The sequence below is a fragment of the Paenibacillus roseus genome (assembly GCF_016424485.1).
Lineage (GTDB): Bacteria > Bacillota > Bacilli > Paenibacillales > Paenibacillaceae > Paenibacillus_D > Paenibacillus_D roseus.
This window is the reverse complement of sequence record NZ_JAELUP010000107.1, coordinates 1-57671: the sequence shown is the minus strand read 5'-3', so window position 1 is coordinate 57671 and position 57671 is coordinate 1. Positions and strand designations below refer to the sequence as shown.

Here is a 57671-nt window from a genome sequence, read left to right as displayed (position 1 = left end):
GTGAAGATATGCGCAAAACAGCGGTAAAACGGAACGGGAGTATGCGCGGCAAAGTACGTGCGTCCGCCTTGCGTCGGACGTCAAGGTCCCGATTATCTATTGTAAACTCCGATGATCCACTTGTATCGGTGATTATTCCTTATATGAATGAAAAGCACTTGATCCGACGAATTGTTCGCGAGGCCAGATCGGTTCACCCGAGGACCGAAGTCATTATCGTCGCGAACGGCTCAAATCGGAAGGCGCTGGCTGCTGTACGCGCCACCGGGGCAAAAGTACTCGCCTTCGATGAGCGGCTTGGCCATGATGTAGGACGCAGCATCGGCGCCCAGGCGGCATATGGGGAGGTACTGCTGTTTATCGATGCCGATATGGTCATTCCCTCAGGCCGGTTGCAACCCTTTGTAAATGCTATTGCGTCCGGTGATGCAGATGTCGCGCTGAATGATTATTCCGGCCCGACGGGCAAGAAGGAAGTTCACAGTGTCGTTCTAGCCAAACACGCGCTGAATGCCATGCTTGGGGAAGACAATTTAAAGGGAGCCTCATTGACAGCCATACCGCATGCAATCAATCGCAAGACGCTCGTTGCTGTTGGTCCTCAGGCGCTGCTGGTCCCCCCGTTGGCTCAGGCCAAGGCAATCCAGCTTGGATTAAAAGTCAAGGCTGTTCACACGATTCAGGTCGGCAGAATGAACCCGATACGGAGAACGCGCGAGAAGAAATTCTCGCTGGCTTCTGTCATTGTTGGCGATCATCTGGAGGCGCTGAATTGGTGGACAGACGCTACCGATGAACGCGGTGGAATGGAAGATTACAATCGAAAACGTCATTTTTTGGGGGGATAAGATGACTACGCTGGCGAATAAGAGGTCAGGAGCAAAACGCAATCCTTCCGGCAGGAAGATAGGTGTCAGTCGCCCCTCAAGCTCCGGAACGTCTCGTGGTCGCGCTCTCAGACAAAGCAGGACGGCTGCTGCAACCTCTGCAGGGGCAGCGGCACGCAAGCGCACCAAACCTCAAGCCTCCGGAGCTGTCTTGCACAGACGGAGGGTGCTGCACAGAAACAGCAAGCTGCCTGGAAAAGTGATTCGAGCTGCATATGCGCTAGGCCAGTCAAGCGCCCTGCAACTAAAGCAGGAGCGGCAAGCAAACGGGGAAACACAACTGTTTCAGGACAGTTCGCAGGTCATTCAAGCGATGAATGCAGCGTTCAGCAAAGCCAGAACGGGGACAGCCTGGGCGTCCATGACCGCACTGCTTCATGAAGGGGCTGCCTTTCGCAATGGCTTTATCGATGCGTGGGGGGAAGATTTGGCCTTGCATCCTTACGTGCTGCTCCCTCTTAACGGGACGGCTGCAGCCGTTGTAACGGTATGCAATGAAGAGGATTCCATCCGCCAGGTGCTGAATGAACTGCAACTGCTGCCTCTGACCGATATCATTGTGGTCATTAATGGCAGCACGGATCATAGCTTTAATTATACCAAGGGATTTGCAGGGGTGACCATCCTGCATGAGTCTGAGGCTCTGGGGCTGGATGTCGGCCGCGCGCTGGGGGCCAAGTTGACGAAGGCGGATATCGTTTTATTTATAGATGGCGATTTCCCGGTTCCCGCCATACAGTTGGCTTCATTTTTGCTCGCTGTGGATCAGGGAGTGGATGTTGCCCTGAATGATGTCACCCCCTATCTTGGGGTTTTCAAATACTGGGATGCTGTTTCCCGTGTGAAGCAATTTTTAAACGCTGCTCTAGGGCGTCCTGATCTCATTACAAATTCAATGACTTGCGTCCCGCATGCGCTGTCGCGGCGCGCTATAGATACGATTGGCGAGAATACGCTCGCTGTGCCTCCTAAAGCCCAGGCTGCTGCGCTTGCAGCATCGCTCAAGGTCGAGGCATCCGCCAGCATTAACGTCTTTTTGAAAAATCGCGTCAGGGAGCAAAATGTAGGTTCGGGCAACCCGGTTGCCCGGCTTATCATCGGGGACCATATTGAAGCATTGAAAAGCATACAGCGGCAGCAGGGAGCCAGACTATCCTTCCCTGATCAGGTAAGGCGCAGAAGCCGGGCAGGAGGATGAAGACATGCAACTGACGAGCATTGTAATACCGAGCTGTGACGGGCTCATCCTCCTCAAGGGGGCAGTTGCTGCGATTCGCAACTTTACCTGTCAGGAAGAAACTCCCTATGAAATTATTATTGCCGACGACGGCTCCCGGGATGGGACAGCCGAGTGGTGCAGGGAAGAAGGCCTTAGATTTGTCTCGCTTCCCTACAATTCAGGTTTTCCTGCCGCTTGCAATAAAGGAATGAGAATGGCGTCAGGCGAATATATACTGCTTCTTAATCATGATGTTACCGTTACGGTGAACTGGCTGGCTAATTTGCACCGAGCTTTGGCTTCGGAATGCAGGATTGGAATGGTCGGCCCGGTAACCAATTATGCCAGCGGCCGGCAGCAAGTAGAAGGTTCGTACACAACCATGGAGGAATTTCAGAAGCTTGCAGTTGCAGTGAATACGACAGACCCGGACAATTGGGAGGAGACTCCTCGTCTTGCTGGTCTATGCCTCCTGTTCACCAGATCTTTTTACGACCATGTGGGCGATCTGGATGAGCGATTTTCACCGGGCTATTATGTGGATGACGATGTATGCTTCAGGGCGCGGAAGCTGGGCTACAAGCTGCTTATTTGCCGGGATGCACTTATTCATCATGAAGGCAGTGTGAGCTTTAGAGAGCATGACCAGTCCCATCTGCAGGCGCTGCTCAAGCGGAATCGGGAATTGTTTATTGAGAAGTGGCAGGTCGATCTCGATCATTATATTTAATTCGATTCGTTTCAATTCGCTGCAAGGTCAATGCGTCCTTGCAGAGGGTTACGTTTGGGAGGGATAGTATTGAAGGCAGTGATTTTGGCCGGAGGGACAGGAACACGGCTGCGCCCGTTAACCAACTATTTAAACAAGCATATGCTGCCCGTAGGCAAATATCCGATGATTCTTTATTCAATCCGCAAGCTGAAGGAAGCCGGAATAACGGATATTGAGCTCGTGACAGGGAGAACCAGCGCGGGCTTGTTTACCGAGTTTTTAGGGAGCGGTCGTGACGAGGGCGTTTCGTTGACCTATCGTATTCAGGAAGAGGCTGGCGGCATAGCCGAAGCGCTGAAGCTGGCTGAGTCTTTTGTCGGCTCTGAGAAATTTGTCATGCTGCTGGGAGACAATCTGTTCGAGGAGCCGCTTACAGCCCATATCGAGGCCTTTCGCAAGCAGGAGAACGGCGCGATGGTGCTGCTCAAGCAGGTCCCTGATCCGCATCGCTACGGCGTTCCGGACTTTGATCATACGAGCAAGACTATCGTTGCCATTACGGAGAAACCGGCCGTACCCCAATCCAATTATTGTGTCACCGGCATTTACATGTACGATTCATCTGTTTTTTCATTCATTGATCAGATCAAGCCTTCCGGGCGCGGAGAGCTGGAAATTACGGATGTCAATAACGCCTATGCCTCCAGGGGCCTGCTCCATTACCGCACTCTGACAGGCTGGTGGACCGATGCGGGGACCTTTGATTCCCTTCATGAGGCTGCTAGCAGGTTGAGGGAGGAGGATACGGAATGAGTTTCCGCAAGCTGCTCATAACCGGCGGTCTTGGATTCATTGGCAGCAATTTTATCCGGTATCTGCTTAGCCGCTACACGGACATCTCCGTGACGAATTTTGATGCGCTTACCTATGCGGGCAACCCGGATAATCTTCAAGATTTTGAATCCGATTCCCGTTACCACTTTGTCCATGCAGACCTGACAGATGCCATCCGGGTCGACCGGGAGGTCTCGAAAGGCTATGACGCAATTGTTCATTTTGCCGCCGAGTCCCATGTGGACCGCAGCATTGCAGACCCTGGGCGATTCGTGCAGACGAATGTAGTCGGCACACACCATTTGCTTGAGGCAGCTCGTAAATCCAATATCCAGCGCATCATCCACATTTCCACCGATGAGGTGTACGGTTCGCTTGAGGCTCATGACCCTGCATTTACGGAATTGACTCCGCTTGCCCCGAACAGCCCGTACTCGGCCAGCAAGGCTTCCTCCGATCTGCTGGCACGTGCTGCTTACCATACGTATGGTTTGCCCGTTATCATTACCCGCTGCTCGAACAATTATGGACCATTCCAGTACCCGGAGAAGCTGATTCCGACCATCATTACAAAAGCGATGGCCGGGCAGCCTATCCCGGTATACGGAGACGGGCTAAACGTAAGAGACTGGCTTCATGTTGGGGATCATTGTGCGGCCGTAGACCTGGTACTCCATAAAGGGGCGCCGGGTGAGGTGTACAATATTGGCGGAGAAAATGAACGTACAAACCTTGAAGTTGTAAAGAGTATTTTGCAAACCCTAGGCAAACCCGAGGGGCTTATTACTTTCGTCAACGATCGGTTAGGCCATGACCGCAGATACGCTATTAATGCATCGAAAATTAAATCGGAGTTGGGCTGGCGGCCCGAGCTCGCTTTTGATGAAGGGATTAAACAAACGGTAGATTGGTATGTACGGCACGAGAGCTGGTGGAAAGCAATCGTTGCGCGGCAGGAACGGATAAACGGCAAGGAGTCAAGCTAATGAAGCGGCGGGCCCGGCGCAAAGCGTCATCCTCAAGTGTCCGCATGAAGACAAGAGTTGAGAAAACATTACGAAAGCGGCAAGAGGGCTTTAAAGGAAAAAAACGGAGAGGCCCTCGTGCCGTACGCACGAAAAAGAAGCAGGTACCTGTTGCCGCGCTATCAATCAAGGAGCAGCCCTCGATCGAAATGTCGCTGCTGCAACAGCACTATATGGAGGAAGGGCGGCAATTGGGGCATTATGAGGGAGGAGAGGAAATTCTGGAGAAAGCCGTTCCTCCCGATGTGCTGCTCCCTGATATTACGCTCGAGGAAATTATCCAGGCAGGCGTGAGTACCATTATGGATCGATGCATGCCGTTGCTAAGGGTGGAGCAGGTATATCACAGGCTCCAGCAGGCATTGGAGCAAAAGGCGCCCTGTTCTGTTGTAAGACTTGGCGATGGTGAGTTGCTTGCCTTGGCTCAGGAGACTGTTTTCAGTATCGAAAAGGTAGCTTCGGAGGGAAGGTTTCTGCCGTATGCAGGAATCAACGTGCCGGATTTGGCAGCGAGGGATGCACTGGCTCACGCCATCCGTTCAGCAGATATTATCGGGGTGCCGCTGTCCCGCCAGAAGCACTATCACCCTCTTCTGCATCCAGTATTAAAGGCGCATCATATTCAACTGGATACAAATCGTACGGCATCTTCCACCATCAATTACAGTCTTCAGCAGGCGGGACTGCTGCCGCCTCTGCTTGGCGCCCGATCGATTTTGCTCATTGGCAATACAGCGTCTGAACTGGCCATGGAATTCACAAAGAGAGGATTCATGGTGAGCGGCGTCATCTCGCCAGTTAACGGTTTTTCAGATATTGCCCGGGTCATTGAAGAGGCCAGGAGCCATTCGTTTGATCTGGCCCTGGTATCTGCCGGTATTCCGGCTGTGGTCATCAGTTGGCGTATTGCAGCGGAGTTGGGCAAGGTTTCTCTGGATTTTGGACATCTCGCCAATTTTATAGCAACTGGACAGCTATCTATATAGAATTGGACTGCTCAGGGAAGGAGAACACCATGAAGAAGAGCGTAAAGAAGCGGAAGAAGAAAAGGATTCATCAAGTCCCCCAGCAGCATCCCCAGGTCGATCTGTCCGTAGTTTCCTATCAATCCGGCTATCAGACTGGATATGAAGCAGGAGTAGCTGCAGGCTCAGGAAGCTATGGCAGTTATTTCAACGGAACCAGCATCATTATTCCTAGCTATAATCAGGCGGAATACTTAAAGCTTTGTATCGATAGCATCATTACGCACACCCCTCATCCTTATGAAATCATCGTCATAGATAATGCTTCTACAGACGGCACAGCAGATTATTTGCATCGTATGGCTGGCCGAATCCGGTATCGAATTCTTGAGGAAAACCGTGGATTTGCCGGGGCTGTGAATAAAGGACTGATGATGGCCAAAGGCATGAAGATGCTTTTGCTTAATAACGACACTCTCGTAACCGAGAACTGGCTGGAAAATATGACAGCTTGTCTGGAGAGCGACAGCCGTATCGGAATGGTCGGACCGGTAACCAATTTTATAAGCGGGCAGCAGAGAATTGACGTGCCTTATATGAACGTTGAGGATATGCCGGCATTCGCCAGAGAAAATAATGTTTCCGATCCTTCCCGTTGGCGGAGGGTAGACAGACTGACCGGATTTTGTTTGCTATTCCGGCGTTCACTATGGGAGAGGACTGGATATTTCGACGAGGGTTACCGCATTGGCAATTATGAGGATGATGATTACAATATTCGCGTAAAGCTGCAAGGATATACCCTGGTTATTGCCTTTGATTCTTTTATTCACCATTTTGGCAGTGTGAGCATGCGTGCTTTAGGAGAAGAGCAGTTCTACCGGATCAATATGCTCAACGAGCAATATTACATGGATAAATGGGGCAATCCTAATGAACTGATTCAACATGTGCGCGAAATGAAGGCTGAGCACCAGGAAAACGGGCAGATCATCTATCCTGTTCCCTTGGCAAGCAGCGAAGCGGGCTTTCATCCCCAGTTTGTTTTGGTAAAAGGGCTGGGGAATACTGTGTATTGGCTGGAACACGGTCATCGCAGACCGCTAGATGCGGAAGGACAGATTTCGCTTCCCCCATCCCGGCTGCCGCTGGTTGATATCAGACGTTGGCCGGTTGGAGAGAAAATTTCAATCGATCAGGTGCAGGCAAAATGGTATCGCACAGATTCAGCAAATGAAGGGCAACTCGTCTCTTCGGCAGGCAAAATGTACTGGCTGGAGCATGGGGTTCGGCGAAAAGTAGCGAGCGCGCTTGCAGCGTCGATGTGGGGAATGAACAGCAAGCCGGTTGTATACATGGAAGAGTCCGAACTGCTTCAGCACCCGGAAGGACTTCCGATTATAGCGCCAGTAGAAATCGTTCAAAACTTGTAAGCAGGAGGCCCGAAACAGGCTGTTTCGGGCCTTAATACCGTTTTTAGGGGGAGTAGCACCTCCATAAATTGTGCATATGCTGTACTAGACGGGTAGCGGGGAGGGACATAAATTGCAGCAAAAAGTCGATGAGATTATTGAACATCTGTCCAACTCGCATCAGCAGCTTGCCCGCGTACTGGAAGCGAAAAGGCATGTGGCGGTTCGTATGGCACAGATTGTCCATGATATACCGGATCAGCATCCGGAGCTGGATGGGTTTGACGGTTTGGTCGATAGCGCCCAGGTGGTTTCCAAGAGTGTCGTTTCGTACTTGAACAGCCTGGCCGATTTACAAGAAACGATAGCTGATAATCTGTCGCACATTATGAAGGAATTGGCTGGGCAGGAAGAGGAATAAGCCCAGGCAACCAACCATGGCGGCAGGTTTTACAGAGATTATGCGTAGCAGCATTCAATCGACAATAACAGCGGGAAAAGAGGTGGAGCGGCCATGAGCCGGGAGCAGTCTTTTATGCGCGTGCTGGATGCTTCCGCAAAGCTGCAGTGGAACGTAGCGATGATTCTGGAGGCCAAGGCAGTGGAGTCAGAGAAAGTAAGGAACTGGTTATGCAATCATATGACCAGTCAGGCTTTTACCAGTCAGCAGGAACAGCTAAAGGGCTCCATGGATGTGCATGACCAGCTCATTGAAGTGATTGAAGGACTGACCAAGCTGGGACAAGGCATGTCCAGCGTGCTGAAGGTCGTATTGCAGCAGGATTCAGAATCAGGCGGAGATGGTGTGGACGGCATGTTCGGCAGCGGAGGTTTTGATACGGGCTTCGGAGACAAGGGATGAGTCGGCTTGAGAAAGAATGGGAAGTGAAGATGGAACTCATTGCTTCCATTACGCAGAGTCAGGCTGCGCTTGCCAGAATATTAAACAGTGTTGCGGATTTAACCGAACATTCACCCGGTATGGCCAAAAGGCTGCAAGAAAATCTGGCCTCACTGACGGGCCTCCAAGAGATGATTGCCCGCAAAATTGCTGGCATCAGCTGGCGAAGACCGTCCCGCGGCAAGCCAGGCCGTATCTGGTTGGCTCATGAAAAACTCGGAGTGGGTGGAAGGGGGAATAAAGATGGTCAGGAAAAAGAAAACAGCTGGACGAAAAACAACAGGAGGTTCCAAGCGCAAACGCACATTGAGCCGAAAGTCTGTTATTGGCGGAAAGCTCAAAGCCAAACGTCGTATCTCCAGCAAGCTGAAAGCAGGCAAAAAGGTCAGGAGACGGCTCAAGAAGTTGACTCGCAGCCGTACTAGAAAGCGTCGCATTACTCGTGTACCTGCGGCAGACGCAACCTACAGCCAAGGCTATGACAGTGCCTACAATGAGGGCTATAACTCTGGTTTCGCCAAGGGTTTTGAAGATGGCCATCAAATTTCATACGAACAGCAGCCATAGGAACGACCCGTCTGCCGTCTTGAACTTTTCGCCAAAAGTTCGAGACGGCTTTTTCGTGCAGCCTTGTACGAATGATAGAGGACAGCTGCCCCAATTGATAGATTTATAGAGAGCCAGGCTGTAACGGGTCGAGGCGTGCCTGCACGGGCTCGGCAGCGCCGGGCATTGGACAAATCCCCCGCCTAATTTAGACCCAAGAAGGACAAGTGACCATGTTCATTCCACATCTGCCGCATATATTTAGAAAATATAGTACACGCACTACATTATGGAAGCAGGTGGAGAGATGCCGGCCCGTACGCATAAAAAACCGAAACGAAGGCGATTGTATGACAACGGAAAGGAAGCGGGATATAAAGAAGGCTGGGAGCATGGCAGGAGGGATGGCGCATGCAAGGCAATCCTTGAAAGCACACCTCTGCAGCAGTTCCCTCAGTATCATTTGCGTGTTTTGTATGTTCCACAAGGATTTGAAGCGATTGACACGGGGATCATCGGGGCGCTGAGGACGATGGTGACGGAGCTTCATGTTGTAGACGATTTGAACCGAATGTATGAAATGGCCTCTTTGCTGCGCCCGGACCTTGTTGTCGTGCTTAATGGACTGCATATTTTTCCTGCGAATCATCTGGAGCAGATTGACGCCATTCGCGCACTTCATATCAAGACGGTAATTTGGTTTGTGGATGATCCCTATTCTTCAGAGGATAGCATCCGGATCGCACCGCACTATGATATTGTACTCACTCATGAGCTTGGGGCAATCGCTGCCTATCAGGAGGTATGCGGCGGGCAGGTGCATTATATGCCGCTTGCCGTCCATCACGAGTGGTTCAAGCCGACCACGATAGAAAACCAATATACAAACGATGTTTGTTTTATTGGTCAAGGCTTTTGGAACCGGATCGAACTGTTTGACGCTATTGCTCCGAGTTTGAGCAGCAGGCGGGTCATTATTTGCGGCGGACTATGGGATCGCCTGAAAAACTACGATCTTTACGGCGACGCAATACGGCCCGGATGGATGCCTGTTCAAGAAACGATTCGTTACTATAACAGTGCCAAAATTGTAGTTAATCTACATCGAACAACGGAGCCGGGTTCAGATAACCGCAATACGCTGAAGCTCCCTGGCCTTTCAATCAATCCGCGTACGTACGAAATATCTGCCTGTGCGACGCTGCAAATGGTCGATATTCGAGAGGACCTGAGCCAGTATTACAAACCGGGCGTGGAGATTGAAACGTTCGCCAGCCCGTCCGAGCTTGAGAGTAAAATTGCTTATTATTTGGAGCATGAAGATGAACGACGGACAATTGCGCTTCGGGGTCTTAAAAGAACCTTGCAAAATCATACTTTTTCATTGCGAGTTAGAGAATGGCTCAATCTGATTATGAAACAGGAGGGTATGCCAAATGGTAAAGACAACAAAGAGAGCAACTAAAAAAACGATAAGAAAACGGCCGGGTCTGATCCATTCAACAATTCTGCACCCCTATGAGCAAGGAAGAAGATATGGGCTGGCAACAGGATGGGATCACGGGTATTGGTTCGGGCAATGCGAAGCAGTCATTCAAAAGACGATTCGGCCCGCAGTGAAAAAGGATATTCATTTGCTGTATGTGGCCACAGGGAAAGGCTTCCCTTACTCCCCTATAGACGAGGCTATTATTACGACACTGTCTGCTATGGTTACCCAGCTTTCGGTTACAGATGCGTTACAGGATGTGTCCTTGATCGCGAAGGAAAAACGTCCTGATCTTGTGCTGGTTCTGGACGGCTTGCAGCTCGATCTGGTCCATCCTGATGAAATGAGAGCAGCCGGTATCCGTACAGCAATCTGGTTCACGGATGACCCCTATTATACAGATGTCACTTCAAAGGTCGCGCTCCACTATGACCATGTCTTTACGCTGGAGAAAACATGTGTGGATTTCTACCTGCAGCATGGCTGCAACAATGTATATTATCTGCCCCTTGGCTTCTATCCTCAGCAATTCAGACCGCGCAACCCGAGTCGCAGCAGAAGAAAAGAGATTTGCTTTGTAGGTACGGCTTACTGGAAGCGAATCGAATTTTTCAATGAAATCTCGGATTATCTTCATTTAAAGGACTCGCTTATTTCCGGTATCTGGTGGGACCGCTTGCCCAATTATGAGCAACTGGCCAGCAAAATCGAGCTGAATAAATGGATGGGGCCGGATGAAACGGCTGAGACTTACAACGGCGCCAAAATCGTTATCAATATGCACAGAGCTCATGATGATGAGACGTTCAATAATAATAGCGCCAATATCCCCGCAATATCTCTCAACCCGCGTACTTTCGAAATTTCCGGTTGCGGTACATTACAGCTTTCGGATATTCGTGATGATATCAAGCAGTTCTTCATTCCTGGCGAAGAAATTGTAACCTACTCTTCTCCAAAGGAGTTGACTGAGAAGGCGGAGTACTATCTGAAACATGAAGAAGAACGACGGGGGATTGCCTTGCGGGCGCTCTACCGGACGATGCGTGACCATACGTATGAAAGAAGACTGGAGACGCTGCTGTCGACTATTTTTGGTTGATAGGCTTTATCCACTAGGGTGCAAAAGCCGGAAGCTAAAAGCCGCAATTTGTACATTTGTTCACGGTTCAAATGTCGTGCCGATATGGATGCCTCATTAATATATTAGTTGGAGAATAGCACAAGGAGGTGAACGCATACCCGCACATTGCAGGGTATGACAGGAAATTGACGAACAGCAAACCGGTCTTGATTGCATTTTCTCATATTTGTGGTGCGGATTTTATTACTGGCGCAGAAAAGCTCCTGTTGTTCATGCTCCGTGAACTCCAAAACTCTTATGAATGCAGACTTGTCGTCCCAGAGGAAGGCATCCTAGCAAGAAAGGCCAGGAAGTCCGGTATACAGGTTATTCATATGCCGATCCCGATTACGTCTGCCCTTTATCTTGCCGGTCCGTCCTCCTGGCAGGAGTCGGAAGCACTCAAACATCATCCCGCTTGGCCCGCAACGATTTCACTTCTTCAAGTGCACTGTCCGCAGCTGGTTCTTGTCAATACCTGCGTCCACCCGCTTCCGGCAATGGCTGCCAAAGCTTTGGGCATTCCCAGGATATGGGCGGTCATGGAGACGATCATGGAGACTGAACATACTGCGCATTCCGCTGCTTTTATTCATCAACATGCCGATTGGATCGTGGGCATTTCGTCTACAACCTTGCGCCCGTTTCACCATGCAGGACTGGATGACAAGACAACAATCCTGTTTCCTTCTTGGGATAGAGAGGATTATCAGCCAAGGGCATGGGTGGAAAACCGGGCAGGCAAGCGAGCCGAGCTAGGCTTCCATGACGGACAGCGAGTGATCGGGTATGTCGCTGCCTCGATTTATAGGAATAAAGGCTTTGAGCATTTCATGAACATGGCTTTGCAGATCGGTCAGCGATTCCCTAAGGCTGTATTTGCAGTCATTGGTCATCCCGTTGACAGAGAGTATGTAGAAGAGACATTTGACCTTGCGCGCGCAGCGGGAATGATGGACCGATTCCGCCGAATTCATTTTGAGCAAAACATTCAGAGCGTTTATCCTGCCTTTGATATTTTGGTCGTCCCAAGCCTGATGCCTGAGGGGTTCGGTATGACTGCCCTTGAGGGGATGTTGTTCGGAAAAGCTGTCGTTGCCTATGATTCGGGCGGGCTGGGAGAGATTTTGAACCTTACGGGCAATAAAAAGTTCCTTGTACCGACCGGTGAGGTTGACGGTCTGATAAAGAAAGTAGCAAGGTTGCTGGATGACGAGAAGCTGCTTGTACAGACAGGAATGCGCAATTCCTATAATGCGCAGGCGGTATTTGGAATCGCAGCCTATCGCAAGCGACTGAGCCATTTTCTTGATTTGCTTGCAATAAAAGGACATACTCCGCTTCATCTGGTAAGAGGCTCCTCCCAGTCCGTATATGTGCTTGACAGAGGGCGTCTGCGGCCTTTTGCTTCGGAGAAAGCTTTTCTGGGGCATGGGCATTCCTTTTCTAATGTTCGCACGATAACAGACGAGATGCTGGAAACCTTCCCGTTAGGGGACCCCATCCTGGAGCTGCCTCCTGCCTCCCCGGCCAGACGGAGAGTACGTCGCCGCAAATTGGTCAAGGGAAAAGGAAAAAATCAAGGAAAAAGAAAAAGGGGCATAGGCTCCGGCCGGGGCAAGCGGCATGCCAGGAAAAAGGGGGTTGTCCGCCGAAAGCGCAATTCGGCAGGAGCAGCCGGCAGAAAGAGAACGGACAAACGCCGGGCATAAAATAATTGCTGCTGCCGAAGGGCTGGCAAAGAATGGAGGAGCATTGGTTGAACATTGCAACCATACTGGGGACCCGACCTGAAATTATCCGCTTGAGTCTGATTATTCCGAAGCTGGACAGGTTAGCCCAAAAGCATATTCTTGTGCATACGGGCCAGAACTTCACTGCTTCACTGAGCGATATTTTTTTTGAAGAGCTGGGTATACGTCATCCCGATTATTTGATTGAAAGCCATCAGTCCGCGTTAGGAGGACAATTGTCGATCATGTTCGGGGAGGTTGATCGGATACTTCGATTTGAGAAAATCGATCTGGTGCTGCTGCTAGGCGATACGAACAGCGCACTTAGCGCGATTATCGCGGAAAGAATGGGGATTCCGGTTATTCATATGGAGGCAGGAAATCGCTGCTTTGACCTGAGTGTGCCGGAGGAGAAGAACCGGAAAGTTATTGACGCCATTTCTACGATTAACATGCCTTATACCGAATACAGCAAAGCCAATTTGCTGCGCGAGGGCTTTCCCAGCAACCGGATCGTAGTGACCGGCAATCCGATCTATGAAGTGCTGGAACACTTCAAGGAGCAGATAGACGGCAGCGACGTGCTGGAGCGGCTTGGCTTGCAGGAGGGCCAGTATTTGCTCGTCACCGCTCACCGGGCTGAAAACGTGGACCATCCGCAGCATTTGTCCGGCATTATCGAGGGCATCAATTTGTCAGCTGAGGAACTGGGGCTGCCCGTCATATGCAGCATTCACCCACGTACTCGGTCGAAATTGGAGCAAGGCGGGGTAAACTTGAAGCTTCATCCACTTGTCCAGCTTCATGAGCCATTTGGATTTTTCGACTTCGTTAAGCTGGAGAAGCATGCCCGGTGCGCCATAACGGACAGCGGTACAGTTCAAGAGGAATGCTGTATCTTGCAGGTTCCCACGGTAACGATCCGTCATACGACCGAAAGACCGGAAACCGTGGATTGCGGCAGCAATATCGTATCGGGTCTCCTTCCTGAACGCATTATCAGCGCTGTCAGAGCAATGATCTCTTTTCCTGCCGATTGGAATCCCCCGAGTGGTTATTTAGCACAGAATGTCTCGAATAAGGTGGTCAAATTCTTGCTTGGGGGGAAATGGAATGTTTGAGAATCAAACCATTTTAGTCACAGGCGGCACGGGTTCCTGGGGATATGAGCTGGTTCGCCAACTGCTCCCGCAGAACCCGAAAGAAATCATCGTATTCTCCCGCAACGAGTCCAGTCAGGTTGCCATGAGCAGGACGTTTGAAGACAGCAGGCTCAGCTTTTGCATTGGCGATATCCGCGATAAAGAAGCGATTGTCAAGGCATGCGAGTCTGTGGATTATGTATTTCATCTGGCAGCGCTCAAGCATGTGCCGGTCTGTGAGGAGCAGCCGTATGAAGCCTTGAAAACAAATGTGATCGGCACGCAAAATGTCATTGAGGCTGCAATCGCTAATCAGGTCAAGCGCGTGATTTATATATCGACGGATAAAGCAGCGAACCCGTCCAACTTCTACGGCATGACGAAAGCAATCGGGGAGAAGCTGATTGTCTATGCCAACCTGTTGCGGACGGAAACGAAATTCGTCTGTGTACGGGGCGGCAATGTGCTGGGGACGAACGGCAGTGTCGTGCATCTGTTCATGAATCAGATTCGGCATAAAAATCAGGTTCGCATCACTGACATGCAAATGACCCGATTTTTCCTGACGCTGGAAGAAGCCATCTTCCTGCTGTTCAAGGCATCAGAAGCAAGTGTAGGCGGTGAGATTTATGTGATGACGATGCCGACCTGCCGGATTACCGACCTTGCTGAGGTGTTAATGGAGAAAATGGGCAAGCAGGTAAGCATGGTGGAAACCGGAGTAAGACCTGGAGAAAAGCTGCATGAGATTTTGCTCACCGACTTTGAGAGCAAAAGCACGGTGGTATACGATGAGCAGTATCTCGTCATCTTGCCTCCGTTGGAAATTCCCGGATTAAAGGAGCATTACAGGCATTGCCTGCCAGTGGATTTTGAGAGTTTCTGCTCCAGCGAAGGACTGATGGATAAGTCGGAGATTCGCAGAATGCTGATTCGGGGAGGCTTCCTCGCATGAAGCTGCTGATCATCGGAGGCCACGGAATGGCTGGACATTTGATAGTGCGGTATTTCAGGTCCCGTTCATCCTTCCAGGTTGTTTATACGAGCAGACAGTCCGGGGTTTCCCGTGCGGAGGGCTTCGAGCCGTTTGTCGAGGGAAGAAGATTTCTCGATGCCTCTCATTATGAAGCGGTCGAAGCGCTGGTGCTCGACGAGCAGCCGGATGTAATTGTGAACGCTGTAGGTATGCTAAACCAGGAGGCCGAGAACCATCCGTTAATGGCATACCGTATTAACGGATTTCTGCCTCACTGGCTGGCCCATTTGGCAGATCGTTGTCAAGCCAGGCTTATTCACATCAGTTCAGATTGTGTGTTTTCCGGTGCAAAGGGCAGCTACACAGAGGCTGATACGCCTGACGGCACGACCGTATATGCGCGTACAAAGGCGCTTGGCGAACTGCGCACCGGACCGCATTTGACAATTCGCACTTCCATTATTGGTCCTGAGATACGCAGTAACGGTATCGGTCTTATGCAATGGTTTTTGTCTCAAAAGGGAGAAATAAAAGGCTATGAACGGGTGCTATGGAATGGAGTCACTACACTTGAATTGGCAAAGGCTATGGAATATGCGATTGAAAATCCGCATATCGGCGGGCTTGTTCAACTGACAGCTCCGGAAACGATCAACAAGTATGAGCTGCTGCTGCTCATGCAAGAGCACCTTGGCCATGACGAAGTGACGATTGTGACCGATTCGGATATTGTCATTGATCGCAGTCTCAGCCCCATTCGGGAAGACTGGCAGTTTGAGGTTAAAAGATATGCCGAAATGCTGACGGAATTGGCGCAATGGATGAGCGACATATGAGCAGCACAGGACCACATATACTTGTTACAGGGGCCGGCGGGTTTTGCGGGGAGCATGCTTGCCGGTACTTTGCATCACGGGGGATGAAGGTGACGGCAGCAGTACGTACTGCTGCTTCCGGCTCTCCCCGGACTGCGAATACAAGAGTCGAATGGCCGGCAGCTGTAGAGTCCCGAACCTGCGAATTGACTGACAGGGAACAGGTGAATCGGCTGATTCACGGGGCGCAGCCGGACTATATTCTCCATTTGGCCGGACTGAACGCGGTAAAGCCATCATGGCAGGATCCGATTGCCTACATGGAGACGAATCTGCTTGCAACAGCATATTTGCTAGATGCAGCCCACTCCCTCAAGAAGAGTGTCAAGGTGCTTATCGCCGGCTCAATGCTGCGCTTCAAGCTTCCGCAGGATGATGAACTTCCCAAGCCGTCCCATCCCTACGGGATGAGCAAGACGCTTCAGGTGTTGATTGGACAGTGCTGGGCGCAGTTGTACAGGATGGAAGTGTTGATTGCCCAGCCTTCCAACCTCATAGGCCCTGGTCGTTCCACCGGGCTGTGCAGTCTGCTTGCACGCTATACGGTTCAGAGGGAAGAAGCTTGCAGTACTTTGCAAACCTCAAGCTTTCAACTTTCCTCCCGAACTGAAAAGCGGGATTTTCTGGATGTGCGCGATGCGATGACAGCCTACGAAACGATCCTCTTAAAAGGAAAGCCCGGCATCATTTATCCGGTTGTATCAGGCAGGATGATTACGCTTGGAGAAGTAGCCGACACCTTTTCAGAACTTGCGTTATGTCCGCTTGATATTCAGATCGGCAGCTCAGCTGCGCCGTCACCGGCATCTGAGGACGGGAGGCCGATGCAGGAGATGGGATGGAGGCCGCACATTCCTTTCCGTGACTCCATAAGAGACCTTTTGGTCCATGTACGTCTTGGAAGGTGAAGGTCTGACAGCACGGAAAGGAGCCGCATACAGGAACTGCTGTGGCAAAATTGTTAATGTTTACAGTGGATCGAGTAGTCAACAGGAAACGCGAGACGCATCCATAAGCGGCAAAGCTTTTGGATGCGTCTCGCGTTTCCTGTTATGCTGCCCTCAATTTGGATTGCTTGCGGGGCAGCTGTTATTCTTGTTTCCGAGCGCCGGATTCATCCCGGGATAGAGGCTACTAGCGCATCCAGCATGGCGCCATACTGCTGATGAATGAGAGCCAGCTCTTGTTGAACTTGCGGCATAAAGCGTACGGTCCCCATGCCTGAATGTCGGCGATAAACGGTCAACGGCTGGTTGATATAATGAAAATCGACCCGGGAGAGTATGACGCGAATCCATAATTCATAATCATGCGTATACTTTAGCCCTTCATTAAACCATCCCAGCGCAGGCAGCAGCTCCCGTCTCATCATTATCGTACAGCCGTTTACGGGACATACCCGGCGAAACGAATCAATAAAGGAACGGGCTGTAGGAAATTTCATGCCTTCGCCCCTAACGGTAATGTGCCCATGTTCATTCATGACGTCAAAATCAGTGTGGCTGATTTGAGCTCCCATTTGCTCCATGAATGCGGTCTGAAAGGCAATCTTGTGCGGAACAAAACGATCGTCGGAACTCAGCCACGTCACATACTTGCCGCTTGCGACACGAAATCCGTGGTTGAGGGCGCTTGCTGTACCTCCATTGGCTTTACCAATATAGTGGATGCTTGAATGGTAAGGAGCAAGCCTTTCCTGATGCATGGTTGAGCCGTCATCCACGACAATGACTTCAATATTGGGGTAGGTTTGATGCAATGCGCTGCTTACAGATTGTTCAATGTACGGGCAGTTATAGAAAGGTATGACGATCGACACTAAAGGTAAAATGAGTATTCACCTCCATTCCCGCTGTCGTTCCAAATCAATATATGGCACGATGACCAAGCAGGGCACGGACAAGTGCGGTATTGATTCGGAATTTTTGCGAACCGGCCATTGCGTTTCATCACAAAGGTAGACCCAAAGCCCGCAATATATTAAAGACATCGGTTACATAGCGGTGGGGTGAAAAATGCTCCCGGATATGCTGCCGGCCCTCGCTCTTGATCTGATCCCGCAACTCACTTGCCGTAATAAGCTCCAGAGCCTCCATAGCAGCAAGGGAGGGGTTATGCTCCATGATCAGCTTACCAGTCCGATTATGCTTAATAAAGAATTGTACGCCGTCTGAAGTGGTCGCAAGCACCGGACAACTGCAGCTCATGGCTTCCGCAACTGCATAGCCAAAGCCTTCGACATGCGAGGTAGAGAATAGCAGACCGCCGGATTGGTCAATCGCCGAGAAATATAGAGGCATCTGATGGTGGGGAATATTGGATCGTACCGTCAATCGTCCGGCCAACTGGTAGTATGAGACAAGCCTATCAAAATAAGCCCGCTCTTGCGGTTCAAACAGATTGGCGTCTTCAAACATCCATAGCTGCAAATTCGGAACGCTCTTGATCAGTTCGACAGCCGTCTCGATATAAAGCAGCCAATTTTTATTTTTTTCCAGTCTGCCTACCCATGCGAGAACAGGTCCATGGGCCGGCTCCAACTGGTTGTCGGGACGCTGTGATGAGAACGTTTCGGTATCTACGGCATTTTGAATAAAAAACTGGGGAAAGCCGGACAGAAATTCGTGATAGAGCTGCATCAGGTGGGGGGTAGGGGTACACATTGCCGCATTGGCGTAGCTTCGAATAAATGGAGCGGCCTCCCCCATCAACTCTCTGGCTTGGCTGATCATCCCAAAGCCTTGCGCTTCAAAAATAATGTGCCCCGTATGGCCCATACTTCGCAGACGGGGCAGCATTAAATAATCGCTTGTACAAATAATGGCGTCGTATGGATACGTTTGAATGAGCGATGAAATTTCATGATCCAGGTTGGATATGAATAGAGGAATGTCTGCAATGTTTTGCTTTCCCGCCCCCTCTTGCAAATAAAGCAAGTGCGTTTCAATACCAGCCTTCATCAAGGCTATGCAGCGGGTTCGGTTCAAGGTTTCGACCCCTCCGCTGGGGACGTAATACGTAAACAATAGTCTCATGCCAAACCCCGCCTTCCACATTGCATCCGTATCGCTTATAAGGCCAACTTCTCCTAGTATATAACCTATGTCGGGATGTGGAAGGCGGCGTGGGGTTATGCACTTCAGGCAATAGCCCGTTCATTGTATTCAGATCAAGAAGCGAGAGTCCATTTCAGAAGCAGGGCCGATTGGGTCAATCCGCCGCCAAATCCGTAAAGCAGCAATTGCTGATCGGGCTTTACTTTCCCTGCCTTGATCCCAAGGTCGAGGGCCAGCGGAATTGAAGCTGCCGATGTATTGCCGTAATGCACCAGACTATAGAGGGTCTGATCCATTGTAATTCCGGTACGCTCGCAGACTGCTTCAATAATACGCAAATTTGCGCTGTGCGGAATAAACCAGTCGATATCCCGGGGAGTAAGACTCTGCTGCTCCAGCAATTTATTAACGCCATCTGAGACGCGTGTCACCGCCCATTTGTATACCTCGCGTCCATTCTGGACAAGCTTGCCTTTCTGGTCAATCGGAACGCCGCCTACATGATCGGAGAGATTGGAGCAGTATACATGATGTCCAATGTTGCCTTCAGTTTTGGTATACGCGGCCAGGAACGAGTCTGCTTGATCCGCTTCCACCAAAACAGCTCCGGCCCCGTCCCCAAACAAAATACATGTGGATCGGTCTGTATAGTCCGTAATCTTCGTAAGCGTCTCGGCCCCAACGACAAGAATTTTACGGCAAGTGCCGGAAGCCAGCAGGCCTGCCGCCGTCTGCAATGAGGCAACGAAGCCGGAGCAGGCTGCTTGAATGTCGATTGCTCCGCTTGATGCAATATTAAACTCGGCCTGAACGCGCGATGCTACGCTAGGAAAGAACGTATCCGGCGTAGTTGTAGCGACAAGAATATAATCGACGTCTTCGACGGTTACCGGATAGCGTGCTAACATATCACGTACCGCGCCAAAGCACATATCACTTGTAAATTGATTTTCCGCAGCCGCTCTGCGTTCCACGATCCCGGTCCGCTGAACAATCCACTCATGATTCGTATCTACCATGGTTTCCAAATCACCATTGCTAATTATACGCTCGGGCACATAAGTGCCAATGGCGGTAATAGCCGCGCGAGCGGAGTAAAACCCTTGTGTCATAAGTTACTCCTCCTAGGTTCTAAAACTTGATACTAGTACCAGGTGCTAATTTGAGTTAAATGTACACAAATTGCGACCAAATGTCAACCTCAAGTTGCCAATGTTTTGGTGGTATAAGAAATCCTTCGCTTCCACACGATATGAGGGACAACAAGACGGAATGGAGGAATTGATATGATTAAACGTGGCTTGACTGCGTTGACCGCATGTGTTGCTTTGACCGCCATGATAGCAGGGTGCGCAAGCAACCAGGGGGATGTAGGGAACAAGAGCTTTAAGCAAAACAGTGTGCTTCGGGATGCCAATGGCAACCGGATCATTACAAATAAACGTTTTGCCAATGATCAAGCAAATGAAATGAACCGCGTTAACGGACGCCGCTTGAATAGCAATAATGTTATTGGCGCGCATCAGAACTACAAAATCGATGTAAGCGAATCCGCGGCGAACCGTGTTGTCTCTCTGAAGGAAGTCAAATCGGCTTATGTTATGCTTGGCGACAAAAATGCTTATGTTGCTGTGAATCTTCATGATTCTCGGGCGCCAGGGACAACTAGAACCCATTCAGCAGGTACAGATGTGGCGATTACCGATCACTTGAAGCAGAAGATTGCGGCGGAAGTCAAAAAAGTGAAACCGGACACTCAACAGGTGTTTGTATCCACAAATCCTGATTTTGTAGGGCGTATGACCAGCTATATGGATGAGGCACGTGCCGGACATCCGATTCAGGGTCTGATTGCCGAATTCAACGCAATGGTCGAGCGTGTATTTCCCGAAAGAACTCAAGCACGGTGATCGTTTGAAGATGTTAGAGAGCAGCTTTGGACAAGATATAAGCGTTGACCCGCTTTTGCAGGTTAACGCTTATATCTTTTGTTCGGAGCTTTTTTGGCTCAATAGCAAATCGATCCCAACATCTATGATATAATGACGTAAGGACAACCAAAGCGAGGTGAAACCGATGAAGTGGGGGGAATTACCAAATTTCATCCAAATCGGTTTGTATTGTTGGAGGCAATCAAAGCAAGCTCCAACGATCGTATACGCGAATTAGAGGAAATGGCTGTTATTCAGGACTACGACAATCCTCAAGAAGCATGGAATGGGTGTAAACGTTTGCAAAAATTGCATCCGACACGTGAGTTATATGTATTCCACACCAGTCGAAGTGATGTTGAAGTTGTTGAAGGGTTTTTCTCAGGTATAAGGCAACGGACATGAAGATACAACTTCAGCACGGCTTGCCTATTGTCTCCCTGACTTTGACTCATAACAATCAATCGGTTGTGTACAGAACGTCCTGTTTGATACAGGATGTGCAGCAACGGTTTTTGATACCGATGTGCTTGCTCAGATGGGTGTCTATATTGATTTCATAAATGGCAGGGCCAAGCGAATGTATGGAGTAGGGGAACAAGCGAAATTTGCTATGAGCAAGCCATTCCTGAACTTAAAATTGAGAGTATTGCTTTAAACGAACTTTCGATCCAACTCGGTTCTATACAAGAGCCTTATGGCTTTGACGGAATACTTGGAATTGATTGTATGCTTAAAGCAAGATGCAAAGTCGACTTCGAGACGATGGAAATTACATATAAAGTTTAGAAACAAGCGATGCCTTATTAAGTAACGCTTGTTTTTTTTGGTATTAAATTGTGCCGAGTATGAAGGGCAACGCTGGCAGTGCCCAAATTTAAGCCTTACCGCACCACTCTGTAATCTGTTTCATACTATATTTTGACTGTATCCCTTAACCTTGTTATACCACAAAAACCCACGCAAGGAGGGGTGACTCATTTTGAAGGCCAGCGAGCACAAAAGCAAATTTTTGTTGACGCATCGTGAACGTGAAGTATTCGAGTTGTTGGTTCAGGACAAAACGACACGAGATATAGCGCAGCAATTGTTTATCAGTGAGAAAACCGTCAGAAACCACATCTCCAACGTCATGCAAAAACTAAATGTCAAAGGCCGTTCCCAGGCTGTTGTCGAACTGATCAAGCTCGGAGAACTCACGATTTAATTGCGTTCGCCCCGGCTGATTATTAAGCCTTCCTGTTTTCCTGCCTCAGGATAATCGGAAGGCTTTTTTATGGACATTTCCATATATTATGCTTTTCCAAAAATTGTTCTTGACGAACTTCCTGCCTTGTGTAAAAATTGTCTTATTAAAGGGGAGTAGCTTTTACAACAAAGTCGTCAATTCACGAGGATAATTGCCTCCGGCTTTGTTGGCAGCGTTCCGTTGTTAGCCAGACCTTTACCGCATGGTAAAGGTTTATCTTTTTGATGACCATTACCGTGCGCGGTAATGGTCATTTTTTATGTTCCGAGGAGGGATAAGCCCAAACAATGAAATGATGACTGAAATACACAACATGTGGAGATTTTAAAGAAATATAAGATTTTATCTCCGATAATTCCTTATGTTTCACGAGAGACTATATTATGTAGAGGGAGTGCTCGGTAATGGAGCTTTTTTCACCGGAATTTTGGTCAGCTTTGCTGGCAATTGTAATTATTGATTTGGTACTTGCAGGGGATAATGCGATTGTAATCGGGATGGCAGCACGGAATTTGCCGAAGGAAAATCAAAAAAAGGTTATATTCTGGGGAACCTTCGGTGCGATCGCCATTCGCAGTTTGTTGACAATCGTGGTTGTATGGCTGCTTCTAATTCCTGGACTGCGCGTTGTTGGCGGACTGTTGCTGATCTGGATTGCCTACAAGCTGCTGGTGGAAGATAAGTCTCATGAAGTGAAGACGTCAACAAACATATGGGCGGCAATTCGCACGATCATTATTGCTGATACGGCAATGGGGCTGGACAATGTGCTGGCAGTCGGCGGTGCGGCTCACGGGAATTATGTGCTAGTTGTTCTCGGTCTTCTGATCAGTGTGCCGATTGTGGTGTGGGGAAGTACGATGATTTTGAAACTGATGGATCGTTTTCCGTTTATCATTTACATTGGGTCAGGGGTGCTTGCCTTTACAGCGGCCAAAATGATTGAGGAAGAGCCATTGCTCCACAGCATATTTGGTGAAATTTCCGCCATTAAATGGGGATTCAGCGCTCTGGTAGTTGTGCTTGTTCTTCTGGCTGGCAGATTGAGAAACAAAAGCAAAGCGAGTGCTTCGGTATCTACATCTTAATGAAATCCATTGCAAGCGGCCGTCTCAAGCAGACCGGCCGTTTTTGTTTCTACATGAAAAGTTCAGATGGCGCTCAAAATAAGATATACTTAAGTATAAAAGGGGAGCTACCTGTGAATGATAGGGCGATTTTGTTGTATGACGGCGTATGCAGCTTTTGCAACAGCAGTGTACAGTTTATTCTGAAGCGAGACCCGCGCGGATATTTTCGTTTCGCTGCACAGCAGAGTAATACTGGTGAAGCTTTAATGAAGGTTCACGAAGTAGAAAATGTGGACGGCATTGTGCTGATTGAAGGGGAGAAGTGCTATGTGAAGACGGATGCGGTTGCGCGCATCTGCCGGTATCTGCCATGGCCATGGCGGCTGGGGGCAGCGCTTATTATGATTCCTGGTTTTGTTCGAGAGTATGGCTACGGAGTTTTCGCGCGCAACCGCTATCGCTGGTTCGGCAAGCAGGACAGCTGCATGCTGCCCACATCGGAGCAGCGCAGCCGTTTTCTTGATTAACATGGGATGCGGACTATCCGTTAACAACCTCGCCCCCGTTAATATGCATCATCTGTCCTGTCATATACGAGGAGTCGTCTGAAGCCAAATAAACGTAGGCGGCTGCCAACTCGGCAGGCTGCCCGGCCCGTTTCATCGGCGTATCCGAGCCGAAGGTGGACACCTGCTGCTCATCAAAGGTGGAAGGAATTAATGGCGTCCAGATCGGTCCTGGCGCGACGCCATTGACACGAATGCCCTTTTCGGCCACGTTCACGGCAAGCGAACGGGTAAAGGCGACGATCGCTCCTTTTGTGGCGGAATAATCAAGCAGAGTTGCGTTGCCACGGTAAGCCGTAATGGAGGCTGTATTGATGATGGATGCGCCCTGCTTCAGGTGAGGCATAGCTGCCTTCGTGACATAGAAGTAGCCGAATACATTGGTTCGAAACGTTTTGTTCAATTGCTCGGCTGTAATATCCTCGATCTTCTGCTGCGGATGCTGCTCAGCGGCGTTGTTGACCAACACATCGATTTTGCCGAAAGTGTCAATGGTATCCTTGACGCACTGCTTGGCAAAGCGCTCATCGCCTACATCGCCCGATATGAGCAGACATCGTCTGCCTTCCTGCTCGATTCGTTTTTGCGTCAGTCTTGCGTCGTCATGCTCGTCTAAATATACAACCGCTACATCGGCGCCTTCTTTGGCAAAGGCAACGGCAGCAGCTCGGCCGATTCCGCTGTCTCCGCCTGTGATCAATACGGTTTTGCCCCCCAGCTTGCCGCCGGCACGATAGTGGTCGGATTCAAATACAGGCAGAGGCTTCATCTCGGATTCCAGCCCTGGCTGCCGCATCTGATGCTGTGGCGGGAATGTTTGCTTGCTTTGATTCGAAGACGGGCTCATGCTTCTTCCTCCTCCTCCAGTCTATTTGGAACGCTAACCTTATGTTGGCAAATTGACTGAAAAACATACCTTGGAGCCTCGTGAATTTTTGTTTACTTGCCTGCCTAGAACATGCTCCATCCATAAGACAGGGAAAGGGATTCAAGTAAATGCACGCCGGCAGTGCTGTTGCCCTTGCTGTTTAGCGCAGGTCCGATCACGCCAATGCCATAGCGTCCGGGGACCAGCGTCAGAATACCGCCTGACACGCCGCTCTTGGCCGGTATGCCAGCCTGGATCGCGAACTCGCCGGAGGCATTGTACATTCCGCAGGAGATCATGAAAGTTTTGGCGATTTGGACATACCGCTTCGGAATCAGTTGTGCGCCTGTTGCCGGATCGACACCCTGATTAGCGAGAATCAGGGCCATGGCGGCCAGGTGAGCGCAGTTGGCCTCAATTGAACAATGGCGGAAATAGATATCCAGCACTTCCTCCACATCCGTATCCTCCTCCAGTACCTGATTTTCCTTCAGAAAATAAGCGAGCGAACGATTGCGGTGCGCTGTGCGTTTTTCCGACAAGTACACGTTCTCATTGACAGCGAGGCTGTTATCCCCGGCAATCGTATGGAAAAACTCCAGTACCCGGCCCGATTTCTCCTGTGGCGTACGGCCCTTGATCAGGGAGGATATCGCGATTGCGCCGGCATTTATAAGCGGGTTGAACGGTATGCCCGGCTCTACAAGCTCCAGCTTGAGCATGGAGTTAAAGTCGTCGCCCGTAGGCTCTTTGCCGACTTTAGCGAAAACAGTCTCTTCCCCGTGGTCCATCAGTGCGAGCAGCAGTGTAAACACCTTGGAGATGCTCTGCAGGGTGAAGGGAAGCTCGTGTTCGCCCGCATGAATGACATTTCCCTGAAGGTCTGCAATTGTAATCCCCAATCCATAGGCATGGGCATGGGCCAGCTCTGGAATATATTCGGCTACCTGACCATGAGCCGCCTCCTTGCGGCTTTGTTCCAGAAGCTCAGGCAACTCTGTTTTTAATCGGCTCCACTCGTTGTTCATTGCTTGAACCTCCTGTATGTATGCTACTTATATTCTAAATTCCTGAATCAACATTTGTCACCATTTATGTTATGATTATATGATGAAGCATCGGAGGGGAAGAGATGGGAAAGTTTCTGTTGTTTCCACTTTTGTGGTGGCTATTCGGCAATCCTTTTATCGCTATCATTGTATTGCTCGTCATCGTTTATTTTATTGATCGGCGCTTCATTGGCTTGACGCCCAGTCTGGTGCGTCCGTTCAAGCGGCGAAGCCAGATAGCCAAGCTCCGTCAGCAGTTGTTGCTGAATCCCGGCGATGTTACGGCCAAGCAAGATGTAGCCAGACTTTATATGGAAAAGAAAAATTACCGGGAAGCCCGCAAGTGGCTGGAGTCGATCGGAGATGTCATGGAAGACTCGGCGGAATTTTGGAATGATCTGGGTACGGCCTATCTTCATACTGGTGATAAGAGCCGTGGCGAGGAGGCCATATTGAAGGGGCTCAGCATTAATCCGAGAGTCAAGTACGGTCAGCCGTATTTGCGATTGGCAGCTTTGCACTCCACTGGAGACACAGACAAGGCGCTGCACTACCTGGATACATTCCGACAGCTTCATTCCTCTTCCTGCGAAGCTTATTACAGACTCGGGACAATCTATGAACAACTCGGACGTTCAAATGAGGCGGCTGGGGCTTACCGCGAGGCAGTCGATATCTATCGTTCCTTGCCCAAATACAAGAAGCGGCAGGAAAGAAAATGGGTTCTTCGGTGTTTATTGAAAAAACGGCAATAATTTTTCCGTAGTGAAATATTCCACAGGGGTTGTAACAGATGATGCGACGAAACAGATGGCTGCTGCTTGCCATTGTGATCGTGATGCTGTTATTGATCAACAACACGGTCTATTATTATACAACGAAGCGATCGCTTGAAGAGAGTCTCAGCCACGAAATGAGCTCTGTTGCCAAGCAGATCGAAATTTCGGTCGAGCAATCGAGGCTCGGAGCGGAGAAATACCAGGAGCTGATTGGCAGCGGGCTTAGGACGGCGGCTATCGCCGCGCAATATGCTCTGGACCCGGATATTGAGAAAGTCAGCAACGAGCAGTTGGTTGAACTTAGCGAGCGGCTCGGCGTCCTGCATATTACCCTGCTCAAACGTACAGAGAATGATATTGTGCTGTACAGATCCTCTGACCCCAAGCAGTTGAATGTCAAGACATCGACATGGAAACCGTGGTACCAGGCTTTCAACGAGCTGTTTGACAAACAGAATGTCACGATTGAGTGGGGACAATCGCTCAAGAACTTCTGGACAGGACCATATGAGGTTGCTACGACTGATACGAGCAAGGTACGCAAATGGGGCTATTATTTCGACGGCTCCACCAACTATATTACAGATCCGTATGTCAGCTATGAGATGCAGGAGCAATATGAGAGTATTACCGGCGTAAACAAGCTGATTGACCAAACATTGCAGGAAAATGTCTCCATCCTCGAAATTACCGCCTTCAATCCCAGGACGTTCCCGCTAGGGGAACTGACGACGAAGACGGAAAGCGGCGAAGAGCTGAAGCATATTACCCAGCAGCCGATCATATTCGGCGCTTACCAGTACCAGGAGCAGGCGGATGCCGGGTATATTGCCGAAGTTTTTGAAACGAACAAATCCATGACGATCAATACGACGATCAATGGCAGGCATGTGCTGAAAAAATTTGTTCCTGTTGAAATCAGCAAGGTTGCCAGCATTCTGGATGAGACAGGTCAGCCGTTAAGCCGATATGTGCTCAGCATTGTTTCCGATTATCGCTCCATACAGGAGACGCTGGACGGTCAATTTTTCAATGTCGGCTTGATTATTGCTATTGTCTCGCTGCTGAGCGGCGCCATCGTATGGATTGCGCTACGAGTCTTTCGAACCTCACGAGATCGGGTCGTCAGGGAAGCCCAGGAGACGTACCTGGAGGAGATGAATCAACTGTATGACTCTATCCGGGCGCAGCGTCATGATTTCATCAATCATGTTCAGACGATGCATTCTATGGCTACGCTCAACAAGATTCAAGATCTTAAGATGTATGCAGTGGATTTAAGCGGCGAGGTACATGAGCTGAATGAGTTGATCACAATCGATAATCCGGCAATAGCGGCGCTTGTGCGCTCCAAGCAGTCTCAGGCTGCCGGTCAGAAGACCCGGCTCGCATGCAGCTTTGAAGGGATGGGGACACTGGAATTAGGTGTAAAATCATTGGATCTGACCCGAATGCTGGGCAATCTGATTGACAATGCCCTGGATGAGGTGAGCCGCTATCCAGACGATAAGCGACTCATTGAGTTGTCAGGGTCCGCCGGTTCACAGCTTGAATTCATTGTCTCCAACTACACGGAGAGAGCGCATGTGCTTAAGGAAACCTCATGGTTTGAGGAAGGCTATACGACAAAGGGCGGCGAGCATCAGGGACTGGGCTTGTCGATTGTCCGCAAGATCGTAGAACAGTATAAGGGACAGCTTCAAGTCAAGCTGGACCAGTCGCAAAAAATTACCATTGTCATCCATATTCCGAATAAAAAATAGGGCGTCCTGACGATGCCCTAATGCTGTCTTGCTCGGGCTTGCGTCCGGGCATTAGTTCAGTTATGTCTGCGGCAATACCAAACGGATGGGGGAGAACAGCATGGATAGACTAATACGTCTGGATCAGCAGCAGATGGCCTATCTGGAGGAGCAGTTCGGCTCCCAGATGCCGAGGCATATACTATCCAACGGGTGGGATTATTATTGCAACCGCAGAGTAATGACGACAGAGGTTATAGAAGGGAACTCCATATACGGGGCGGTAAACGGAAGCAGCGTATATGCAGTTGTACTTCATACCGATGAATTCGGATACAGCAAGTGTACCTGTGAATATGCAGGCTACTGCAAGCATATGGCGGCGGTCTTCTATCAATACTGTGCGTTGATCGGGCTTGATTCGGAGGAGATGTACCGCCATCTTGTCAGTGAAGGGACAATCGAGCAAAAGCGCATGAAGCGTGAATTGGCTGCGAAGCGTCCGCCGGATGAGGCTGGACCTGATGTATGGCGAGAATGGTTCTTCAAAATGTACGGGGAAATGTGGAAGCATTGCAAGCAGTCGCTGCATCCGCTGCAGGCGGTGCTGTCAGAGATGAAGAGCACGGCCAAGCACTGGGAGAGAATTCGGCAGCGGCTGCACTGGATGCATGCTATCGAATTTGTGCTGGAGCAGGTAGAGCTGGCCTATGAGGCAACGGACAGTTATAGTCGCTACTACTACGAGTTGTCTTTCAACCGCACGGTCGACCCGTGGATTCACAACTTCTATGAGCTGACGCAAGGAATGTATCCGTCCGCCTTGGGAGAGGAAGAGGAGCGTTGGCTGGAGTCTCTCACCTCTACGCTGCGGCAGCGAGCAATGAGTGTAACGTCCAGCCTGCTTCGATGGGATCTGCTGTATCATGCGCTGACTGAGAAGCTGGCCGTGGATATGGCCTGGCGTCAAGGCGAGCGCAAGCTTCTGCAAGCTGTACTGGCAGAGGTTGAGCATAATGAAGGGGAAATAACGGGCCAGCAATCGGCTTCGCAGGATATTCCGCAGGCAAAGCGGCTGCGCCCGGCTGCGTTCGTGCAGGCGGCTCTTGCCTGTCTGGATATGGTCGACGGAGACGATGCCGAAGCGGCGCGTCGAATGCAGGAGACGGAGTTTGAACGGACTTCGGAGCTCGTATACAAGTTCGTCAACCGCAGACTGGAGGAGCGCTTGTGGGAAGGATTTAGGCTATGGATGGATTACCTGCATGAAAAGCTTGCTGGCAGCCGGAACTCGGGAGTGCTGAGGCCATACTTGACCTTGTGCAGGCAGGCGGATGTGATTGGCGGTGGCGGTCAGGCCGAGTGGAATGACCGATTGATTGCTTTCCTGCCTGCTTCGTACCATGAGCTGGCGGCGCATTGGCTTCATACGGCGCAATATGAGGAATGGGCGGATTTGCAACTGTATTTGGGCATCCGTCCGGATGAACTGGATGCGGGGGATTTACGCTTAGTGAGCAAATCTGCGCCCGCAAGCCTTATTCCACTGTATCATCAAGCTGTGGATGAGGCGATATTGGCACGCAACCGGCAAGGGTATCGAACCGCGGTCAGGCTAATGAAGAAGCTGGAGAAGCTGTACACGGAGGAAGGCCAGACCGGAAAATGGAATCGCTATGTGTCCCGCATTGCCGATAAATATCAGCGGCTCCGGGCATTTCAGGAGGAGTTGTGGAAAGGGAAGGTCATGTCATGATAAAAGCGGCAGAACGCATCGTCTGGGCTGTGGACGGGAGTTGGCTAGACAATGAAGGCCTATGGCTCAGCTACAGGAATGTGAACGGCTCGGTACAGCGTTTGAAGCAGCTTATGTTTGCCTGGCATGAGGGCTCCTGGTACGGGGCTGAGATCGAAGAAAAGAACGTGCAGGGCATGAACGGTCTGCTGCTGCCTCCGCTGCTGGCTGTCGATTATCTGGCGATGCCTGTCCATGCGAGGCTGATGAAGGTGCAATGGAGCAGCCGGATGGCACTGTACATCGAAGCGGCATCGTTGCTCCATCGAGCATTGCTTGAAGGCTGGTATGCCCCGAGTCCGGCCGGCTGGACGGGGGGCGGCTCCAGGTGGAGCCTGCATCTGCCAGAGGCTGAGCATGAGGCTTATGAACGCTGGAGACATGCCGCCGCGGCTGAGGGGCTAAAGCCGGGGCTGGCTGATGAATGGCTGAGCCTGGCGGCAGATCAGGCGATTGAGAGCAGCCGGGAAGCGCGCCTCGCTTGGTCCTTCCTGTCCGCAAGGATGGACAGGAGCAAAGGCGACAGCCTCATCCGGGACAAGGAGGACTGGTGGTCGCGGATCGGCTGGAAGCAGGATCATACGCCTTTCCGTATTGCATTGCGGCTGGCAGAGCCGCAGGAAGACAGGAGCTGGAAGTTCCAGCTCCTGCTGCAAAGCCGCCAGGAGGAAGCATTGTCGGTGGCACTTGCCTACAATGGGGAACAATGGCTGCCCGTGGAGACGGAAGGGCAGAGTCTGCCAGAGCATTGGAAGCCTCTCCTGCAGGAGAGGCTGAACAAGGAGCTTCACCGCTGGATTGAAGCTTACCCTCCGCTTGCATCAGGGAAGGGGAGTCTGCTGAAGCAATCGCTCACCGATCAGGAAGCGTGGCTGTTTCTGGAGGAAGGAAGCGTGAGACTGCTTGAGGCCGGAAGCTCGCTATTGCTCCCGGCCTGGTGGGAGGCCGTGCGAATCCGCAAGCCGCGGCTTAAAGCGAACATCAAGTCATCCGTTGGCTCCATGTCCGATCCTGTATTTGGCCTGAATGCAATCGTCGATTTTGACTGGAAAATTGCGGTTGGCAACTTGGATCTGACCGAGGAGGAGTTTTTGCGGCTGGCCGATGAGAAGCGCAGGCTTGTGCAAATCCGCAGTGAATGGGTCTATCTGAACCATGATGATATTGAGCAAATCCGCCGCTGGATGAAGACCAAGGGAGAGAAGAAATCGCTCTCCCTCAGCGAAATGCTGGAGCTCCACCTTCGCGGCGGCTGGCCGGACCGTTATCTGGATGAAGAGCTGATAGGAGCCGGAATTGAGGCCGAGGTGGAGCTGAATGCTCATCTGGAGCGCTGGCTCACCCAGCTTCGCCAGACGAGTGAATTGCCGCTGATCGACAAGCCTGCCTCGTTCCACGGTGAGTTAAGGCCTTACCAGTTGCAAGGGCTGTCCTGGCTTGTCTTCCTGAGAAGGTTCGGACTTGGGGGCTGCCTTGCAGATGATATGGGACTGGGGAAGACGATCCAGTTCACCGCCTATATGCTGCATATTAAAGAGGAGGCTGCGTCCAGGCCGGGAACTGCGTGGACAGGGCCGTCGCTGCTTATTTGCCCGACTTCGGTGATTGGCAACTGGGAGAAGGAACTGGAGCGGTTTGCACCGGCGTTGCGCGTCTTCGTTCATTACGGCCCTCGGAGATTGAAGGGAGACGAATTCCGCGAGGCAGCTTCGGATGCGGATCTGGTCATTACCTCGTATGCGCTGGCCCCGCTTGATAACGAGGAACTAAGCAGCATCAAGTGGAATGCTCTTTGTCTCGACGAGGCGCAAAATATCAAAAACGTCTACACGAAACAGTCGGGAGCCATTCGACAGATTCCATCCTGCCATCGGATTGCAATGACAGGGACGCCGATGGAAAACAGGCTGACGGAACTGTGGTCCATTCATGATTTCATGAATCCCGGCTATCTTGGCTCGCTGGCGGAATTCAGGCGGGAAGTCGTACAGCCGATTGAGCGGACCAAAGATGAAGAGCTGATTAACAGGCTTCAGCGCTGGGTGCAGCCATTCATGCTCCGCCGTCTGAAGAAGGACCCGGCGATTGCGCTCGCGCTCCCTGACAAGCATGAAGCCAAGACTTATATTTCCTTGACGGTTGAACAGGGGACACTGTATGAGAATACGGTCAGCGGCCTGCTGGAGAAGCTGAACACGCTGACGCCGATGCAGCGGCGGGGATTGATCCTCGCGACCTTAACCAGACTCAAGCAACTGTGCGATCATCCATCCTTGTTGCTGAGGGACCACAAGGGAAGCGCAGCCAAATGGGAGGCGGAGCGCTCCAACAAAGTGACAAGGCTGCTGGAGATGGTGGAGGAAATCGCGGCGAGACAGGAGCGTTGCCTGATCTTTACCCAGTTTGTTGATATGGGCAGCATGCTGCAGGCTGAGCTTGAAAAACTGCTCGGACTGCGGGTGCCCTTCCTGCACGGCGGCGTCTCCAAGGCGGAACGCGATGCGATGATTGCCGATTATCAGAATCCCGAGCAGGAACGGTGCGCCTTCATCTTGTCCTTGAAGGCGGGCGGTACGGGGCTTAACCTGACTGCCGCGAACCATGTCTTCCACTTTGACCGCTGGTGGAATCCGGCGGTGGAGAATCAGGCGACGGATCGGGCTTTCCGAATCGGGCAGCAAAAGGAAGTTCAGGTTCACAAGTTCGTAACGCTCGGCACGCTGGAGGAAAAAATTGATGATATGATTGCACGCAAGCAGGCGATGAATGAACAAGTCGTCAACAGTTCTGAAAGTTGGATCACTGAACTGTCCCATGAGGAATTAAGGGAACTGTTCACGTTGCGTAAAACATGGTTGAGCGGGTAATTAGGGACAGTAATCCGGCATGAATCTTGAAAAAGAGCTATCCGGGTGGCGGACAGTCGGAAATAAGGGGCCAGACAAAGGGGTGGGAGCTATGAGCGAAGAACGCGAGCAGATTGCCGGTAACGGACAGCAGGCGGCGGCAAATAACCGGCTGACTGCCAATAACCGGCCGGACAGCGGCAAGCGTGATGGCGCCGAAGACAGCGTGACGGGAGAGCACGGGAAGCTCCCGGCCTCCTCATCTGCTGTTACACAGCCGGACGTACCGGTGTCTGGGGCAGACCCGCAATGGCAGGAGCTGTACGCTGCGATTCGCAAGGCGGTGCTGGAACTGCGCTCTGGGACTTAGGAGGAAATTCAGGATTCGGACAGTTCATCCAGCGTTTTGCCAAGGCCGGGAGCAAGATGCGTGAGGAACCATTCGACCTCCGGCATCTCCAGTTTGGCGAGCGAATGCTCGGTCTGTCCCTTGGCGACAGCGAACTCCCGATTGCCGGAGGACAACTCGGATACACATTTCAGGTAAGCGTCGAGTAGATCGGCTGCTTTCAGATATTTCCGCAACTCAAGATCGGCAGGATCAACCGTTGATTCTGCCGTTTTGTCATGTCCTGACGCCCTAATCAACGGGGCGTAAGCCTCCCGCAGCGGCTCCGGTACCATCCCGAGCAGGCGATCGGCAGCGAGCGCTTCCAGTTCGCGGAAGCTGGCAAGCATCTTCGGATTGTGATGCTTGACTGGCGTCGGAATATCCCCGGTGAATACTTCAGCGGCATCATGGAACAGTGCCATCGCGGCGGCGCGGTCGCTGTTCAGCGTGCGTCCGAACAGGTGATTGCCGATTTCACATAGCATATGGACGAGCAACGCCACATGATAGGAATGCTCGGCTACAGTTTCCTTGGTCGTATTGCGCATCAGGCTCCAGCGCTTAATATAGCGAAGACGGTACAAATAAGCGAAAAAATGGCTCTCCATCATTAAAAACTCCCTGCTTGTAAACTTTGTTTCCTTTCATGCTCAAAAAGGGCTAACTATGCTATTATAATAGTAAAGCTGAAATGCGACCAGAGAGAGAGGAGTAACGAGGACGATATGAACCGTTTTGGAGACAGCGTCTATCAACTTATAGTAGAAACCTCAACGAACCTGCCGGGAGATGTTCGCCAGGCTATTAAGGCTGCTCAGGAGGCAGAAGACAGCGCCACTCGAGCAGGCCTTTCCTTATCGACCATCGCAACGAATATCGAAATGGCCGAATGCAACGTATCCCCGATCTGCCAGGATACGGGAATGCCTACCTTTGTCGTGCACACGCCGGTTGGAGCCAACCAGCTTATTATGAAAGAGCAAATTCGCAGCGCAATTGCCAAAGCAACGAAGGACGGCAAGCTGCGCACCAACTCCGTTGACTCCTTGACAGGGGCCAATACCGGAGACAACCTCGGACCGGGAACACCGGTCATTCACTTTGAGCAGTGGGACAAGGACGATATTGATGTCCGCCTGATTCTCAAGGGAGGCGGCTGCGAGAATAAAAATATCCAGTATAGTTTGCCAACCGAACTGGAAGGGCTCGGCAAGGCGGGTCGTGATCTGGACGGCATCCGCAAATGCGTTATGCATGCCGTCTATCAGGCGCAGGGACAAGGCTGCAGCGCCGGGTTCATCGGCGTCGGCATCGGCGGCGACCGGACAACCGGCTACGAGCTTGCGAAGCAGCAGTTGTTCCGCCGTGTTGATGATACGAACCCGATTCTGGAATTGCAGCGACTGGAAGAATATGTTTTGGAGAATGCCAACAAGCTTGGCATCGGTACAATGGGCTTCGGCGGGCAGGTAACGCTGCTCGGCTGCAAGGCGGGCGTCATGAACCGTCTCCCCGCGAGCTTCTTTGTCTCTGTGGCATATAATTGTTGGGCTTACCGCCGTCAGGGCGTACTGCTCAGCGCAGAGACAGGCGAGATCAAGGAATGGCTATATCCTGAAGGCCAAGAAGTCCCGATGCAGTCCAAGCCGGCGAACAGCGCGGAGGATGCTGAGGAAGGAGCGACCGAGCGCAAGGAGGTCGTGTTGAATACGCCATTTACTGAAGAGCAGGTACGAAATCTGCGTGTCGGCGACATTGTGATCATCAACGGGGAAATGCATACCGGCCGCGATGCGCTGCATAAACATCTGATCGATCATGATGCTCCGGTTGACCTGGATGGCTCGGTCATTTACCATTGCGGGCCTGTTATGCTCAAGGAAGGCGATCAGTGGCAGGTGAAGGCCGCAGGACCGACAACAAGCATTCGCGAGGAGCCGTACCAAGGGGACATTATCAAGAAGTTTGGCATCCGTGCTGTAATCGGCAAAGGCGGCATGGGCGCGAAGACGCTGGCGGCGCTTCAGGAGCACGGAGCGGTCTACCTGAATGCAATTGGCGGCGCAGCACAATACTATGCTGAATGCTTCAAGAACGTGAATGGCGTCGACTTTATGGAATTCGGCATTCCGGAAGCGATGTGGCATCTCCAGACAGAAGGCTTTGCTGCAATTGTAACGATGGATGCCCATGGCAACAGCCTTCACGCTGATGTGGAGCAGAATTCGTTCGAGAAGCTGTCCCAGTTCAAGGAGCCTGTATTTAAATAAAAAGAGGGATGACTTACGCGATCTTTTGGACTTGCATTTAACCATTATTTTGAACGCTGGATGTTTATCATAATCCCTGGATCCTTGATTCTGGGATTTCTTTTTGCAGATGCGCTTGGTTCCTTTGTAAAATGGGTGCCTTACCTATTTGCCTTCGTCACGCTGACGATGGCTCTGGATTGCGGACTTTCGCAAATCAAGCTCGTGGCGATGCGCCCGCTGCCTGTACTATGGGCAATGTTGATTGCCCATCTGTTGCTTCCGCTATTGGCATACGGGATTGGGGCGGCGCTGTTCGGCGCCCACTCCCCGTACACGGTCGGGTTTGTGCTGTTCACGCTCATTCCATTCGGCGTATCCTCAGTCATATGGGTCGGACTATCGGGCGGCAGCGTGCCGCTCATGCTCTGTCTGGTTGTGCTGGACTCGGCGCTTAGCCCAGTCTTGGTGCCTGCGGGTATCCAAGCCATCTTCGGACAGGGAGTTGAGGTGGATACTGCCAAAATCATGCTCGATTTGCTGATTATTGTCGTGTTGCCAACTGTAATCGGCGTTGCGCTCAACCAGTTCAGCAAGGGCAGAATCAATCCTGCGGTCAAGCCGTATACCGCCCCGATTGCCAAGCTATGTTTTGTCGCTGTTGTGTTGCTTAACTCCGTTGCAATTGAGCCATTTGTACATCAGCTTGGCAGTGATATGGTCAAGCTCATTCCTGTTGTCATTGTACTCGTTCTGCTGTGCTATGCGGCAGGCTATGTCGGCTCGCTGGCCTTCGGCAGCAAGGAGTTGACCGCAACCATTTCCTATGCCACGGGCATGCGCAATATTTCACTTGGCATTGTCCTGGCGATGGGGTATTTCAGTCCGCTGACGGCTGTTCCGGTGGTGCTGTCCATTCTTATTCAACAGCCGGCTGCCACATTATTTCATTATATGTTGAACAAGTTAAATAAAAGGCGTCATCTATATCACACTTAGGTCAGAAGAGAGGATGCATCTTCTTGAACAGCTTTCGCTTTCGGTTAACAACCATGATGATCGTACTCATCGGATTGTCGGTGCTGGCCTCCGGCTTGTTCATCGGAAAAACCTACAAGGAAAACTATCTCGATAATTTGCAGCAGAGCATGGTGCGCGAGATGAAGGTCGTTCTGTCGAAGACGGACTGGCCGAATGGTAAAATGGAGGAGAAGTATACTTATTTTACTAGTGAGGCGCAGCGCTTCCAGAAGGTTACCGGCGAACGCATCACGTTCATCCTTGCTGACGGAACAGTCGTCGGGGATTCGGATCATGACCCGCGGACGATGAAGAATCACAAGGATCGCAATGAAATCCGCATGGCCCGTGAAACGGGAGAGGGCCGGGATATTCGTCTAAGCGAAACGACCAAAACCAATTTTATGTACGTGGCGATCCCTGTTGATCCGGCTTCACCCTCCTCTTCTCCGATGCTGCGTCTGGCTATGAGCTTGAGCGAGGTCGAAGCCAGCATTACCAAGATGTGGACGGTGCTGCTGATCGGACTGCTTATTTTATTTATTATTGCAGCCTTCTTGTGCTACCGGATTGCAAAGGGACTGACTCGCCCGCTGGAGCAAATATCGGAGGTCGCCAAGCAGATTAAAAATCATCAGTATGAAGCCCGTGTAACCGACCCTGACAAAGGCGAAATCGGGGAACTGGGGCAGTCCATCAATGCGATGGCGGCGAGTCTTCAGGAGCAGATGCACCAGATCAGGCAAAATGAAACCCAACTGGAGAGCGTGCTTGAAAATATGATCAACGGTATCGTCATGATTGATCGTGACGGAAAAATTGTTCTGATGAACCAACGGGCGGAAGAAGTGCTCGGCTTCTCGGCAAAGGAATTGGTAGGACGCCATTATACAAAAGCCAAGCAGCAGTACGAATTGGCCAAAATGATTCAGGAAGGGCTGGAACTTCGTGAGCACCTGAAGGAGGAACTGACCTTCTACTTCCCGGTCGAGCGCCTGCTGGAATTGCACTTGGTGCCTGTATTTCATGCCAGGGAAGAATTCGGTGGAGCGTTGCTCGTTGTGCAGGATGTATCGGCAATTCGGAGGCTTGAGCGGATGCGCAGCGAGTTCGTCGCAAACGTCTCTCATGAGCTGAAGACACCAATTGCCGCCGTCAAGGGTTTTGCGGAAACGCTGCTGGGCGGCGCTGTGAACGACCCGGAGATTTCGCGCTCTTTCCTGCAAATTATATTCGATGAGAGCGAGCGGCTAAACCGGTTAATCGGAGACATACTAGAGTTATCCAAGGTGGAGTCGAGAAGAGTGCCGTTGCATTTCTCCCCGATCGAAATGTCTGGCTTTATTGCCAAGACGATTGAGGTGATCTCAGCAGAAGCAGCCAAGAAGCGAATTATTCTCGATATGCGGGTAGAGGAAGGCATCTATGTAGAGGCAGATGAGGATCGTCTGTTGCAAATCCTGATGAACCTGCTGTCCAATGGCATCAATTATACGCCTGAGGGCGGAAAGGTGTCGGTGAGTGTGGAACCTCTGTATAATAAGGGGGGGCTGCTCAATCAAGAGGGAGATTACGAGTACATCCGCATCCGGATTTCCGATACCGGCATTGGCATACCGAAGAAGGATTTGCCGCGCATTTTCGAGCGCTTCTATCGTGTGGACAAGGCTCGCTCGCGCAGTTCAGGCGGTACGGGGCTTGGCTTGTCCATTGTCAAGCACTTGGTGGAGCTTCATAAAGGAACCATTATGGTGGAAAGCACGGTTGGCGTAGGCTCGACCTTTACAATTGAGCTGCCGGTGCTGCAGTAGATTTACAACACCTTTACAATTCGTTTACATTAGTTTAATCTAATTTTTATAAATGTATTGTAAACTGGGAGTAATGATCCTGTCCGCTTTGGCGGTATTCATTGCGATTCAAGTCGTAAAAGCTGGAGGTTAACATGTCGCAAAAGGTGCTTGTAATTGAAGATGAACCGACCCTTGCCCGGCTGCTTTCTTATAACCTGATGCAGGAAGGATATGAAACGACTGTCGTGGATCATGGAGCCGAAGGTCTGCAAACTGCGCTGCAAGGAAGCTTTGACCTCATCATTCTTGATATTATGCTCCCTGGGATGAATGGCTTTGAAGTGCTGACGAAGCTGCGTCAGAACCGCATCGCAACGCCAGTCGTTATTCTGACTGCACGTAATGCCGAGGAAGAGGTTGTTCAAGGATTAAAGCATGGAGCGGATGACTATATTACCAAACCGTTTGGAGTAGCGGAGCTTCTGGCCCGGGTATCTGCTGTGCTTCGCCGTTCCCAGAACGAGGAAGTACGCGGCAAGGAACAGACAGAGAAGGTTATTACAGCAGGCGTGCTGTCTATCTATCCGGAGAAGTACGAGGTTGTGCTTGATGGAGAAGTAGTGCCCTTGCGTCCGAAGGAATTTGAAGTTCTGCTATATCTGGTCCAGCGCCCGGGCATGGTTGTTACTAGAGACGACCTGATGAATGTGGTGTGGGGCTTCGATTATATCGGCGGACAGCGCACGGTGGACGTGCATGTCAGCTCTCTGCGCAAAAAGCTTGAGCTAGGCCAGCAATCGGTTCAGATTGAATCGATCCGCGGTGTCGGCTACAAGCTGGTAATGCCCAAAAAGCTCGTCTCCCCTTTATAAAGAGGACGAGCTTTTTTTTGTGGCAAACATCCGTTTTTGATATTCCTTGGGTGAGCAGTCATTATATTTTTTAAACATTTTGTAGAAGTGAGCCATGTTTGGCATTCCAATCTGGTCACCAACTTCGGCAATGCTCAGGTCTTTAGTTACCAGAAGTCTCTCGGCCCATTTGATTTTCCGATAATTCACATATTCGGTAAAGGACATGCCAAGCGTTTTTTTGAAAAATTTAACGAAGTAATAGTAGCTCATATTTGCCAGCTTGCATACCTCTTTGATGGAGATTTTCTCCCCGAGTCTCGATTCCACGTAACGCAGCACATCTTTCAATCGCATCCGGTCAAAATTTTCCTGCTCGGTCAGCACCTTGCGCTGGTCATTGCGCAGCAGCAGCAGGATGATCTTTTTAATTAGCAGATCAACAGCCAGCTCATACCCGTTCTCCTTGACCACCGTCTCTTTATGAATTTCACGGACGATATCAGCAATTTCTTTACGAATCTCTGGCTTTTCCTTGAAAATATAATTGGCTCGGCTAAGCGGGTGCTCCGATTCAAAGAAGTAGCGGATGTAAGGCATAGTGCTGTGATCAAAAAACTTCTCCAGATCAAATTGAAGAACAACATATTGAAGCGGGCCGCCCGAACTGCGGTCGCGGTGAAGCTGGGAATGGCCGATAATGGCCAGGTCGCCTTCCTGAAGACAGTAAAATTCATCATCTACATAAACTTCAAGCGTGCCGTTCTCCACCAGCAGCAGTTCGACCTCACGGTGGTAGTGCCAGGCGATCATCAGTTCCTTCTCGCGGTTGACCATGAGTACCCGTAATGACAAAAGAGGGTTTTCATAGTGAACTTTTTCATTCGTGTATTCCATGGGCGATATCTCCCTTTGCAAAATCACATAAAAGCTGCGCTGTTCTGAACTTTCTTTATTCCCCTATTATACTGTATTCATGTTCCCAAAGCTAAAGGTCAAGCATGGGTTAGTTGAGGCTGCGTAGGCAACTATTCAAAAAACTGTTAGAACTATTATAAAAAAACGGTTGTTTCCCTCGCAGAGATTGTCTATTCTTATAAAATAGGGTTGCCGTACGGCGAAGCAGTGCTCCACGTTCAGTCCGCTATGGCTTGTTTCATATTGACTAAGGGGTGTAGGAATGAAAAAAACACGCAGCTTTACGTTGCCGATTACGATTTTCTCCATTGTGCTCATCGGTACAATCGCTTTATTGTTTTTTCTCCCGGCGTATGATCGGGAAGTGAGCTTCGATGTGAAGATTTTGCCGATGCTCAATGCGATTTACAATCTATTCACGTTCAGCTTCCTTGTCATTTCGCTCGTTGCGATTAAGAAGCGCAACATCAATGTGCATCGCAATTTTATATTGTGGGCTTTTGTTTCCACCGCTCTGTTCCTGATTACCTACGTTATGTATCACTTTTTGACAGAGCCGACTCCGTTTGGCGGCAGCGCCACGATGAAGATGATCTATTATTTCATTCTTATCTCTCACGTGCTCTTGGCTATTGTCAATGTACCGCTGGCGCTAATTTCTGTAAGCCATGGTTTCAACATGCAAATTGAGCGCCATCGCAAGATTGCCCGTTGGACGATGCCAATCTGGTTGTATGTAAGCGCCACAGGCGTTATCGTATATCTGCTTATTTCACCTTACTATTGAAAATAAGAAAAATGATCAGTCGCTTTACAATCATGTGATTTTGCCCCGGCAGCGGGAGTGGGATCTGAAATAATGAGGTATCTTCTTTTTGAAAGGAGCCAGCCTGATGACTGCCTTCCGGAACGTTTTGAAGCATGAGCATATCAGCTTTGGCTACAAGAGCGATAATCCGGTCAAAGCGGTGTTCCACTCCCATGCTGAATATGAGATTTATTATTTTCATGAAGGAAGCTGCAGATATTTGATCGGGGATCAAATCTATGAGTTGGAACCTGGAGACCTGATTCTGATGCATGGGATGACATTGCACTGCGCGAATATAAGTCCCGGAAAGCCATATATCCGGAGCATTTTTCATTTTGATCCCGTGTATGCCCAGGAAATGATGATGATTCCGGGGCGAATCGATGTGACGGAACCTTTTCGCAGATTGCAAAATGTTCGTCTCCAACTGGCGGAAAGCGAACGTGAAGCGGTCGAACGCCTGCTGCTGAAAATGAACGATTCCAACCGTCCGCATGATCCGGTTTCCTATTTTCAGTTTCATCTGCAGTTTTACGAGCTTCTCGTGCTGATTTATTCCAGATGCAAGCAACTGAACAGACCAGCCCCGGCTCATGCCTCAGAGAAGCTGGAGCATGTCCAGCGCATCATTTCATTTATTGAAGCACATTATATGGAGGATCTTCACTTGTCGGATATAGAGGATGTTCTCCATCTGAACCGTCAGTACCTGTCCAAGATGTTCAAGGAGGTTACGGGTTCGACGATCTTTCATTATTTGTTCGAAAGGCGCATCAACCAGTCACGCATTTTGATCACCATGCATCCAGAGATGAAGCTAACCGATATTTCATACCAGATTGGATTTAAACATCCGGCTCATTTCAGTCGTGTATTTAAGCGGCATATTGGAGTAACGCCTGAGCAATACCGGAGAACGAGTGAGTTTAACATTGCCTTAACATAATTGCATAGTAACGATGACATTCTTTCGTTATCGTTTTTTATAGCATTGCTTCTGAGAAAGTTAAGGTTTCAGCAGATCAATGGCTTTGCGCAGCAGCGGGGGATTCCAATGATGATGCCCCCAGGATGCGATGATGCTCCAGGGAGGAGCGTCCCCCGGCAAAGGAAGTGTTACAAGCCCGGACTCCTGAGCTGTGATCCGTTCAGGGACAATGGCAATTCCCATTCCTTCAACAACCGCCTTGATAACAAGGCTCGTCTGATCCAGCTCCATTATCGGACGCAAGGAAAGCTGGACGTCCGCTTCCCATTGTGCAACGGCGGCTTGTATGGAAGGCTCGCCGAGCGCGATGGCTGGATAATGAGCGATATCGGACGGTCTGACTGACTCCACCCCCATCAAAGGGTGGGTTGCAGGCAGAAGCAGAGACAACGGTATTTGCACAAGCTGCTCCGAATGAACAACAAGTAGTTTCCCCCTGTACTCCATCTCCTCTGTGTAAGCCTGTCCTTTTAGAAGTCCTGCTTTGGCCGAGAGGACCAGATCAATTTCTCCGGCAAGCATTCGTTCCATCAGATAACCGGGCTCCCCGGTCTGAACCGCAATTGCAAACTCCTTGGTCAGATTTGCAGACGTCTCTTCGAACCAACGACGATCAAACAATGTCTGGCTGACAACGTCCGGACATCCAATGACGAGCCGATTGCGTGAAGTCGTATTCAATTCCTGCATGCGCCTCTCAGCTTCATCGGAGCTGCTGACAATTTGTTGAGCGTAATAATGAAGCAATCTGCCAGCTTCTGTGAATAAAACTTTGCCCGCCTTTAACTCAAACAGCTTTGCTCCCCATTCTTCTTCCAGCTTCTTCAAATGAAAACTGACAGTTGGCTGCTTCATGTTCAATGCTTCGGCAACCGCGGTCACCTTTTTTAGCTTCCCGATCAGCACAATTATTCGCATTCTTAATATGCTCATTACATTCCGCACTTTCCATTTTTAATTTATAGAATAATTCTATGATACATTGAAAAATTATTCAATATTCTACGCATCTTTTGTTGTTCCGTTAACAAAACGAAAATATTGAATTAATTTGTTTACCGTACAATAGAGTCTGTAAATAATAAAACCGTGAACACGGAAGGGGAAACGTTTGAAATGAGAAAGAGCTTGTTATTGTTGATGGCAATTGTATTGACTTTCACGCTTGCAGCTTGTGGAGGAAGCAAGAACACACCAAGCAATACAACAGGGGATAAAGGAAACAATGCAAGCCAGGGCGCATCCGGAGATCAGAACAAACCGACAGAAACTAAACAACTGGAAGGTTCGATCTTGGCTGTAGGCTCCTCGGCGCTTCAACCGCTTGTTGAACAAGCATCCAAGAAGTTCATGGAAAAATCGGAATACAGCAAAATTACGGTTCTCGTGCAAGGCGGAGGCAGCGGTACAGGCTTGACGCAAGTTGCAGAAGGACAATCAGATATCGGTAACTCGGATATTTTCGCAGAAGAGAAGTTCAAAGATGCGGATGCAAGCAAAGCTGAAGCTCTTGTTGACCATCAAGTAGGTGTAGTTGCAATGGCAGCTGTCGTTAACCCGGCAGTAGGTCTGGACAACCTGACCAAACAACAACTGGTTGACATTTTCACAGGCAAAGTGCAGAACTGGAAAGAAATCGGCGGAGCAGATCAAAAGATCGTTCTGGTCAACCGTCCTGCAAGCTCCGGTACTCGCAAAACATTTGAAAAGTACGCACTTGGACAAAGCACTGAGGATCTTCCAGGAGCAATTCAAGAAGAATCATCCGGTAACGTTAAGAAGTTGATTGCTGAAACGCCTGGCGCAATCGGATACCTTGCATTGTCTTACCTGGATCAATCCGTTACTGCTGTTAAGTATGAAGGCGTAGAAGCAATTGAAGACAACGTAGTTGACGGAAAATATCCGGTATGGGCTTATCAGCACATGTATACAAAAGGCGAGCCTAATGAAGTTGTAAAAGCGTTTCTGGATTACATGACTTCACCCGAGGTTCAAGACAATGATGTAGTTGAGCTTGGCTACATTCCGGCTTCTAAAATGAAAATTTCCCGTGACGTAAACGGAACTGTAACGCAAAAGTAACCTTCTGAAGCGATTAGCTTGCCTTCTTAATTCAATAGAAGCAAATAGGGCAGATCATCCCCGCTGACTTTACAAGTCGAAAGAAAGACCCGGTTTGAGGCGGAGATGGTCTGCTTCTTTTTGAAGAAATTATCCTGTGCGGCTTCGGCATGAATACACATACATGTTTTCTCGAATGAACTACCAATGAAAGGGTTTGCTGCCTATGCAGGATAAACAACGAGTCGTCAAACCTCATATTGCTGAGGAATGGGTAGGGAAAATTTACACGCTGCTCTGTATTTTTTTTCTGATTGTTACCATTTTTTCGATGGTTTACTTCGTAGCATCAAAAGGAATCAGCACATTCTTCTTGCCTAATGTGAACTTGCTGGATTTCCTGACCGGGCTGAAGTGGGCGCCTGAAGGAAGTCCGCCTGCCTTCGGTGCATTGCCGTTTATCGTAGGCTCCTTCACGACTTCGATTCTGGCTGCTCTCATTGCTGCGCCGTTAGGCATTTGCGCAGCGATCTTCATGACGGAGATTATGCCGGGCGTCGGGCGTCGTTACTTGCAGCCTGTTATAGAGCTGCTCGCCGGTATCCCATCGGTTGTATACGGCTTTATCGGACTAAGTGTTCTCGTTCCGTTCCTTCGTGATGTATTTCCGGGACAAGGGATAGGGATTGCGGCAGGGGCGATGGTACTTTCAATTATGATTTTGCCTACCATTACGACTATTGCCGCGGATGCGCTCGCTGGCTTGTCACACAGCCTCAAGGAAGGCTCCTACGCGCTTGGCGCGACACGCTGGCAGACGATTTATCGCATTATATTGCCAACTACGCTGCCCGCTTTGCTAACAGGCGTGGTGTTGGGGATTTCAAGGGCATTTGGTGAAGCGCTGGCTGTTCAGATGGTAATCGGGAATGCGCCGCATATTCCGAAGTCGCTGTTTGAATCAACTTCGACATTGACGAGTGTCATTACACTTAGCATGGGGAATACCGTGTCGGGATCACCGCATAATAGCGCATTATGGTCGCTTGCTTTGATCTTGATGTCAATGACCTTCGTATTCGTATTTATTGTTAGATGGTTGGAAAGGAGATCGAAAGTATGAGTGCCAAAACAGCGAACCGTGTTGCTACCATTGTAATTATTTCTGTCGCTGTATTTATTGTTGCGCTACTGGCGGGCCTGCTCGGGTTTATACTGGTGCGCGGAATCGGGCATATCAGTTTCGATTTCCTCACATCGGCTCCACAGACGATCAAGGCTGGCGGGGGAATCGGCCCACAGCTGTTCAACTCGCTCTTTTTGCTTGTTCTTACCCTTATCATTACGGTTCCGCTTGGGGTCGGGGCTGGGATTTATATGAGTGAATACGCGAAGCCGGGTCGCTTTACCGATTTTATCCGGCTGATTGTGGAAGTATTGTCTTCTTTCCCTTCGATTGTGGTCGGCTTGTTCGGTTTGCTGGTTATTGTTAACTTGTTCGGGCTTGGCTTCTCCCTGTTCTCCGGTGCGCTCGCACTGACGGTGTTCAACCTTCCGCTGATGGTGCGTATTACGGAACAAGCGATTCGCGGTGTGCCGCGCGAGCAGAAGGAAGCCAGCTTGGCGCTTGGCTTGTCGCGCTGGAAGACGATCACGAGCGTTATGATGCCGATTGCGCTGCCGACGATTATAACTGGTACGATTCTGGCTTCCGGACGTGTATTCGGTGAAGCGGCTGCCCTGTTGTTTACTGCAGGGATGACATCGCCCCGGCTAGACTTTTCCAACTGGAATCCGCTCAGTCCGACATCTCCTCTCAACCCGTTCCGTCCGGCGGAGACGCTGGCGGTTCATATTTGGAAAATCAACAGCGAAGGGCTTGCCCCGGATGCTGCACAAATTGCGGCAGGAGCTTCTGCTGTGCTTGTTATTGTCGTGCTTTTGTTCAACTTTACGGCTCGATGGTTCGGACGCTATATGTACAAAAAACTGACGGCCAGCAAATAAGTGAACTAGACAGCGTCAGGCGGCGGCTGTATGAATACATGAATGCGTGTCAATATTCAGGAATTTGATTGTCAGGAGGGTCTTGGATGCAGGCAACACAGGAACTTGGGCTGTCGGCAAAAGATTTGAGTGTTTATTATGGCAGCAAGCAGGCAGTTCGCGATATATCGCTTGATTTTGAGAAGAAACAGGTTACGGCCCTGATCGGCCCTTCCGGCTGCGGGAAATCGACCTTTCTGCGCAGTCTGAACCGGATGAATGATCTGATTAGCGGCGCCCGGGTGACGGGGGAGATTTGGATTGAGGAGGACAACATCCTTGATCCCAAAGTAGATGTAGTCCTGCTGAGGCAGAAAATCGGGATGGTATGGCAGCGTCCAAATCCGTTCCACAAATCGATTTACGAAAATATTGCCTTCGGTCCGCGTTACCATGGCATTAAAAATAAAAAGCAGCTGGACGAAATTGTGGAAAGCTCGCTGCGCAAGGCAGCGCTGTGGGAGGAGACAAAGGACCGTCTGCATCAGTCCGCGCTCGCTCTCTCCGGCGGTCAACAGCAGCGCCTGTGTATCGCCCGCTCCATTGCGGTCAAGCCGCAAATTATATTAATGGATGAGCCGGCCTCCGCCTTGGACCCGGTATCCACGGCCAAGATTGAAGAACTGATTACCGAGTTGAAGCAGGACTACTGCATCATTATCGTCACGCACAACATGCAGCAGGCGGCACGGGTCTCGGACAAAACGGCCTTTTTCTATATGGGCGATCTGATTGAGCATGACCATACACAGAAGCTCTTCACCAATCCTTCGCAGCAGCAGACAGATGATTACATTTCAGGACGATTCGGTTAAAGGGGGCGAAAATCATGACAACCAAATTCGAGGTGAACGAGCTGCAGCTCCACTACGGCGAATTTCACGCGCTGAAACAAATTTCGCTCTCGATTCCCGAGCGTTCGGTCAATGCGCTGATCGGCCCTTCCGGTTGTGGGAAATCAACTTTTTTGCGCACGCTGAATCGAATGAACGATATGATTAGTTCCGTCCGGGTAGATGGGGAAATCAAGCTGTCCGGTACGAATATTTATGATACGGGAATGGACGTAGAGGAATTGCGCAAGCGGGTCGGAATGGTGTTTCAGCAGCCAAACCCGTTCCCGAAATCCATATATGAGAATGTTGCTTTCGGACCGCGCCTTCATCGGAAGCCAGGGAGAAAGGAACTGGACGAGATCGTAGAGAAAAGCCTGCGCGGCGCTTCCCTATGGGATGAAGTGAAGGATGACCTTCACAAATCAGCGCTTGGGCTGTCCGGCGGCCAGCAGCAGCGTCTGTGTATTGCCAGGGCGCTCGCTGTTAACCCGGAAGTGCTGCTAATGGATGAATCCACATCTGCGCTCGATCCGATTTCCACCTTGAAGATCGAAGAACTGATTCAGGAACTCAAGAAAGACTATACGATTGTAATGGTTACGCACAATATGCATCAAGCCGCCCGTGTGTCGGATTACACCACTTTTTTCCTGAATGGAGAAGTTATAGAAAGCTCTCCGACGGAAAAGCTGTTTTCCACTCCGGTCGACCATCGCACTGAGCAATATATTACGGGAAGATTCGGATAAAGGAGAGAATTACAGATGATCGTGCGTAAAGATTTGGATGATGGATTGGAGCAACTGAAATCAATGCTGCTGGAGATGGGCAGTCGTGTGGAGACAGTGCTTCATGATGCCATGAAGGCGCTGGAGCAGCTCGATCAGGAAAGCGCCAGAGCGATTATTAAGAGAGATTCGGAGTTAAACAGTCTTGAAGATCAAATCTCTGAAGTTGGAGCGAAGATCATTGCGACGCAGCAGCCGGTCGCCAAGGACTTGCGGCGTGTGCTGGTCGCCTTCCGGATGGCAAGCGATCTGGAGCGGATGGGCGATTTGTCGGTAGACATCGCCAAAGTTGTGCTGCGGATGGAAGGGGAGACGCTGATCAAGCCGCTTATCGACCTTCCGAAGATGGGTTCGATCTCCCAAACGATGATCTATGAATCGATCCAGGCCTATATTCACGAGGATATTGATTTGGCTTACAAAATGGCGAATGATGATGATAACGTCGACGCCCTTTACAGCCAGATTTTGCGTGAGCTGTTTACCTTGATGACGCAAAATCCGAACGTCGTGTCCCAGGCTATGCTGCTGAGCTTTGTGGGCCGGTACGTGGAGCGTATTGCCGACCATGCCACGAATATTGGGGAGAGCGTTGTCTACCTGGTGACAGGCAAGCGGCCGGATTTGAACGACTAGGCATTTTTGCACCCCAAATTACATCTTGCTTGTACGTTGCGATCGTTTTATCAATTTGCAGCAAGCCATTCCTTTATCGCAGAGGGGTGGCTTTTTTCATTATTAGATTGGGACCAGCGTGATTCCAGCGCATTAAAAGCTTCTCATTTAAAACGGGGAATGCCTGCGCGTATTACGGTTTTGAGCGGTGTCTATGGTATGATAGTTTCAGACAAGTTAACGGGTGAGGTGTCCCTTATGGATAAATGGATTTTAATTGACGGCAACAGTATTGCGAATCGGGCTTTCTATGCAATGCCGCCGCTGACGAATTCAGCAGGTCTGCATACGAATGCGGTATACGGATTTACGACGATGCTTCTCCGGCTGATTGAGGAGGAACAGCCGACGCATATGATGGTCGCATTTGATGCGGGTAAAATAACGTTCCGCCATGAAGGCTACGAGGATTATAAGGGCGGTCGGGCAAAAACTCCTTCCGAGCTGTCCGAGCAGTTCCCGTTGATCAAAGAGCTGCTGAAGGCCTTCGGAATCGCCCAATATGAGCTGGGCGGCTTCGAGGCCGATGATATTATTGGCACTCTGACCAGGATCGCGGATGAAAAAGGCGTACAGACGCTGGTCGTCAGTGGAGACAAGGATATGCTGCAGTTGGCCTCAAATCAGGTGACCATTGCCATCACCCGGAAAGGTGTCAGTGAAGTCGACCGGTTCACGCCGGAAGCCGTGGGGGAGAAATACAATTTAACTCCGGAGCAGATTATCGACCTCAAAGGCTTGATGGGAGATGCTTCCGACAATATTCCGGGCATTCCGGGAGTAGGCGAAAAGACAGCGCTTAAGCTGCTGCATGAGTACGGTACGGTCGAGGAAGTGCTGGCCAATGCCGGAAGCCTGAAAGGGAAAATGAAGGAGAAGGTTGACCAGCATCGGGAAGAAGCATTGATGAGCAAGAAGCTGGCGACGATTTTTCGCGAGGTTCCGCTGGAACAGGGCGTCGAGGAGATGGCTTACAGCGGCTACCAGCCGTATCAGCTGTCCGAGGCGTTCCGCAAGCTGGAATTCAAGTCGCTGCTGGAGCGCCTGGATTTGCCGTCCGGCAGCGCATCCGGTTCGGACGGCGCAGGCGAAGAGGGACAGGAGTCGGCGATTGAGACGGTTAGTGTTGAGGCCGACGGGATTCAGGCCCTTGTTGATGATCTGAAGCAGGTGAAGGCGGTACTCATCGAAGCGACCGGTGAGAACCCGCATCATGCCGACCTGCTGGCAATCGCGCTGGCTACAGATACGAAGGCATACGTTGTCCCTGCCGATCTGTTGCTATCCGAGCAAGGCTTGCTCCTCAAAGAGTGGCTGGAGGACGAGCAGGCCTTCAAGCAAGGTTATGATATGCATAAAGCGGAGCTGGCGCTCGCCTGGAATGGTATCAAGCTGAAGGGGACAACATTTGACGTTCAGCTTGCCGCTTATCTGCTTGATCCTTCTGATTCGGGCCAGACACTCAATGGCTTATCCGCCCGCTATTCGTTGCCGCATGTGCCTGCGGATGAGGACGTGTACGGCAAGGGCGCCAAGTTCAAGGTGCCGGATCAAGAGGTTCTGCATGTTCATCTGGCCCGCAAGGCAGAGGCTGTGCGCCGGCTTGCGCCTCTGCAGGCGCGGGAACTAGAGGAGAGCGGCATGCATCGTCTTTTTTATGAGCTGGAGCTGCCACTGTCCTCCATTCTGGCTGGTATGGAAAAGCAGGGAATCGAAGTCAGAAGCGATACCATCGCACAGCTTGGCCAAGAGATCGAAGGGAAAATCACCTCTTCCATGAATGAGGTGTACCGATACGCAGGGATGGAATTTAATATCGGGTCAACCAGACAGCTCGGTGAGGTGCTGTTCGACAAGCTGGGGCTGCCGGTTGTCAAGAAGACGAAGACCGGCTATTCAACCGACGCCGATGTGCTGGAGAGGCTGGAGCCGTATCATGGCATTATCCCCTCGATTCTGCACTATCGTCAGCTGACGAAGCTGCAATCGACTTATGTGGAGGGACTGCTGAAGGAAATTCGCAAGGACACGGGCAAAGTACACACCTATTTCCGCCAGACAATTGCCGCAACAGGGCGGCTTAGCAGCCAGTTTCCTAATTTGCAGAATATCCCGATTCGGCTGGAGGAAGGCCGCAAAATTCGCAAAGCGTTCGTTCCTTCCGAACCTGGCTGGTTCATTCTGGCTGCGGATTATTCACAGATTGAGCTGCGGGTGCTGGCGCATATATCCGGGGATGAAGGTTTGAAGGACGCATTCATCCACAATATGGACATTCATACGAAGACTGCAATGGATGTATTCGGCGTGGCTGCGGATCAAGTCGATTCGAACATGAGACGGCAAGCAAAGGCTGTTAATTTTGGTATCGTCTACGGAATTAGCGACTTCGGGCTTTCCCAGAACTTGAATATTACGCGAAAGGAAGCGGCCCAGTTCATCGAGCAGTATTTTGTCGCGTTCAAGGGCGTCAGAAAGTACATGGATGATATTGTCGCTCAAGCCCGCGAGGACGGCTATGTGACCACCCTGCTGGAGCGACGAAGATATTTGCCGGAAATCAAGGCATCGAATTTTAACCTGCGTTCATTCGCGGAGCGCACAGCGATGAATACACCAATTCAGGGTACCGCGGCCGATATTATCAAGCTGGCGATGGTGCGGATGAACGAGAAGCTTGCTGAACAGAAGCTGCGCAGCCGGATGCTGCTGCAAGTACACGATGAATTGGTGTTTGAAGTGCCGGAGGATGAATTGGCCATTATGGAGAAGCTTGTGCCGGAGGTTATGGCAGGCGCAATCGAACTCGATGTTCCACTGCGGGCGGATGTGAGCTATGGCGCCAATTGGTATGAGACGAAATAGCCGGAATCAGGTATAATGGACTATAGAAAAAACTGTAACTGTATGAATGGACAGAGGTGAAACGAAGATGCCGGAGTTGCCGGAGGTGGAGACAGTCCGACGCACACTGATGGAGCTTGTCGCTGGCAAGACAATCGAGCGGGTATCGGTCAATCTGCCGCGAATTATACAACGTCCCAGCGATTGCGAAGCTTTTGCCGCGATGCTGGCTGGCCGCACGATTGGAGATGTCGGGCGGCGAGGGAAATTTTTACTTATTCGATTGAACGGGTTGGTTCTCGTCTCGCATTTGCGAATGGAGGGACGTTATGGGCTTTACAGACAGGACGAGCCGGTAGAGAAGCATACACACGTCATATTCCATTTCAATGACGGAACCGAGCTTCGATATAAGGATGTCAGACAATTCGGTACGATGCATCTGTTTGAGCCAGGGGAGGAGCTTAAGCTTCCTCCGCTAAACAAGCTGGGCATCGAGCCGCTCTCTGATGCATTTACACTAAAGTCGCTGCGAGACAAGCTGCAACACCGGACTACGAAGATCAAGCCGCTGCTGTTGAATCAGGAATATATCGTGGGACTAGGCAATATCTATGTAGATGAAGCCTTGTATATGGCGGGTATTCATCCCGAACGGACTGCGGAGACGTTGAAGCCAAAGGATTGGGAGCGGCTGCACATTGCAATTGGACAAACCCTGGGCAGTGCGGTAGAAGCGGGCGGCTCCTCCATCAAGTCCTATGTGAACGGGCAAGGCGAGATGGGAATGTTTCAGCATAAATTGGCGGTATACGGACGTCAGAATGAAGACTGCAAGCAATGCGGAAGTACGATTCAAAAGTCTGTCGTAGGTGGAAGAGGGACGCATGTCTGTATGAATTGTCAACCTCTTCCACGTCAGCAGACGAAAGGCGAAGAACGCCAGAAAGCAAACTGATTTAACAGGTGACGCAAGTTTTGCCATGCACGGCATTGCCCTCCCGGCATATGATGTTATCAGACATGGGCGCTAGTATAGGGCCCCCATTATAAGGGAGGGAATTCGATGCTGTTGCATGTGTTCACGCTGCTGCTGCTGGCCTTTGCGGTCAGTCTGGATGGCTTTGGCGTCGGGGTAACCTACGGTTTGCGGCAAATCCGTATCCCGGTTTTGTCGATTTTGATTATTGCAAGCTGTTCAGGTGTAATTATATTATTGTCCATGTTGTTCGGCCAGTGGATGGCTGGCTATATTTCTCCGCATATTGCAGGGCTGATTGGCGCTCTCATATTGATCGGAATTGGGGTATTGTCCCTTTTTCAATTTTTTCGCAACAAACGTTCAGAGTCTTTAGAAGAGGCGGGATCTGCTTCTGCCGCGCAAGCAAGAGTCCAGGGACATGGGGATGTTTGGACGGCAGCTGTAAATGAGGATGCGAGTCCGGCCACGGCAGCTGTCATCAAGAATGCGACTGTCCTACAGTTGGAGCTTCGCAGGCTTGGCCTTGTGATTCAGATTTTGCGCTCGCCACAGGCAGCGGATGTTGACCGATCCGGTATTATTTCTCCGTCTGAGGCCATTTTGCTTGGCTGCGCGCTGTCTTTTGATGCTTTCGGTGCTGGTCTGGGTGCGGCGTTGCTCGGTTTCCCTCCATTGCTGACAGCACTTCTAATCGCGTTTTCGAGCGGAATGTTTCTTTATTTAGGAATTCGAATCGGTTTTAAATTCTCCTATTCCAGCCGTATGAAGGCTTTATCATTTTTACCGGGAGTCATGCTTATCGTTATGGGGTGCTTTAAGCTGTTGTAGGACACAATAGACAGAGATAGACTGGATCAAATCGCATGAAACAGGATTGAGGTGAAGCATGAAAATCGGATTAACTGGCGGGATCGCCTGCGGCAAAAGCAGCGTTGGAGCGATGCTGGTCCAGTGCGGGGCGGCGCTTATTGATGCTGATCAGATCGCCAGGGAAGTTGTCCTCCCTGGTGAGCCTGCGCTAGGCGAAATTGTCGATTTGTTCGGACATGAGGTGCTTCAGACGGACGGAACATTAAACCGGAGCGCACTCGGGGAGATTGTATTTCACGATGCGGACAAGCGCCGGCAGTTGGAGAGCATCATGCATCCAGCCATTCGTGTCAAAATGAGGGAACGGATAGCCAAACATGAGGCACAATTCCCCGATGTGCCGATATTTGCGGATGTGCCGCTGCTCTATGAGACCGGGCAGGACAAGCTATACGACAGCGTAGTTGTCGTCTATGTACCGAGATCGCAGCAGCTTATACGCTTGCTAAACCGCCATCCTGGGATGACGGAGGAACAGGCGGTTAACCGAATTGAGGCCCAAATGGATATTGAGCTGAAAAGGCAGCGGGCCGATTGGGTTATTGACAACAGCGGTACACTGGAGGAAACCAGAAGCCAGGTTGAAACATTGTGGGAGCGTTTGGTTCGATGCTGAGGATGTTTCGCAAGAAGCGCTTTTTGCTGCTATTGTTCATTGGATTTATAATTTTGCTCTTTGCTCGGTCTGATTGGATGGGGAGATGGATGTACCCCATTTACTACATAGACGACATTAAGGCCAGTTCACTAAATTATGAAGTAGATCCGTATTTGGTAGCGGCAATTATAAGAGCGGAAAGCAATTTTGAGACTGGGCGCGAATCCCCCAAGGGAGCGCTTGGCATTATGCAGATTATGCCTGATACGGCAGGCTGGATTGCATCCAAAGCCAATTTCACAAATCTCACGCTCGATGATATTCATCACCGCGCAGACATAAGCATTCAGATGGGGACCTGGTATATTAAGTCGCTTGAAAGGCAGTTCAAGGAAAGAAGGCCGCTTGTGATTGCCGCTTATAATGCAGGTCCCGGCAAGGTTAACCAATGGTTGAAGGACAATGTCTGGGACGGCGAGCTTGACACCGCTCATGATATTCCCTATGGCGAGACGAGGCGTTATGTACAGAAAGTGATTTATTATTATAATAAATATAAAGAGTTATACCCTTCTTTTTAGCTCTTGAAGTTAAAGAAAGCCTTGGCTGCCGCATATCGGTTGCGGACAGCCAAAGCTCTTGGAAAAGAACGAAATTATTTGTATTGACCAGCAAGGGATTGCTCGGCGATTTGTACCAGTTTACGAGTGATGTAACCCCCAAGGGAGCCAGCGTCACGAGTAGTTACATTGCCGTAGTAACCGTCTTGTGGGATCGCGATACCCAGTTCTTGTGCAACCTCATATTTCAGTTGGTCAAGAGCTGCATTCGCTTCCGGCACTACCAATTGGTTGCTGCTGCGTTGTGAGCTCATTCTTGTTCACCTCCTTGCGGTTGGTAACAGTATTATGTGCGGCAGTTTCAGACTTCATACAATAAATATTAATAAAAGGTATGGTAAAACCTAACAATCCTTAATCACTAAACAAATAGGAAAAGAAGGGAGAAACTTTATGAAATGTCCCTATTGTGATAACGGCGGCACGAAGGTGCTTGATTCCCGGCCCGCGAATGAAAACAAATCGATTCGCCGCAGACGCGAATGTGAGCGATGCAACAGAAGATTTACAACTTTCGAAATGATTGAGGAAACACCGCTTATTGTCATCAAAAAGGATGGCAGTCGGGAGGAGTTCAGCCGAGACAAAGTGTTGCGAGGGCTGATCCGCGCCTGTGAGAAAAGACCGGTATCCATTGAGAAGCTGGAGGTCATTGTGTCCGAGGTCGAAAAGGATCTCCGCACAACAGCCCAGGCCGAGGTGGAAAGCTTTGCTATTGGCGAGATTGTCATGAAGCAGTTGTACCCGATTGATGAGGTCGCATATGTCCGCTTTGCATCGGTGTACAGGCAGTTCAAGGATATTGATATGTTCATGAAAGAATTGAACAACTTGCTGTCCAAGCATCCGCTGGCAGGCAGCGATAATGGATAAGGATGAGGAACACTGCCGGCAGGAGAAAAAGCTTCTGACTGTTGATGAAAGAAGGGGAAGAATTTCATGAGCGATACTAAAAAAATTCAACCGATCATCCCGCATTTGTGGTTCGACAAAGAGGCGAAGGAAGCTGCGGAGTTCTATTGCTCTGTATTTCCAAATTCAACAATCAAGAGCACGGCAACATTGCAAGGAACACCATCAGGCGATCCCGATCTGGTTTCATTCAGCATCTGGGGACAGTCGTTTATGGCCATTTCAGCAGGGCCATACTTTAAAATTAATCCTTCGATTTCATTCATCGTTAATTTCGATCCGTCCAGGGAAGAGAACGCCAGAAGCATGATAGATGAGGTTTGGAACAAGCTGTCTGATGGCGGCACGGCGCTGATGCCGATTGACAAGTATCCATTCAGCGAACGATTTGGCTGGATTCAGGACAAGTATGGGGTCACATGGCAGCTTATGCTCACGAATCCGGAGGGAGAGCCGCGGCCGGAAATTATTCCTTCCTTATTGTTCGTCGGCGATAACTTCGGAAAGGCGGAGGAGGCCCGTGAATATTATCTCTCCGTGTTCAAGAATGCCAAAGCCGGATCGCTGATTCGATACGGAGCCGGTCAGGGGCCGAACAAGGAAGGTACCGTTATGTTCAGCGACTTTCAGTTGGAGGAGACATGGTTTACGGCGATGGATGGCGCGCTGGATCATGGCTTTACCTTCAATGAGGCGATTTCTCTGTTGGTCAGCTGTGAGACGCAGGAAGAAATCGACTACTACTGGGACAAGCTGTCGGCAGTCCCGGAGGCGGAGCAGTGCGGCTGGCTGAAGGACAAATATGGTCTTTCGTGGCAGATCACCTCGAGCAGGTTGTCAGAGATCATGAGCAATGGAACACAGGATCAGCGCAACCGCGTCACGCAGGCGTTTTTGAAGATGAAAAAGTTTGATATTGCGGAATTGGAGAAAGCATTTCAGGGGTAATTTTAATTTTGGCAAACAATATGGAGGTGCATGGATTTCTTTTTCTTCTTCTTTTTTACAAATCCATATGAGAACCCTTATATAAAAAAAGCTTGTGAGATGATGTTTGCTGACAAGCTATTGAAGGATGGGTATTGTGATATTGGACAATTCCTCAGGCTGCAGTTCAAGAAGGAAGAGATGTATGCGAGGCTCAAAGAGGCCGGTTCGCCTTTCGCTGAGCTGTATGGCAAATCCTATCCTAAACAAGCTACATTGGCCGCGGAGTTGTCCGATTTTATTGACAATAGCTTGAAATATAGAGATCCAGACTCGCTGAGTTACCTGGAAGCGCAGGCATTATTGAATTGGATTTTTAGATCCGCCAGCAATTCAGGTGACAGGGAGGGGATCGTCAAGGACTTGATTCAAGGGTTGGGTGCTGAATACGGTTCGAAAGATGATTATCTCGTTTCCCAAGGCAGTATCATATTTAATCAATCCCGGGTGGAAATCCATTTTGTCAGATCAATTGAAGACTTTAACCAATCAATCAAGAAGACTGGCATACATAATGACGGGTTTTATTACCGCGGGCATTCTCAGGTCAATTTCACGCTCACTCCCTCTGTAATGAGGAGGAAGAGTTGGAGAGAGCATGAGTGTGATATGTATAACGAATTAAAGATTCAGTGTCCTCAAGATTTCGAAAAAATTAAAACCCATTTGGATGTTTTGGTACATATGCAGCATTACGGTTTGCCCACAAGATTATTGGACATCACTCGCAATCCTTTAGTTGCGATGTATTTTGCATGTGAGCAGGATAGCGGGACATTCGGAGAAATAATCGCTTTTAAAGTCGACCGAAAAAATATTAAGTATCCGAACAGTGACACGATCTCATTGCTTGCCAGTCTGCCGCTATTTAGTAGTGAAGATCAGGCGAGTTTTTCCAAGTATGCAGCCGATCCCGAGATTGATAAGAGGGAATTTAATTATAAGATAGACCGTTTGCTTCATGAAGTAAAGAGCGAGAAGCCTGCGTTCAGGGATGAAGTGAACAAGGAGGATTTGTTAAACTGTTTTGTGGTTTTGTCTCCAAAGGCGAATAATCGTATCATCAAACAAGATGGCGCCTTTATTATCTGCGGCCTCGCAGAGGACAATTCTTTGGCACTGAATACGCTGAGATACAAGGACAGCGCAAGCAAATCGGTGGTTTATATTGTGGATAATAAAGCGGAAATTCTCGAGCAGCTACAGAGATTTTCTATAAACAAGGCCAATCTGTTTCCCGAAATAGATGATGTCGCGGACTTTATCAAGAATAAATTTTAGTTCTTTGTGGATTAGTTGTGGGATGGAATAGATAATCGACTACTAGTGGGACAAGCCGTTGTACACTTTGTAATTGGGGAGGCAAGGGGTGATCGAGTCCCTTGCCTTATCGTGCAACTCGAATATTACCTTATTCTTTTTTTGGATTTGGAATAGTCACTTCCAGAGTGTTTATTATAGGCTCCAAACAGGAATAGTAATAATTTTCCTCCAGTTCAGACAATTCTTGAATCAGAAATTTTAATCTTGGCAATATGTTCTCATCTTCGCTTATATTATATTTGAGAACTAAATTTCGTATAATTAGAGCTTTATGGGCAAACATTTTATAATCTAACTTTTCAATCATTTCTCCTT

58 protein-coding genes are annotated in these 57671 nt (G+C 50.1%); 48 read left to right on the top strand and 10 right to left on the bottom strand.

Annotated elements, in window-relative coordinates; translation table 11 throughout:
* Window positions 1-8: 8 nt before the first annotated feature.
* The 18 genes from JFN88_RS21670 (at window position 9) to JFN88_RS21585 (ending at window position 16747) form a co-directional block, all read left to right on the top strand.
* Window positions 9-848 carry a glycosyltransferase family 2 protein gene (locus JFN88_RS21670; protein WP_233168276.1) on the top strand — a complete coding sequence of 280 codons (840 nt, stop codon included), beginning with the start codon at window positions 9-11 and terminating at the stop codon, window positions 846-848.
* 1 nt (window position 849) lies between these two features.
* Window positions 850-2085, top strand: a complete 1236-nt coding sequence (locus tag JFN88_RS21665) for a glycosyltransferase family 2 protein (RefSeq protein WP_199021415.1) — start codon at window positions 850-852, stop codon at window positions 2083-2085.
* Between the two features lie 4 nt (window positions 2086-2089).
* Window positions 2090-2836, top strand: a complete 747-nt coding sequence (locus tag JFN88_RS21660; RefSeq protein WP_199021414.1) for a glycosyltransferase family 2 protein — start codon at window positions 2090-2092, stop codon at window positions 2834-2836.
* Between the two features lie 69 nt (window positions 2837-2905).
* Entirely contained in the window at window positions 2906-3631 is a 726-nt protein-coding gene (locus JFN88_RS21655; protein ID WP_199021413.1) for a sugar phosphate nucleotidyltransferase, read from the top strand.
* Complete coding sequence (gene rfbB, locus JFN88_RS21650; RefSeq protein WP_199021412.1) at window positions 3628-4638, top strand: dTDP-glucose 4,6-dehydratase; 1011 nt, start codon at window positions 3628-3630, stop codon at window positions 4636-4638. Before JFN88_RS21655 ends, rfbB begins: the two co-directional genes overlap by 4 nt.
* Window positions 4638-5663 (top strand): GT-D fold domain-containing protein, encoded by a 1026-nt coding sequence (locus JFN88_RS21645; RefSeq protein ID WP_199021411.1) that lies wholly within the window; start codon window positions 4638-4640, stop codon window positions 5661-5663. The genes rfbB and JFN88_RS21645 overlap by 1 nt, the downstream gene beginning before the upstream one ends.
* 29 nt (window positions 5664-5692) lie before the next feature.
* Window positions 5693-7075: a glycosyltransferase family 2 protein gene (locus tag JFN88_RS21640; RefSeq protein ID WP_199021410.1), complete on the top strand. Its 1383-nt coding sequence runs from the start codon at window positions 5693-5695 to the stop codon at window positions 7073-7075.
* Between the two features lie 112 nt (window positions 7076-7187).
* Window positions 7188-7475: a nucleoside-diphosphate sugar epimerase gene (locus JFN88_RS21635; RefSeq protein ID WP_199021409.1), complete on the top strand. Its 288-nt coding sequence runs from the start codon at window positions 7188-7190 to the stop codon at window positions 7473-7475.
* A 93-nt stretch (window positions 7476-7568) separates the two neighbouring features.
* Window positions 7569-7916: an alpha-helical endospore appendage domain-containing protein gene (locus tag JFN88_RS21630; protein WP_199021408.1), complete on the top strand. Its 348-nt coding sequence runs from the start codon at window positions 7569-7571 to the stop codon at window positions 7914-7916.
* A complete protein-coding gene (locus JFN88_RS21625; protein WP_199021407.1) occupies window positions 7913-8380 on the top strand; it encodes a hypothetical protein in 468 nt (155 codons plus the stop codon). Before JFN88_RS21630 ends, JFN88_RS21625 begins: the two co-directional genes overlap by 4 nt.
* The gene (locus tag JFN88_RS21620; RefSeq protein WP_199021577.1) at window positions 8361-8522 is read left to right on the top strand and encodes a hypothetical protein; all 162 of its coding nucleotides are present in this window, start codon (window positions 8361-8363) and stop codon (window positions 8520-8522) included. Before JFN88_RS21625 ends, JFN88_RS21620 begins: the two co-directional genes overlap by 20 nt.
* Before the next feature lie 286 nt (window positions 8523-8808).
* Window positions 8809-9966, top strand: a complete 1158-nt coding sequence (locus tag JFN88_RS21615) for a CgeB family protein (RefSeq protein WP_199021406.1) — start codon at window positions 8809-8811, stop codon at window positions 9964-9966.
* A complete protein-coding gene (locus tag JFN88_RS21610; protein WP_199021405.1) occupies window positions 9938-11092 on the top strand; it encodes a CgeB family protein in 1155 nt (384 codons plus the stop codon). The genes JFN88_RS21615 and JFN88_RS21610 overlap by 29 nt, the downstream gene beginning before the upstream one ends.
* Before the next feature lie 128 nt (window positions 11093-11220).
* On the top strand, window positions 11221-12825 hold the full coding sequence (locus JFN88_RS21605; RefSeq protein WP_199021404.1) for a glycosyltransferase: 1605 nt from the start codon (window positions 11221-11223) through the stop codon (window positions 12823-12825).
* A gap of 47 nt (window positions 12826-12872) precedes the next feature.
* A complete protein-coding gene (gene wecB / locus JFN88_RS21600; RefSeq protein ID WP_199021403.1) occupies window positions 12873-13967 on the top strand; it encodes a non-hydrolyzing UDP-N-acetylglucosamine 2-epimerase in 1095 nt (364 codons plus the stop codon).
* Window positions 13960-14943 (top strand): polysaccharide biosynthesis protein, encoded by a 984-nt coding sequence (locus JFN88_RS21595; RefSeq protein ID WP_199021402.1) that lies wholly within the window; start codon window positions 13960-13962, stop codon window positions 14941-14943. Before wecB ends, JFN88_RS21595 begins: the two co-directional genes overlap by 8 nt.
* On the top strand, window positions 14940-15800 hold the full coding sequence (locus JFN88_RS21590; RefSeq protein ID WP_199021401.1) for a dTDP-4-dehydrorhamnose reductase family protein: 861 nt from the start codon (window positions 14940-14942) through the stop codon (window positions 15798-15800). The genes JFN88_RS21595 and JFN88_RS21590 overlap by 4 nt, the downstream gene beginning before the upstream one ends.
* Window positions 15797-16747 (top strand): NAD-dependent epimerase/dehydratase family protein, encoded by a 951-nt coding sequence (locus JFN88_RS21585; protein WP_199021400.1) that lies wholly within the window; start codon window positions 15797-15799, stop codon window positions 16745-16747. Before JFN88_RS21590 ends, JFN88_RS21585 begins: the two co-directional genes overlap by 4 nt.
* A gap of 206 nt (window positions 16748-16953) precedes the next feature.
* Here the strand turns inward: JFN88_RS21585 and JFN88_RS21580 are convergent, their stop codons facing one another.
* From JFN88_RS21580 to JFN88_RS21570, 3 genes are all read right to left on the bottom strand, one after another.
* Window positions 16954-17658 (bottom strand): glycosyltransferase, encoded by a 705-nt coding sequence (locus tag JFN88_RS21580; RefSeq protein WP_332908530.1) that lies wholly within the window; start codon window positions 17656-17658, stop codon window positions 16954-16956.
* A 130-nt stretch (window positions 17659-17788) separates the two neighbouring features.
* A complete protein-coding gene (locus tag JFN88_RS21575) occupies window positions 17789-18874 on the bottom strand; it encodes a glycosyltransferase family 4 protein (RefSeq protein ID WP_199021399.1) in 1086 nt (361 codons plus the stop codon).
* 134 nt (window positions 18875-19008) lie between these two features.
* Window positions 19009-20007, bottom strand: a complete 999-nt coding sequence (locus JFN88_RS21570) for a ketoacyl-ACP synthase III (protein ID WP_199021398.1) — start codon at window positions 20005-20007, stop codon at window positions 19009-19011.
* A gap of 174 nt (window positions 20008-20181) precedes the next feature.
* Here JFN88_RS21570 and JFN88_RS21565 point away from each other — a divergent pair, with 174 nt between their 5' ends.
* The 5 genes from JFN88_RS21565 (at window position 20182) to JFN88_RS21545 (ending at window position 23672) form a co-directional block, all read left to right on the top strand.
* Entirely contained in the window at window positions 20182-20805 is a 624-nt protein-coding gene (locus JFN88_RS21565) for a YhcN/YlaJ family sporulation lipoprotein (protein WP_199021397.1), read from the top strand.
* Window positions 20806-20976: 171 nt separating this feature from the next.
* A complete protein-coding gene (locus JFN88_RS21560; protein ID WP_199021396.1) occupies window positions 20977-21231 on the top strand; it encodes a hypothetical protein in 255 nt (84 codons plus the stop codon).
* Between the two features lie 577 nt (window positions 21232-21808).
* Window positions 21809-22033, top strand: a complete 225-nt coding sequence (locus JFN88_RS21555) for a helix-turn-helix domain-containing protein (RefSeq protein ID WP_028562177.1) — start codon at window positions 21809-21811, stop codon at window positions 22031-22033.
* Between the two features lie 446 nt (window positions 22034-22479).
* Window positions 22480-23163 (top strand): TerC family protein, encoded by a 684-nt coding sequence (locus JFN88_RS21550; protein WP_199021395.1) that lies wholly within the window; start codon window positions 22480-22482, stop codon window positions 23161-23163.
* Window positions 23164-23276: 113 nt separating this feature from the next.
* Window positions 23277-23672 (top strand): thiol-disulfide oxidoreductase DCC family protein, encoded by a 396-nt coding sequence (locus JFN88_RS21545; RefSeq protein WP_332908529.1) that lies wholly within the window; start codon window positions 23277-23279, stop codon window positions 23670-23672.
* 13 nt (window positions 23673-23685) lie between these two features.
* Here the strand turns inward: JFN88_RS21545 and JFN88_RS21540 are convergent, their stop codons facing one another.
* Window positions 23686-24558 carry an SDR family oxidoreductase gene (locus JFN88_RS21540; protein ID WP_199021394.1) on the bottom strand — a complete coding sequence of 291 codons (873 nt, stop codon included), beginning with the start codon at window positions 24556-24558 and terminating at the stop codon, window positions 23686-23688.
* A gap of 104 nt (window positions 24559-24662) precedes the next feature.
* Window positions 24663-25607, bottom strand: coding sequence for a glutaminase A (glsA, locus tag JFN88_RS21535; RefSeq protein ID WP_199021393.1), 945 nt, complete (start codon window positions 25605-25607; stop codon window positions 24663-24665).
* Window positions 25608-25711: 104 nt separating this feature from the next.
* Here glsA and JFN88_RS21530 point away from each other — a divergent pair, with 104 nt between their 5' ends.
* From JFN88_RS21530 to JFN88_RS21510, 5 genes are all read left to right on the top strand, one after another.
* Window positions 25712-26383, top strand: coding sequence for a tetratricopeptide repeat protein (locus JFN88_RS21530; protein WP_199021392.1), 672 nt, complete (start codon window positions 25712-25714; stop codon window positions 26381-26383).
* Window positions 26384-26421: 38 nt separating this feature from the next.
* Entirely contained in the window at window positions 26422-28170 is a 1749-nt protein-coding gene (locus JFN88_RS21525; protein ID WP_199021391.1) for a sensor histidine kinase, read from the top strand.
* Window positions 28171-28270: 100 nt separating this feature from the next.
* A complete protein-coding gene (locus JFN88_RS21520; RefSeq protein ID WP_199021390.1) occupies window positions 28271-29905 on the top strand; it encodes an SWIM zinc finger family protein in 1635 nt (544 codons plus the stop codon).
* Entirely contained in the window at window positions 29881-32811 is a 2931-nt protein-coding gene (locus JFN88_RS21515) for a DEAD/DEAH box helicase (protein ID WP_332908528.1), read from the top strand. The genes JFN88_RS21520 and JFN88_RS21515 overlap by 25 nt, the downstream gene beginning before the upstream one ends.
* 91 nt (window positions 32812-32902) lie before the next feature.
* Window positions 32903-33160: a hypothetical protein gene (locus JFN88_RS21510; RefSeq protein ID WP_199021389.1), complete on the top strand. Its 258-nt coding sequence runs from the start codon at window positions 32903-32905 to the stop codon at window positions 33158-33160.
* An 8-nt stretch (window positions 33161-33168) separates the two neighbouring features.
* Here the strand turns inward: JFN88_RS21510 and yfbR are convergent, their stop codons facing one another.
* Complete coding sequence (gene yfbR / locus JFN88_RS21505; RefSeq protein ID WP_199021559.1) at window positions 33169-33789, bottom strand: 5'-deoxynucleotidase; 621 nt, start codon at window positions 33787-33789, stop codon at window positions 33169-33171.
* A 117-nt stretch (window positions 33790-33906) separates the two neighbouring features.
* Here yfbR and JFN88_RS21500 point away from each other — a divergent pair, with 117 nt between their 5' ends.
* The 4 genes from JFN88_RS21500 (at window position 33907) to JFN88_RS21485 (ending at window position 39115) form a co-directional block, all read left to right on the top strand.
* On the top strand, window positions 33907-35451 hold the full coding sequence (locus tag JFN88_RS21500; protein WP_199021388.1) for a fumarate hydratase: 1545 nt from the start codon (window positions 33907-33909) through the stop codon (window positions 35449-35451).
* Between the two features lie 84 nt (window positions 35452-35535).
* On the top strand, window positions 35536-36429 hold the full coding sequence (locus JFN88_RS21495; RefSeq protein ID WP_233168273.1) for a bile acid:sodium symporter family protein: 894 nt from the start codon (window positions 35536-35538) through the stop codon (window positions 36427-36429).
* Between the two features lie 23 nt (window positions 36430-36452).
* A complete protein-coding gene (gene pnpS, locus JFN88_RS21490) occupies window positions 36453-38261 on the top strand; it encodes a two-component system histidine kinase PnpS (protein WP_199021386.1) in 1809 nt (602 codons plus the stop codon).
* Window positions 38262-38395: 134 nt separating this feature from the next.
* Window positions 38396-39115: a response regulator transcription factor gene (locus tag JFN88_RS21485; protein WP_199021385.1), complete on the top strand. Its 720-nt coding sequence runs from the start codon at window positions 38396-38398 to the stop codon at window positions 39113-39115.
* Here the strand turns inward: JFN88_RS21485 and JFN88_RS21480 are convergent.
* The gene (locus JFN88_RS21480) at window positions 39110-39991 is read right to left on the bottom strand and encodes a helix-turn-helix domain-containing protein (RefSeq protein WP_199021384.1); all 882 of its coding nucleotides are present in this window, start codon (window positions 39989-39991) and stop codon (window positions 39110-39112) included. The genes JFN88_RS21485 and JFN88_RS21480 overlap by 6 nt on opposite strands.
* Before the next feature lie 283 nt (window positions 39992-40274).
* Here JFN88_RS21480 and JFN88_RS21475 point away from each other — a divergent pair, with 283 nt between their 5' ends.
* Window positions 40275-40799 carry a DUF420 domain-containing protein gene (locus JFN88_RS21475; RefSeq protein WP_199021383.1) on the top strand — a complete coding sequence of 175 codons (525 nt, stop codon included), beginning with the start codon at window positions 40275-40277 and terminating at the stop codon, window positions 40797-40799.
* Window positions 40800-40905: 106 nt separating this feature from the next.
* A complete protein-coding gene (locus tag JFN88_RS21470) occupies window positions 40906-41769 on the top strand; it encodes a helix-turn-helix transcriptional regulator (RefSeq protein WP_199021382.1) in 864 nt (287 codons plus the stop codon).
* Between the two features lie 60 nt (window positions 41770-41829).
* Here JFN88_RS21470 and JFN88_RS21465 read toward each other — a convergent pair whose 3' ends face one another.
* Window positions 41830-42744, bottom strand: coding sequence for a LysR family transcriptional regulator (locus tag JFN88_RS21465; protein ID WP_199021381.1), 915 nt, complete (start codon window positions 42742-42744; stop codon window positions 41830-41832).
* Between the two features lie 183 nt (window positions 42745-42927).
* Here JFN88_RS21465 and JFN88_RS21460 point away from each other — a divergent pair, with 183 nt between their 5' ends.
* The 11 genes from JFN88_RS21460 to JFN88_RS21410 all read left to right on the top strand — a co-directional run bounded on the left by JFN88_RS21460 (window position 42928) and on the right by JFN88_RS21410 (window position 54095).
* Window positions 42928-43896 carry a phosphate ABC transporter substrate-binding protein PstS family protein gene (locus JFN88_RS21460; protein WP_199021380.1) on the top strand — a complete coding sequence of 323 codons (969 nt, stop codon included), beginning with the start codon at window positions 42928-42930 and terminating at the stop codon, window positions 43894-43896.
* A 205-nt stretch (window positions 43897-44101) separates the two neighbouring features.
* The gene (gene pstC, locus JFN88_RS21455; RefSeq protein WP_199021379.1) at window positions 44102-44998 is read left to right on the top strand and encodes a phosphate ABC transporter permease subunit PstC; all 897 of its coding nucleotides are present in this window, start codon (window positions 44102-44104) and stop codon (window positions 44996-44998) included.
* Window positions 44995-45882, top strand: coding sequence for a phosphate ABC transporter permease PstA (pstA, locus tag JFN88_RS21450; protein ID WP_199021378.1), 888 nt, complete (start codon window positions 44995-44997; stop codon window positions 45880-45882). Before pstC ends, pstA begins: the two co-directional genes overlap by 4 nt.
* A gap of 86 nt (window positions 45883-45968) precedes the next feature.
* A complete protein-coding gene (pstB, locus tag JFN88_RS21445) occupies window positions 45969-46736 on the top strand; it encodes a phosphate ABC transporter ATP-binding protein PstB (protein ID WP_199021377.1) in 768 nt (255 codons plus the stop codon).
* Window positions 46737-46750: 14 nt separating this feature from the next.
* Complete coding sequence (gene pstB / locus JFN88_RS21440; RefSeq protein WP_199021376.1) at window positions 46751-47506, top strand: phosphate ABC transporter ATP-binding protein PstB; 756 nt, start codon at window positions 46751-46753, stop codon at window positions 47504-47506.
* Between the two features lie 15 nt (window positions 47507-47521).
* Window positions 47522-48181: a phosphate signaling complex protein PhoU gene (gene phoU / locus JFN88_RS21435; protein ID WP_199021375.1), complete on the top strand. Its 660-nt coding sequence runs from the start codon at window positions 47522-47524 to the stop codon at window positions 48179-48181.
* Window positions 48182-48418: 237 nt separating this feature from the next.
* Window positions 48419-51085, top strand: coding sequence for a DNA polymerase I (gene polA / locus JFN88_RS21430; RefSeq protein ID WP_199021374.1), 2667 nt, complete (start codon window positions 48419-48421; stop codon window positions 51083-51085).
* A gap of 67 nt (window positions 51086-51152) precedes the next feature.
* Window positions 51153-52022, top strand: a complete 870-nt coding sequence (mutM, locus tag JFN88_RS21425) for a DNA-formamidopyrimidine glycosylase (protein ID WP_199021373.1) — start codon at window positions 51153-51155, stop codon at window positions 52020-52022.
* 108 nt (window positions 52023-52130) lie between these two features.
* Window positions 52131-52874: an MntP/YtaF family protein gene (locus tag JFN88_RS21420; protein ID WP_199021372.1), complete on the top strand. Its 744-nt coding sequence runs from the start codon at window positions 52131-52133 to the stop codon at window positions 52872-52874.
* Between the two features lie 58 nt (window positions 52875-52932).
* Window positions 52933-53532: a dephospho-CoA kinase gene (gene coaE / locus JFN88_RS21415; RefSeq protein WP_199021371.1), complete on the top strand. Its 600-nt coding sequence runs from the start codon at window positions 52933-52935 to the stop codon at window positions 53530-53532.
* Window positions 53526-54095, top strand: coding sequence for a lytic transglycosylase domain-containing protein (locus JFN88_RS21410; protein WP_332908527.1), 570 nt, complete (start codon window positions 53526-53528; stop codon window positions 54093-54095). The genes coaE and JFN88_RS21410 overlap by 7 nt, the downstream gene beginning before the upstream one ends.
* 74 nt (window positions 54096-54169) lie before the next feature.
* On the opposite strand, the gene JFN88_RS21405 is transcribed toward JFN88_RS21410, so the two are convergent.
* Complete coding sequence (locus tag JFN88_RS21405) at window positions 54170-54388, bottom strand: alpha/beta-type small acid-soluble spore protein (protein ID WP_199021370.1); 219 nt, start codon at window positions 54386-54388, stop codon at window positions 54170-54172.
* A gap of 139 nt (window positions 54389-54527) precedes the next feature.
* Between JFN88_RS21405 and nrdR the strand changes: the two genes are divergently transcribed.
* The 3 genes from nrdR (at window position 54528) to JFN88_RS21390 (ending at window position 57314) form a co-directional block, all read left to right on the top strand.
* Window positions 54528-55007 carry a transcriptional regulator NrdR gene (gene nrdR, locus JFN88_RS21400; protein ID WP_199021369.1) on the top strand — a complete coding sequence of 160 codons (480 nt, stop codon included), beginning with the start codon at window positions 54528-54530 and terminating at the stop codon, window positions 55005-55007.
* Between the two features lie 66 nt (window positions 55008-55073).
* On the top strand, window positions 55074-55994 hold the full coding sequence (locus tag JFN88_RS21395; RefSeq protein WP_199021368.1) for a VOC family protein: 921 nt from the start codon (window positions 55074-55076) through the stop codon (window positions 55992-55994).
* A 30-nt stretch (window positions 55995-56024) separates the two neighbouring features.
* Window positions 56025-57314 carry an FRG domain-containing protein gene (locus tag JFN88_RS21390; RefSeq protein WP_199021367.1) on the top strand — a complete coding sequence of 430 codons (1290 nt, stop codon included), beginning with the start codon at window positions 56025-56027 and terminating at the stop codon, window positions 57312-57314.
* Between the two features lie 130 nt (window positions 57315-57444).
* Here the strand turns inward: JFN88_RS21390 and JFN88_RS21385 are convergent.
* The coding region (locus tag JFN88_RS21385) for a hypothetical protein (RefSeq protein WP_233168270.1) at window positions 57445-57671 on the bottom strand (227 nt) is incomplete at its 5' end.

Excerpts from the sequence above, each read along its gene's own strand:
- JFN88_RS21670 (WP_233168276.1), top strand. The coding sequence starts at position 9 with ATGCGCAAAACAGCGGTAAAACGGAACGGGAGTATGCGCGGCAAAGTA.
- JFN88_RS21665 (WP_199021415.1), top strand. The coding sequence starts at position 850 with ATGACTACGCTGGCGAATAAGAGGTCAGGAGCAAAACGCAATCCTTCC.
- JFN88_RS21660 (WP_199021414.1), top strand. The coding sequence starts at position 2,090 with ATGCAACTGACGAGCATTGTAATACCGAGCTGTGACGGGCTCATCCTC.
- rfbB (WP_199021412.1), top strand. The coding sequence starts at position 3,628 with ATGAGTTTCCGCAAGCTGCTCATAACCGGCGGTCTTGGATTCATTGGC.
- JFN88_RS21645 (WP_199021411.1), top strand. The coding sequence starts at position 4,638 with ATGAAGCGGCGGGCCCGGCGCAAAGCGTCATCCTCAAGTGTCCGCATG.
- JFN88_RS21640 (WP_199021410.1), top strand. The coding sequence starts at position 5,693 with ATGAAGAAGAGCGTAAAGAAGCGGAAGAAGAAAAGGATTCATCAAGTC.
- JFN88_RS21630 (WP_199021408.1), top strand. The coding sequence starts at position 7,569 with ATGAGCCGGGAGCAGTCTTTTATGCGCGTGCTGGATGCTTCCGCAAAG.
- JFN88_RS21625 (WP_199021407.1), top strand. The coding sequence starts at position 7,913 with ATGAGTCGGCTTGAGAAAGAATGGGAAGTGAAGATGGAACTCATTGCT.
- JFN88_RS21615 (WP_199021406.1), top strand. The coding sequence starts at position 8,809 with ATGCCGGCCCGTACGCATAAAAAACCGAAACGAAGGCGATTGTATGAC.
- JFN88_RS21610 (WP_199021405.1), top strand. The coding sequence starts at position 9,938 with ATGGTAAAGACAACAAAGAGAGCAACTAAAAAAACGATAAGAAAACGG.
- JFN88_RS21595 (WP_199021402.1), top strand. The coding sequence starts at position 13,960 with ATGTTTGAGAATCAAACCATTTTAGTCACAGGCGGCACGGGTTCCTGG.
- JFN88_RS21590 (WP_199021401.1), top strand. The coding sequence starts at position 14,940 with ATGAAGCTGCTGATCATCGGAGGCCACGGAATGGCTGGACATTTGATA.
- JFN88_RS21585 (WP_199021400.1), top strand. The coding sequence starts at position 15,797 with ATGAGCAGCACAGGACCACATATACTTGTTACAGGGGCCGGCGGGTTT.
- JFN88_RS21575 (WP_199021399.1), bottom strand. The coding sequence starts at position 18,874 with ATGAGACTATTGTTTACGTATTACGTCCCCAGCGGAGGGGTCGAAACC.
- JFN88_RS21570 (WP_199021398.1), bottom strand. The coding sequence starts at position 20,007 with ATGACACAAGGGTTTTACTCCGCTCGCGCGGCTATTACCGCCATTGGC.
- JFN88_RS21565 (WP_199021397.1), top strand. The coding sequence starts at position 20,182 with ATGATTAAACGTGGCTTGACTGCGTTGACCGCATGTGTTGCTTTGACC.
- JFN88_RS21550 (WP_199021395.1), top strand. The coding sequence starts at position 22,480 with ATGGAGCTTTTTTCACCGGAATTTTGGTCAGCTTTGCTGGCAATTGTA.
- JFN88_RS21540 (WP_199021394.1), bottom strand. The coding sequence starts at position 24,558 with ATGAGCCCGTCTTCGAATCAAAGCAAGCAAACATTCCCGCCACAGCAT.
- glsA (WP_199021393.1), bottom strand. The coding sequence starts at position 25,607 with ATGAACAACGAGTGGAGCCGATTAAAAACAGAGTTGCCTGAGCTTCTG.
- JFN88_RS21530 (WP_199021392.1), top strand. The coding sequence starts at position 25,712 with ATGGGAAAGTTTCTGTTGTTTCCACTTTTGTGGTGGCTATTCGGCAAT.
- JFN88_RS21525 (WP_199021391.1), top strand. The coding sequence starts at position 26,422 with ATGATGCGACGAAACAGATGGCTGCTGCTTGCCATTGTGATCGTGATG.
- JFN88_RS21520 (WP_199021390.1), top strand. The coding sequence starts at position 28,271 with ATGGATAGACTAATACGTCTGGATCAGCAGCAGATGGCCTATCTGGAG.
- JFN88_RS21510 (WP_199021389.1), top strand. The coding sequence starts at position 32,903 with ATGAGCGAAGAACGCGAGCAGATTGCCGGTAACGGACAGCAGGCGGCG.
- yfbR (WP_199021559.1), bottom strand. The coding sequence starts at position 33,789 with ATGGAGAGCCATTTTTTCGCTTATTTGTACCGTCTTCGCTATATTAAG.
- JFN88_RS21500 (WP_199021388.1), top strand. The coding sequence starts at position 33,907 with ATGAACCGTTTTGGAGACAGCGTCTATCAACTTATAGTAGAAACCTCA.
- JFN88_RS21485 (WP_199021385.1), top strand. The coding sequence starts at position 38,396 with ATGTCGCAAAAGGTGCTTGTAATTGAAGATGAACCGACCCTTGCCCGG.
- JFN88_RS21480 (WP_199021384.1), bottom strand. The coding sequence starts at position 39,991 with ATGGAATACACGAATGAAAAAGTTCACTATGAAAACCCTCTTTTGTCA.
- JFN88_RS21475 (WP_199021383.1), top strand. The coding sequence starts at position 40,275 with ATGAAAAAAACACGCAGCTTTACGTTGCCGATTACGATTTTCTCCATT.
- JFN88_RS21470 (WP_199021382.1), top strand. The coding sequence starts at position 40,906 with ATGACTGCCTTCCGGAACGTTTTGAAGCATGAGCATATCAGCTTTGGC.
- JFN88_RS21465 (WP_199021381.1), bottom strand. The coding sequence starts at position 42,744 with ATGAGCATATTAAGAATGCGAATAATTGTGCTGATCGGGAAGCTAAAA.
- JFN88_RS21460 (WP_199021380.1), top strand. The coding sequence starts at position 42,928 with ATGAGAAAGAGCTTGTTATTGTTGATGGCAATTGTATTGACTTTCACG.
- pstC (WP_199021379.1), top strand. The coding sequence starts at position 44,102 with ATGCAGGATAAACAACGAGTCGTCAAACCTCATATTGCTGAGGAATGG.
- pstA (WP_199021378.1), top strand. The coding sequence starts at position 44,995 with ATGAGTGCCAAAACAGCGAACCGTGTTGCTACCATTGTAATTATTTCT.
- pstB (WP_199021377.1), top strand. The coding sequence starts at position 45,969 with ATGCAGGCAACACAGGAACTTGGGCTGTCGGCAAAAGATTTGAGTGTT.
- pstB (WP_199021376.1), top strand. The coding sequence starts at position 46,751 with ATGACAACCAAATTCGAGGTGAACGAGCTGCAGCTCCACTACGGCGAA.
- phoU (WP_199021375.1), top strand. The coding sequence starts at position 47,522 with ATGATCGTGCGTAAAGATTTGGATGATGGATTGGAGCAACTGAAATCA.
- polA (WP_199021374.1), top strand. The coding sequence starts at position 48,419 with ATGGATAAATGGATTTTAATTGACGGCAACAGTATTGCGAATCGGGCT.
- mutM (WP_199021373.1), top strand. The coding sequence starts at position 51,153 with ATGCCGGAGTTGCCGGAGGTGGAGACAGTCCGACGCACACTGATGGAG.
- JFN88_RS21420 (WP_199021372.1), top strand. The coding sequence starts at position 52,131 with ATGCTGTTGCATGTGTTCACGCTGCTGCTGCTGGCCTTTGCGGTCAGT.
- coaE (WP_199021371.1), top strand. The coding sequence starts at position 52,933 with ATGAAAATCGGATTAACTGGCGGGATCGCCTGCGGCAAAAGCAGCGTT.
- JFN88_RS21410 (WP_332908527.1), top strand. The coding sequence starts at position 53,526 with ATGCTGAGGATGTTTCGCAAGAAGCGCTTTTTGCTGCTATTGTTCATT.
- JFN88_RS21405 (WP_199021370.1), bottom strand. The coding sequence starts at position 54,388 with ATGAGCTCACAACGCAGCAGCAACCAATTGGTAGTGCCGGAAGCGAAT.
- nrdR (WP_199021369.1), top strand. The coding sequence starts at position 54,528 with ATGAAATGTCCCTATTGTGATAACGGCGGCACGAAGGTGCTTGATTCC.
- JFN88_RS21395 (WP_199021368.1), top strand. The coding sequence starts at position 55,074 with ATGAGCGATACTAAAAAAATTCAACCGATCATCCCGCATTTGTGGTTC.
- JFN88_RS21390 (WP_199021367.1), top strand. The coding sequence starts at position 56,025 with ATGGATTTCTTTTTCTTCTTCTTTTTTACAAATCCATATGAGAACCCT.